Origin of the sequence: Sphingobacterium chuzhouense (genome assembly GCF_014692525.1) — a bacterium.
In the GTDB taxonomy this organism is placed as follows: Bacteria; Bacteroidota; Bacteroidia; order Sphingobacteriales; family Sphingobacteriaceae; genus Sphingobacterium; species Sphingobacterium chuzhouense.
The window spans coordinates 807400-865070 of record NZ_JACNYL010000003.1; the positions used below are offsets into that span (position 1 = coordinate 807400).

Sequence of the window (57671 nt, forward strand, 5' to 3'; positions counted from 1 at the left end):
ATTTCTTCGTTAATATATGTGCTAACCTCAAAAGAATCTTGCCTGTATTGGGATTACCAAAAGAGATCAATATGTTATATTTATTTTTTTTGGGAACACCTTTATCTTCTGCCTCTTTTTCTGGTTTAAAATAACGATTGATGAAGTCTAAAGCTGGCCCCGTCATAAAAGTTGTCAGGAGCGCCATCAATACTAATATAGCAAACATTTCATCGGTCAAGACTCCCAAATCATACCCAATATTTAATGCCACCAGTTCCATCAATCCGCGCGTGTTCATCAACGCCCCTATTGTGAGACTACTATGCCAATTCTGACCAACAAACTTGGCAGAAAGGGCACTTCCTACGAATTTACCTACAACCGCAATCACGATTACCAAAATACAGATCTGCCAGAGCCCCGGCTCATTCAATAACCCAATCTGGGTTCTTAAGCCTGTAAACACAAAAAACAATGGAAGTAGCAATACCTGTGATACGTCTTCCACTTTTTCTATAAAGATATTTCGGAAGCTCACATTTGCCGGCATAATAACTCCTGCCATAAAGGCACCAAATAACGCATGTATACCGATAATCTCCGTTGTCCATGATGAAATAAGCAGTGTCAGAAAAAAAATTCCCACCACGGGTTTACTCATTCTCTCTTTACTGGAGTACAGATCGCCGATACGTTGTAGAAAAGGTCGTACAAAACGTAACATCAGAACAACATAGGCTGCAGCGAATAGAATGGTGTAGCCGGCGCTTGCTAATGATCCTGCCTTTACCACGGCAATTACCGCGGCGAGGAGGCACCATGCAGTAATATCATCTGCAGCCGCACATGTAATGGCTATAGATCCCAATCTGGTTTTCGTCATTCCACGTTCTTGTACAATACGTGCGAGAACGGGAAAAGCGGTAATACTCATCGAAATACCGATAAATAAGGCATAGGAAAGAAATGAAATATCTGGCGGGGCCGTTTGTTGAAAAATAAAATAGGCTAAAACCATTCCTAAAAGAAACGGAAAAATAATACTGGCATGGCTGATAACGATGGCATCGTGTGCCTGGTTTTTGAGGATTTTAAGATCTAGCTCCATCCCTACCACAAACATGAACAGTACCAAACCCAGTTGGCTAATTACTCCCAAATTGCCCAGAGATGCTACGGGAAAAAGAAAAGAAGATATTTCGGGGAAATAATTTCCTAAGAGAGACGGCCCGAGGACAATACCAGCAACAATTTCACCGATAACCGATGGTTGTCCTATTTTTCGGAACAGGATGCCAAAGAAACGTGCTACTAAAATAATTGTAATAATCTGGAGCAAGAGCATGGCTAAAGGATAACCTAGATTACTTCCTATTGCCGCCACAAAATGTTGCCAGGCAGATCCTTCGGAACCATTATTTGTTATTGCTCCTACACTTTCCAGACTTTTACCGTGAAGCACAACCCAATAACCCAGTGCAACACCACCAATAATAATAAAGAGATAATATAATATACTTCTAATCTTCATACTTATGTTTTGTCTTTTATCTCATTATACTAGACAACACAAGTATATTCCTTTTGTCGGAAAGACTATAGGAGGTATCTCTAATTTTGTACCGAAACGTATTTTTTTTGTACTAATTTAGTTTAGTGCTAGCCGGGTAGTAGCGACATAAACTGTTCTCGGTACTGTTCGGAGAGTTTAAATTGTCTAGGAGTTTTGAGAGGGACAATTTCACACGATACCGTTTGGATTGTATAATGCTTCACCGCATGTAATGCAATCACCGTCTTTCTGTTGATTTTACAAAACTGGCCTTGTGGGAACCTTTCCAAAATATCGTCAAAGGTAATGTTCTTTGCTAACAACGTCTGGCCGCCCTTAAACCATATTTCTTTATCCCGTCTGTCATTTTCTGCTACGACTATATAAGCTATATCGTTCGTATTCAGCCGCGATTTCCCAAAATTAGTATTAAGTTCCACATAAACAGGATTAGTATGGATTTTATTGGATAACCATATCTGCGCTTTGCCGAAGGCCTTTTCTAGACGCTCTATTTGGTACGGCTTCCGGACGTAATCCACCGCATCTAGATCAAAGGCTTCCGCCGCATATTCTTTGTAAGCAGTAGAGAATATGATAGCTTTCCCCTCCAATCTCGTTGCTAATTCCAGTCCGTTAATACCTGGCATATTAATATCCAAAATACAGGTATCAAAATCTAAGTTATCCACATCCTCTAAGAACTTTAATGGATTATTATAAGATTTGACTACTTCAACATCGTCAAACTCTCTGCACAATGCTTGCAAATAACCTAACATCGGTAATTCATCATCCAATAAGACGCACTTAATCATTCGTATGTAGCTTTATTTCCAATTTGACGTGATACACATCGTCTTTTTGCTCCGTGGTCAATTTATAATTGCCTCCGTAAAGTTTATCCAACCGGTTCTTAAAAGTTTTATCACCGATACCACCATGCCGTACATTTTTATAGATCGTATTAGGTTGTATTTTGTTAGAAACCGATAAAAAAAAGGTGTTGTCTACGACCTCAAAAACAACCGAAATAAAGCTGTTCTCGCTTTGTACATCGGCATGTTTAAAGGCATTTTCAATGGGATTTATGGTCATAAAGGGTACAATCATCAAATTACCCGCCTCGGGAGCAATTTTTATTCGCATGTGGAGGTCAAACAACGGACTGACCTTTAATCGGTTGATCTCTATCAAATTTTGTGCGAAACTTACCTCGTCCTTTAGCTTTACAAATTTGTCATCTGATTCATAAAGAATATAATCCAGGACATTGGACAATTTGTCCAGTGCATGATAACTATGATAAGCATGTGACTGAATAGCATTGAGTGCATTTTTTAAAAGATGAGGGTCTAATTTGTAAGGAGTCAGCTCAAGATCAAAACCGTTCCTTAAATCGTTTTCTTTTTGTTCCGAAAGTTCGCCGTTCTTTTTAATCAATTGCTGTATTTTTCGGTACATCAACCAGAAAATACAACCTGCTCCTACACATAGCACAACGATTATTATCCAGTAAAAACGATCTCCCATTTTTATTCCCTATCGATTTTTGTATTTGATAAAGATAATTAAATTGGATTAGTGTTCCCATTGGATGGAAATATTAAATGTCAAACAAACAAAAACAGGTGCTTTCGATAAAATGAAAGCACCTGTTTGTTTTGCTGCCGAACTTTAGTTAAAGATTACTTATTATATCTTATAGAAAAATGTCCTAATCGGCTTGTTGATCCAGGAATAGCAATACTACCACCGTTTACTGACGTATTATTGATATTCAATAACCTAATTTTAATATTCGGTTTATTGAGAAGTTCATTTGGTAAATTATACGTGAACACCTTGAGTCCAGCGGTAACATTCTGTACCTGGTTCGCAGCAATTTGTCCAGAAAGCTGATACGCCGCGATTTGATTCCAGTTATCGCCATCAAGCGAATATTCTACCACAAAATCTCTAGGACCACCACCTGTACCCGTGCTGCTAATACTAACGGCCTCAAACTGCAAGAAAAGAGACGAAGTAATTCCCAGCGTAGAGACATTGTCCATTATCCAATACCTGCCCGTTCCCCATGAATTTACATTATATGAAGAATTGGCAATAATGGTATTAGCTCCCGGTTTGTCTCCCCTGTACTTATCGATGAGATATATCCCATTCAACGTATTAGCTGCATAAAATCCTGTACCTCCGTCCTTTTGAAGCGTCGCACTTGCAGATCCGGTTGTAGGCGGAAGGTTAGGTGTTCCATCTGGAAATCCTGTGGTTGGTTCAAGTTCCCATTCCACCAATATATTTGAAAACCCACTGGCTCGATTTGGATTAATGGCAATATCAGATTCCTCCAAATGACGAATAGCATATCCCCCAAAATTCCCGTATGCGCTTTCCGTTATTTTCACGACCATGCCGGTGATCGTTCCGGCGCCTTTCGGAACGCTTTTCCGACGATATTCAACATCACGGTTTGTTATCAGATGTGCAATACTACTCTGTATGTCTCTTATTGGAGCCGCATAATGTCTTGTCGCATAATCGGCATACGATTGTGTTACATAAAATTCGTGGAAATTAGCGTATCCGCCGTGTGGCATTGCAAATTCCACATCCTTTAGTGTAACGACAGACAACAGATGATCTTCCGTCAGATCAGCTATATATAAACGCTGTGGAGAGAAGCTGGCATCGGCTTCGCGCGACAATATATTGGCTGTACTTATGCCTCTTATAACCCTGTATTCGGTGCCACAGTCTTTAAACGAGGCTATTTGGGCTCCGTCTAAGAGCAAATGTATCTTATCGTATCTATTGAATGTAAGACTTTCGGTAGATTCAAACGCTATCGCCCTACTGTTTTCGTCTTGAATGATATAGGTATTATTTCGGAAGTTCTTGGATGTCCCTCTAGAAACGATATTTCCTACTACTGATATATTTTCATCTATTCCGCCCAATGGCAATCCGTTGACATAACCAAAATCTTTCTGTTCCGGCGGACCGTCATTTCCTGCAGCCATTTGTGTTATAGTTATTTTATCCCACACTTCTATGTCCTCGCCTCCCGTATCTTCATATGATAGAATAACGGTTGCGACCCGTTCCTCGTCCAACGTATTCAATGTTGTCTGGAATTTAAGAGCTTCCTGTTCTACATTCACACCAACTACCCAGCCGCTGCTTTCCTCTTTTTCATATATAATCTCTACGGCAATCGCCTCCGATGGAATATTACTATTTAATTTAATTTCATGGTTTCTAGGCCGTGATCCCACTTCCATCTCATTTTCCTCTAATGTAAGAAAAGGGTCACTAGATAACTGTGTGATTTTGATTTTATGATATTTTCCATCCTTAACCGTCACAATAAAAAACTCTACTGATCTGGCTTGAACAGCGTCATTTTCATCACACGTCAAACGTAATTGCCCGTCTCCTGTTCCAGCCGTATTTTCTACCTTTAGCCAAGCGACTTCTATTTCGCCCATTTTCCAAGACGTATTGGACGAAACATCAATAGATATCGAACCTCCGTCGGCCTTAACGACAGGATTCACATTGCTAATTTCTAACGTATCGGCCATCTCCATCTCTTTGCTACAGCTCATAAACGTAACAAGAAAAAGAAGTACAGATGCCACCGAAAAAACAGAAGGCAATATCTGTTTATAATATTTTTTATTTAGCATAATCGGTTGATTTGTTTATTTTTTTATTTCGATATATGTTGGATAATGATCTGAAAACTTATCCGTATACATCGACTGTATAATATCCGAATAGACTACTGTATTTTTAGCGTTATTGCTTACAAAAAGATAATCTAATCGCGCTCCTTCATTAGGTCCGTTCGTCGCTACATTATCAACTGGCCATGTGGGTTTAAACGTATTGTTGAGTAATGGATACGTATCATGAAAATTATATGTCTTCAACGTATTGGTAACCGTATGGTCTCTACCAGCATACCGGTATCCGGATCCGTAACTATCCCTGTCGAACGTATTATGGTCGTTGAAATCTCCTCCAATTATAACGGGAACGTCGGTGTATCCGGCGGCATCATCCATAATGATTTTTATTTCGTCTTTACGGGCAATTTGATGGACATTCCGTTCATTATCCAATTCATACGGGCAAAGGTGGATAGAAAACACTCTTATGCCATTTGTTTCACCCGTTACATAACCATGATGCAGCACGCCGGTTTGAACTACTTTTCGAATATCTTTAATTTCTTTTTTAGAAGTGATACCCGTCGGGATGCCCACCGTTTTTGTCAAAACAGCATAATCATGTCCATAGGTTTTAGCGAACGTTGCGAAGGAAGCATCTGTAAAATGCATCATTTCCTGGAGCAAAATAATATCGGGATCGTACAGTTTCACCCAATTGGCAAATTCTTGCCTCAATTGAGCATTGTTCTTAAATCCCTCCTGTATGTTATAACTCATTACTTTTAGTACATCTTGTTCAACTAAGGTTACCGCAATATTATTATCCTGTTTTTGTTCAATATTAAGTGCTATCTTCTTAGAATTATATCCTTTAGCCACAACAGTTGCATATCCTGTGGTGGTGTGGCTTGCGTCTTCGATCTGTATTACCCCATCTTCCTTTGTGAAGCCTTCGCCCACGCGGATATGCTTTGGTGCCAGTCTCCGATAAGATACTACATAAGCATCGTCAATAGGGTTACCCGCCTCGTCTGCTACGTGGAAAGTCAATAGGGTTCGATCTTCACCACTTCCAGGCGCAAAAGGTCCCGGATCAAACGCTATATCCCCCTTGCATCCTAGCGTTGTCAGAAATATAAAAAAGGCAAATGGCATTATATTCTTTATTTTCATTTTATTATTTTTCATTTTCTTATCCTCCTGTTTCAGCCCAACGATTATTTTGGGTCAAATTTTTATTCAATAATAATTCATCCAATGGTATCGGATACAAGTAGTCCTTATCCTCATCCCATTCCTTCGTTATATCAGGCAAATTGATAATCCGCCCGCCATTTCGACCATTTTCCAACACCAATTCTCCAAGTCGTTGGTATTGTCTGCCGGGCACGGGGGTAGGTGTATTACCCTCATAAATAACCAAATCGATTGTACCATTCCGATCCAGATCATATTCACCTGCACCCGGAAAATACATACCATAAAATGGCTTTGCTAGTCGCGCTCCTTCCTTCCAGCGCATAAGATCCCGGTAACGATGTCCTTCTTTAACAAGTTCAATACGACGTTCACGCCGAATTTCCAGGATAACACCTCTATTTGCTCCAGTTCCTACATTTGGATATTCGGAAATGAGATAAGGATCGGGATTTGTATTGGCCATATCTATATCGAGATTAGGCATATCTACACGGTCGCGTAATAGTTTGATGCTACGATTGACGTCTGCTTGCGAAAGTGTACCTAACTCTGCCTTAGCTTCGGCATAGTTTAATAGTACTTCCGCATAGCGGAATATCGGCATATCATTGATATTCCTACCCGCGTCATATGCGGGAGACAATACATATTTAACATATTGGTATCCGGTTACGCAGGTAGCAAAGTCTGGTACACTCACCTGGTTACTTCCAATCCGTCTATAACCAGGCGTACGGATAGTTTGGGCCAAGCGAGGATCTCTATTTTGTGTTTCTTCATAGAATTGCATCGTTCTATATCCGGGGATGTCCGTAAAACGGCTACCGTCTTTCATGAGATAGCTGTCTACTACTGATTTTTGCATACCAGGTCTGCCATACGAAGCGGAAAGGATATAAAAGTTAGCTGAATGGATTAATGGGATGGCCTCTGTATATTGGCGCGCCAAAATCATTTCCTCCGTTATTGCATTTTCCGCGATGAACAACTCTTGATAAGCGGCATTTGGATTACTTTTATAAATGCTATATACGCCTGCTTCCATCAGTTCTTCCGATGCTTTTACACATTCCTGTAGGATTTCTTCCCAGTCCCCCAAATCGTGATGTTTCCGGAACGTTCCTTCAAACAAGCACATGCGGGATTTCAACGCTAAGGCCGTCCACTTGGTAATCAATTGTGCACTTTTTTCCTGTCTACCGTTTGCAATAGCAAAATCGATATCCTCCAACATTTTTTCGAACACCAATTTCCGCGAATCGCGTGGCTTTAGAAGGCCTTCATCATCTGTTCCCAAAGCTTTCTCATACCAAGGTACATCGCCGAATCGTACTACCTTATCAAAATAGAAATACGCTCTAAAAAACCGAGCTATTCCATCATATAACAGTCGAGCCTGCTCGTCCGAACATTGATGAGAGTGTTCCAGGTAAATATTGATTCGACGTAATGCGTCCCAAGACCATCCCCCTCCACTACCGGGAGTGATACGTGTTCCCCGGAATTCGTCCGGCAAGGTATTACGTGCCTCATCATCAGCTTGATGTGGATTATTATAATGTATAGCTAATGCATCAGGCAATTCATTATAAAATGCATTGGTATAGTTCTGTAACTCCTGGGCATTACGAAAATAGTTTTCCGGTGCGAGTTCTGCCAAGGGATAACGCTCTAAATAACTGTCATTGCAGGATACCGCGAAACCAATTATACTTAAAGCAATATAACGGAATGTCTTTTTCATCATCTTTAATTTCTAATGCTGTTTACTGGATTAAAAAGTTAATTGTGCGCCAAACGAATAGATCTTGCCCATCGGATATGTTCGACCGGTTGGATCCGACATGACTTCTTCGGGATCCAGATAATCCGTTTTTAACTTTGTCCATGTATGCAGATTTTCACCTCCCACATACACCCTCAACCGATTTACCTTAATTCGGTCCATCCACTGTTGCGGCAACGTATACCCGATAGTCAGATTGCGCAGTTTTAAATATGCCAAGTCTTGCAAATACATATCATTCGCGACCGACAATTCCGAGTTCTGGGCTATATAGCCACGTAACAATGGGAAGTAAGCATTTGGATTCTCTGGCGACCATACCTTATTTGGAAAATCAACCGGGATAAACGAGTCGTATGGACGTGCATATACCGACCAAAAAGCCTGGCTTTCGAGGTTTGGATACCAATTTCTGCGACCAATACCTTGGAGGAAAACCGTCATGTCAATTCCATTCCAATTTCCACCTAAAGTCAACCCATAAGAATAGCGCGGCAGACTATTTCCGATGATTTTCCGGTCACCCGGATCATCCAAGGTATTGGCTCCGCTATTGATAATGCCATCCCCATTAATATCCATAATCTTAATGTCCCCCGCCTGCAGCATACGCAGTTCTTCTGTAGGCGCTTGCACCCTCCGACGGTTAATCTGGTCTTGGTCTACGATAGAAGCCCAAGCCTGTGCTTCCTCTGTCGTCTTAAAGAATCCCGCATAAGTATATCCCCAGATTTCTCCCCACTGTTTACCCACATAATGTGAACTGAGATGTCCATCGGGATTTTCAAATTTCGTAATATGCGCTACGTAATCAGATAATACTCCTCTTATATTATAAGAAAAAGGTTTCCCCGCTAATTGAAACTGGTCGTTCCATCCGATGGTAAAATCAAATCCTTTGGTTCGAAGATCGGCTGCATTCACCTGCGGCTCGGTCGCACCAAATACACCTGGCAGTTTCTGACCTAAACTAAGCATATCACGTGTATCCCGGATATAGAAATCCGCTTCTACTGACAAGCGGTTTTTCAACATATTGATATCCAAACCAAGGTTACTGGTCGTGATGCTTTCCCATGTCAACGTATTTGCTACCGGAGCAGGGTGGTTCGTTACCGGGAGTCGTTGGCCGTCTACCCCATAGTTAATCTGTCCTGTACCCATAGAAGAGATATAGGCATACGTATCGACCTCTTGATTTCCAAGTGACCCATAGGATGCCCTGATCTTCAAATTCCCTATCAACGGGCGTATATTATCGAAAAACGGCTCTTCGCTAAGACGCCATCCGGCAGAGAACGATGGGAAGAAACCAAATCGGCTGCGTTTGGGAAAACGGGATGTTCCGTCGTAACGACCACTTGCCTCAAAGAGATATTTTTCAGCAAAATTATAGTTAAATCTATAAAAACCACCGCGTACTGCCCATTCATCAGCACCACCCTTGAACTGTTTATTTCCGACGACTAGATCTAAGTCATTCAACGTTTCGGAAAGTAAATTATCGCCGATACCGCCGATGCGTTTGTATGTTCGGTCTTCTTGGTTAAAACCTGCAGTCACGCTAAGATTATGGTCACCAAAGCTTGTTTCGTAATTTCCAAAAATATTGATAAAGTTCCAATAGAATTTGGTCATGTGTTCATCCAATCGATCCGAACTGAGTGCGGCTAAATTATGACGTTCCATAACACCGGGAAATTTGGAATAATATTGTGGCGTAGACCGATAGGAATAATCTGTCCGATACTCCCGGTAGGAATAATTGGCTGTCATGGTCAAACCTTTTGCCAACTTGAATATTGCCTCTGTGGTATTGGTCATCTCCGTTCCATTGTTATAACCTTTCATTGTACCACTTTCCAAGGCATTATGAAAACCATAACCAATAGGATAACTATTGATTCCTGAATATCCTGTTAATGTACCGTCGGGATTTCGAGGTACATACGCCGGATGATATTGATAAATGGGGTCATTGCTTACATTGTTTGATACCTCATTGAAATTGGTAGCTAAGCCATGCCAATCATACGAAGACTTAAAGAAATGGGTATTGTTGCTGACTGTCAACCAGTCTTTTAACTCACTCTGTACCTTCGCCCGTAGGTTATATCTTCTGAAGTGGTCAGGATTAATGTTAAGAAGCCCTTGTTCTTTTGAAGTTGCTCCCGTTATTGAATATCGGGTCTTATCATTTCCGCCGGAAATCGTGACATTATGCTCCTGCTTTGGACGCTTATCGTTATATAAATAATTAAACCAGTCAAAATTCCCATAATAGCGATACATATCTTGCCCACTGGCATTTTGTTTGACAACTACCCACGGTCTATCGGGGTGTTCCGTCTTATCATTAACCCGTGCCCACAGTTCAGCGTAATCTTCCTCACTATAGCGTGTAGTTCCATATCCAAGGGCGTTGTACATCGCATCATCATTGATTCTGGCATTCCAATACCCCGATGTAATGAAATCGGTATTGACGGCATGTGTGGTATAGCCTACATTGGTCGTATATGCAATATTTGTTTTACCTTCTTTCGCGCTTTTAGTCGTCACTAATATCACTCCAAATGCTCCACGCGCTCCGTACACAGCTGCGGCAGAAGCATCTTTTAGCACCGTAACGGATTCCACATCATTTACGTTGACCCGATCTAATGTTCCCAGGATGCCATCAATCAGAATCAACGGCCCTCCCCCATTAATCGAAGTGGTTCCCCGCACGTTGACACCACCACTGGTACCCGGTCTTCCCGAACCGAAAGTTACATTAACGTTGGGAATAGCGCCTTGTAATGCTTGGCTAAGTTGCGTAACGGGACGCTGTTCAAAATCTTCACCCGAAATCTGGCTTACTGCCCCCGTCAAATTCACTTTTTTCTGCGTACCATACCCTACCACGACAACTTCATCCAGATCGGCAACTTCTTCTGCTAACTCTATCCCAAATACCTTGGTATCTCCGATACTTATCTCCTGCGGTCTATAACCTATAAGGGAGACGACCAAGACCTGTCCGTTTTCACCTACGATCTCAAATCGTCCATCTTCTCCTGTCATCGTACCTTTCGACGTACCTTTAATCGCTACGGTGGCTCCTGATAAAACTTCGCCTTTCTCGTTGCGAACAATACCCGAAATGGGGCGCTGCTGAACAGGTGGTACATAAGATTCTAAGTGGCTTTTGGTTTGATGGATTTTGTTGACGATAATGGTCTTTTCTTTTAAATTAAAATCAAAAGGCAAGCCTTTTAATAATAATTGCATCGCTTGTTCCAAGTTGGTTCTACTCGTCTTGATGTGAGCGACCTTAAAACCTTTGACTTCGTTATGTTTGTAAAAAAGGTAATATCCTGTCTGACGGCTAAACTCTTTTAGTGCGTCTTCTAGCGAAACATTACTACCTTCATAACTCACATGCTGGGAATAACCCTTGGCACTCAAAAGAAATGTTCCAAGAATCATAAATAATACTGTAAGTCGCATAACCCTAAAAATCTGTGAAGAATAAATTTTACAGAAAGGTATTTTCCGTAAACCGTTTAAATTCATATTTTTGATATAGTTAAGTAGTGAATTGATGTATCCGATTTTTCAATCTTACTATTTGATTATTTAGCGGTAGTATGGCAGTACTACCGTTTTTTTATTTTTTATTGTTTTCCTTTCATACATTTAGTTTTTTTGTCCAACCATCAGTTTTCTACCCTCAAGGGAAACATCTATATTTCCGTATGTTAATATGTCCAGCACTTTTTGAATATCTTCATTCCTTTTTATTTTACCGACAAATTCATCCTTTGGATACCCACCCGTATAGATAACTTCTACATCGTACCATCTGGCTAATTGTCGCATCAGTACGCCCAACTCTACCCGATCAAATTGGAATACCCCCTCTTTCCAAGCCATGATAGCTTCTATATCAGCTTTCGCTATTCTGTCCTTTCCATTTTTGTTCGTTATCATTTCAAAACCAGGCTTCAATACATGTTCTCGCTGTGCTCCTTTGACGCTGACGCTACCCTCTAAGAGAGATGTGCGAATATAAGGTTCATCAGCATACGCGTTGATATTGAACTTGGTTCCTAATACCTCAATTTGTTGTTGTGAAGCTTCGACACGAAACGGTCTGGAAACATCTCGTTGCACTTCAAAATATACTTCTCCTTTAATAGATACCTTTCTTTCTTCTTTAGAAAAGTTGGACGGAAACGATATGGAAGAAGCGCTATTCAACCAAGCTTTTGAGCCATCGGGTAGTATCACTTGATAAATACCTCCTTTCGGTGTTTCAATGGTATTATTAATCGAAGTCACACGGTCTGGATGCCCCATTATCTCAAAAGAAACCAGCCCATCATCCTGTTTTCGGATCACAAAACCATCTCCCTCTTCAATCACACCTTCCTCTTCATCGGTCAAAACAAATTGCTTTCCGTCCCCCATGGTTAATATGGCTTTATTTCCTCCGGGCAAAACATTTTCGGTATGGTTCACGATTTTTTCTTCTGCAATTTCGTCGGTATGGGGTGCTTGTTGACTTTGGTATATCACAAAAAAGCCCACCAGCAAGACAGCCGCCACGCTCGCCCAGACACGCCACGCTATCCTACGTTTTGTAATCTCTGGTCTTTCATCAATGATGCGTTCCCATAACTCGTCTTTTACCGCCTGAAGGTTACCTTGGTTGTTTTCAGAAATTCTTTTTTGAAGTTCATCGGCATACCAACGCTCCAAAAATTCTTTTTCTTCGGGCAAACATTTGCCGGAAATATATTTCTCTATTAATGCGTGAATTTCTTTCTCAGTCATATGGATTTATATCCTTTACGACTAAAAGACAAGATTCCCCCTATCGAGGTAGTAGAAAAAAATGCAAATAGTTTAAAAGAGGAAAGTTAATGCGACAAAAAGAATATAATAGAAGACAACCTCCAACTTAGACTTGAGTATCTTTAACGCATTGCTGACTTGCTTTTTCACCGTTTTGTCGGAGATATTGAGTTCTTCCGCAATTTCTTTATAGGTTTTGTGTTCATTGCGGCTCATTTCAAAAATTTGGCGCATCTTACTTGGTAGGGCGGCTATCTCTTCGGTAATCCGTTCCCGCACCAAATTTTCCCGCAATAGATAATCGGTTTGGTTTTCCCCCGCTTCAAAATACTGAACAAGGGAAAGTATATACTTCTCGTGAACCTTATGGTGAACATAGGTGTTCAGCACTTTATTGCGAGTGGCTTTGTATAAATACGCCTTCAAAGACAGTTGGATATTTAAATCTTCTCTTTTGTCCCAAAGCTCCACAAATATTTCTTGTACAATATCCTTTGCCGTATCATCGCAGGAAGTCATAGCCTTGGCCTGTGCGTACAGACTTTCCCAATAGCGTTCATAAAGCTCTCGGAAGGCTTCCGTTTTTCCTTTTTGAACGAAAGACAACAAAAGTTTATCTTCAAGGGGTTCGTACATTATAACATACTTGTTTAAAAATGGTCGGTGTATCTGTGACCAAAAATATATCTTTTTTCGATACGAAAGAAATATTTTTATATGAACTGGATGTTAAGGGGATCTTATTTTAGTATAAAATATAATTCCGGAAATGATAAAAAACAAACGATTCACCCTACCATCTTCCGTTTGGCTAAAAAACCATCATAGGTATAAGCGTTGTAGGGCAATATCTTTTGTGCCGCATATTTCGCTACAAAACATACGATCAAAATAGGTAAAAACAATTCAAACCCATTGGCAGCTAATCCGCAGACTAGGAAAAGAGCGGTAAATGGGGCATAGATCGATGCCGACAACGTTGCCGCTGCTCCTGCTAGGATGAAGTTGATCAGAATAAGGTTAGTGCCAAAGAATGTATTGCAACATATAGCAAAACCCAGTCCTAATAAGGCACCTGCGGCGATACTCGGAGCAAAAACCCCTCCATCTCCGCCTGCCCCAAGGGTTAGGGAAGCTGCTAAAGGCTTCAGAAGGACAACCAAAAAAAGTATTCCCAAAGACAACTGTCCTCCCGTTATTGCGGTATCGACCACCCCTTTCAGACCGTGGTAGCTATCGCCATACAACAGCGGAAAGCAAAAAATTAATCCTCCGACAATTAGTGCGCCGAGATTAACGCGTATAAAGTTGTTATTGATCTGTGAGAAAAACATTTTAATACGTGTAACTAGCAACGTGAAATAGATGGACAGCAATCCGCACAGCACACTTAAAAGGATAAAAAAAGGTAATGCACTCGTATACCAATCTTGGACAGTATAGGTGAAAAACGGATGATTATCAAAAAAATGAACAAATATCCCGGAGGTGATTGCTGCTGTGGTGCATGCCAGAAAAAGTGTCTTATTGAATGTTCTAGCGACGACTTCCATAGCAAAAAGCCAACCCGCAAACGGACTCCCGAATAATACCGCCACACCTGCAGTTACCCCAGCACAAATTAATTCGCGTTTGTACATCTTGGCAACACCTCTTTTTTCATAAACAGCATTACCAATAGATGCAGTAGCGACTACAGTGGATACTTCCACCCCAGTCGAGCCACCAAAGACAACCGTCAAAAAACCATTGATATAATGAGACGGGATCTTAAATAATGGGAGATGGTCTTTTCTGTCGTCTAACGTTTTGAAAATTTCCGTGAGCCCCTTATTCTTACGGTTGTGGAACAACCATTTCCGTAGAAAATAGATAGCCGTAATGCCTATACTTGGAAATAACAGAAAAAACCACGTATTTGTATTGGAAATCCATTCTAGCATTCGAATTTCTACCCATTCGGTGGCGTGTTTTAATGTATAGGCCAGTAAACAACAAACTAAAGCTATCCCTAGCGAAACTACTGTAAGTTTCCAGTAATGTTGTTTGATAATCTTATTTCTATCCACTTACCTTACCTTACCTTTTCTTTTCTATATTATTGATTTTTTTCCGAATAGCATAAGTTGCGTGTATCACCAGTGAATAAATGCTATTTTCGACAAAGGACGGAATAAATATAGAATACTGCTACATCTATCTAAAAAAAGCTTTCCAAAATTTTTGGAAAGCTTTCTCAAGTTATTTATTGGATTGTAAGGATTTAACAACCAATTGTTGCTCCATTGGGAATAACCGCATCACGCTTAATGACCACGATACCATCATGTATGGCATGCGTTGAAAAATCACCATCAGGTAGATGTATACCGCCTTTTATGCGTACATCATTTCCGATTCGGCAATTCTTATCAAGGATAGCATTTTCGATATAGCATCGCTCTCCCACACCTATCGGAGGCGGTTGTTGTGTATTTCCTAATGTAATAACCTCTTCGAGATCCTCATAATGATCTCCTCCCATCATATAGGTAGATTTAATGACCGTCCCTTTTCCTATACGCGATCGTACACCAATAACGGAACGTTCTAACTTATCACCATTCAAGATACAACCATCCGCCACAATGGTGTTATTTAACGTTGTACCCGAAATCTTCGAGGGTGGTAACATCCTTGCACGTGTAAAGACGGTTTCGTCAAATAGGTTGAAATCCGGGACATCATCTGTCAATCCGATATTGGCATCAAAAAAGGAACGGATAGTTCCAATGTCTGTCCAATACCCATCGAACTGATAACTTAATACTTTTTGGTTTTCAATGGCATCTGGTATAAGTTCCTTTCCGAAATCCATTCCCGGGTTTTCCGCAAGCATTTGTCGCAATACGCCTTTGGAGAACACGTAAATTCCCATCGAAGCCAGATAAAGTCTTCCTTGTCGTTGCATATCCTCCGACACTTCGGAGGCCCAGTTCAAGACCTCTTCACTGTCTGGCTTTTCCGTAAAAGAAGTAATCTCATTCTCCTCATTCGCCTTTAAAATACCAAACCCTGTCGCATCTCTAGCGTTGGACGGAATAGTGGCTATAGTAACGTCACCACCATTCTCCACATGAAAATCAATCAAGGACGAATAGTCCATTTGATACAGTTGGTCTCCCGACAAAATCAGTACATAATCGTAGTCGACATTCACTAAATTTTTCTGTGTACGTCGAACAGCATCAGCCGTACCCTCAAACCATCGGTCTCCCTCCAAGGTTTGTTCGGCAGCGAGTATGTCCACAAAGCCTTTGCTAAAAATACTGAAATTGTAAGAATTCTTAATGTGCTGATTCAGCGACGCGGAATTGTACTGCGTCAAGACGAAAATCTTGTTATATCCGGAATTCAGACAATTGGAAATGGGAATGTCGACCAAACGATACTTCCCTGCGATAGGAACTGCTGGCTTAGAGCGCTGTTCTGTCAATGGGAAAAGGCGTGTTCCGCGTCCTCCTCCCAATACAATCGATACTACTTTGTGTGCCATACCATTTAAATTTATAACCGGTTATACAAATTGATATATTGTTGAGCAGATTTATCCCAAGAAAAATCCAACTCCATTTCCTTTCTCCGAATTCTTTGCATTTTTCCGCGCTGCCCGATATAATCTAAGGCACGTTCAATGGTCGAAACAGCACCTTCCGGGTTAGCATCCGGAAAGAGAAAACCATAACCATTTTTCTCGCTTACATCCCGTACGGTATCATTTAACCCCCCTATTCCGCGGACGATGGGAATAGTACCATATTTCATGGCATACAACTGGTTCAATCCGCAGGGCTCCACGCGAGACGGCATTAATATCATATCTGCAGCGGCGTATACCTCATGCGCCAATGCTTCATTATAGCCAAAGAACGCTGCTAAACGACCCGGATATGCTGCCAATAATGCCTGTAAATTGGCTTGAATCTGTGCATCACCTGAACCTAAGATAAATATACTGATTTTATTTTCATTATTCGAAAAAATATTTACAACAATTTCAGGCAATAAATCCGCCCCTTTCTCCGTAGCAAAACGCCCAATATAGGTTAACAGCGGTAATGTTTCATCTAGACCATATTTTTCACAAAGCGCTTTCTTATTTTTCGCTTTCCCTTTTTTGCTGGACTCAATATCATAGTTAACCGGTATCAATTTATCCTCTGCCGGATTCCAATATGCGTCATCGATTCCATTGACAATACCATAACCTTTTGCTGCTTCCGAAAAGAATAAACTTTCCAATCCATTTGCCTGTCCGTACAACTCTTGAAGATACCCCTCACTGACGGTCGTAAAAGCATCACAACACTTGATAGCTGCCGCTAGTGGATTGATGAGCCCGTCCCAATCTAATAGCCCCCATTTCCACGTATCAAATGCGGGCAACAGAATCCCCTTGTTCCAATTCATCCAGCCTTGGTATTGACCGTTATGCACGGTAAATACAGTTTTCACCTTTTCAAATTCTTTAAAGTCAACAGCATGCTTCGTCAAAAATGGGATTAACCCTACATGATGATCATGACAGTTAATAACATCGGGTTTAATCTCACTGTTTTTAAGCCAATCTAAACATGCATGTTGAAAAGCTATCCATTGTTCTGCTTCGTCCGGATAGCAATATACTTCCTGTCTATCCAATTTACCGGGTATGCGAATGAGGTAAAGGGGGAAGCCTAAACTATCCTCGGTTTCCTTTAACACCTCATAGTGCAGTTCTTCCGATCCCTGAAAAAAAGAGCCTTTCGCAATTGATGAAAAGTCGTTGTCACGTGTAAAAGGCCTATCGTAGTATGGACATAACACCCATGCATCGATACCGAGTTTACGCTGATATCTTGGCAATGCACCTACTACATCAGCCAATCCGCCTACTTTCGCTAAGGGAAAACATTCCACACTTAAATGTATTACGTGCATATTAAACTTGTTTAAGGATTAGTCCGCCTAAAGGCGGTAATTTAAGCTTTATCGATTGCCTGTAACCCATCCATTCCACTTCTTCGGAAGAGGCAGCATGCTGATGTATTCCGCTTCCATAATATGATACATCATCCGAATTGAGAATTACTTCCCAAACACCTGCTGTAGGAACGCCTACGCGGTAGTCTCGCACGACTGGTGTCATATTCAGAACAACCAACACATCATCAGATGAGGTACTTCCGCGGCGTAGATAGGCAAATACGCTATTTTCATGATCGCCAAGTTCTATCCATTGAAAGCCTTCGGGGCTAAACGCTCGTTCATATAGAGCAGGCTGCCCCCGATACAACATGTTAAGGTCTTTCACAAACTGTTGTATGCCACGATGTGGTTCAAACTGCGTGAGATGCCAATCAAGAGATTGATTAACATTCCATTCGGAGGTTTGACCAAACTCCCCTCCCATAAACAAGAGCTTCGTTCCCACAAACGTATACATATAAAGATATAGCGCACGCAAGTTGGCAAACTTTTGCCATTCATCGCCCGGCATCTTATAAATAAGAGACTGCTTGCCGTGTACCACTTCATCATGTGATAAAGGCAGCATAAAGTTCTCGTGGAAACCATATACCGTTCCGAAAGTTATCTTATCATGATGATACCGACGATTAATGGGGTCTTCCTTGAAATAGCTCAACGTATCGTGCATCCAACCCATCATCCATTTCATACCGAAACCTAAACCATTCGCAAATATCGGTCTGCTCACACTAGGCCATGAAGTGGACTCCTCAGCGATCGTCTGTACATCGGGAAAATGAGCATACACGGCTTCGTTAAATTCCTTTAAGAAATGTACAGCCTCCAAATTTTCACGGCCGCCATGTTCGTTCGGTATCCATTCCCCCTCATTGCGGGAGTAATCAAGATAGAGCATAGAAGCCACGGCGTCTACCCGCAAGCCATCTATATGATATCTATCCAACCAGAAAAAAGCATTCGAAATTAAGAAAGAACGAACTTCATTTCTTCCATAATTAAAGATATACGACTTCCAATCGGGATGGAATCCCTTGCGTGGATCCTCATGTTCGAAGAGATGTGAACCGTCGAACCTATACAAACCGTGAGCATCTCCGGGGAAATGGGATGGTACCCAATCTAGGATAACACCAATATTATTTTTATGTAAGCTTTCGATGAGGTGCATTAAATCCTGCGGACTTCCATACCGAGAGGATGCCGCAAAATAGCCTGTAATTTGGTATCCCCAAGAGGGGTAAAATGGGTGTTCCATCAAGGGCATAAATTCAACGTGCGTAAATCCCATTTCCTTAAGATAAGGCACCAATCTATCAGCAATCTCGCGATAACTCAGAAAACGTTCCGGGTCAGACGGATCGCGTGACCAAGAACCAATATGCATTTCGTATACGGCAAATGGTTTGTCAAGTGCATTATACGCTTGTCTTTGTCTCATCCATGACTGGTCATTCCATTGGTACCAGGTTGTTCCTACGACAGAAGCAGTGTGAGGTGGTTGTTCGTTCACCAATGCGAATGGATCTGCCTTTTCAAGACGTTCTCCGCTATTTGAATGAATATGATACTTGTATACCTCACCTAACTCCAGCCCTTCAATGAAGCCTTCCCAAATACCACTGCTGTCCCAACGGACATGCAATTGATGACTATGGGGATTCCATCCGTTGAAATTACCTGTTACGGAAACTGATGCCGCATTTGGAGCCCAGACCGCAAAGTGTACGCCTTCTTTTCCCTTGTGTGTTACGGTATGCGAACCTAATTTTTCGTACAGCTTAAAATGCCTACCGGCACGAAATAAATTAATATCGAAATCCGTCAATAACGAATAGACCTCTACTGCCTGCCCCATAATCTAAGTTGTTTATAATTTATGAAATGGTTAACCGTCGAAATTCTTTTTCAACAGTGATATAATATCTGCCTTCTTCATCTACTAACATGTTCAATACATCTCCATCTACTTCTATATGATTAACAGCAAAGGGGAGTCCAATAAAGTAAATCTTATAACTATCAAAACGTTCATGATACAGCCCTTCCAAGTGTTGAACAACAGCTAAGCTGTTTTGTTCCCCTTCCACAATAAAATATTTTTCGTTGTATACACTTTGCTCATAAGCAAAAGTTTCGCCATGGTCTGTATAGACGTGAGATTCATATCGTCCTTGTCCCCAATAAACATTTAGCTTTAGCGCATCTATATTTTTTTCCATGGTGTATTGCATCACTGGAAATTCAGGAATAACACTTCCCTCACGAATAAAGATGGGCATTTCGTCCAATGGCGTTTCCACATCATGTTCTTGTCCGCCTTCAAGCAGCGTATTATCAAAGTAATAATACCAATTACCTTCCGGTAGATACACGATCTTTGACTGTTGGCCGGGGTGGATCACAGGCGAAACAAGGATATTGTGGCCAAAGGCAAATTCCTCTTCCCGTTGCAGGTTTTCCGGTTTATGCTGTTCCAGTAGTGAAATAGGACGCAAAATCGGTTCCCTATACTTATGTTGCCTCCAAAATACCGAATAGATATAAGGCAGTAATTTATAACGAAGTTCGATAAATTTTTTACAGATAGATTCCCATTCTGGACCAAAGCTCCAAGGCTCTCGATCACGTGTATCCCCTGCAGAATGGACGCGCATAAACGGAGAGAATACACCGAATTGCATCCAACGAGTATAAAGTTCGCCGTCCGGCTCTCCAGTAAACCCACCGATATCCGTACCACAGAATGAAAGACCAGAAACGGATAAGCGTTGTAATTGAAGTATACCAATCTTTAAATGTTCCCAAGTGGCAATATTATCTCCTGTCCATACAGACGAATAGCGTTGTGTTCCAGCGTAGGCTGCACGGGTGATCGTAAAGGGACGTCTATTTTTTTGGAGTTTTTTCAATCCATCATACGTGGACCGTACCATCTGCATGCCATATACGTTATGCGCCTTCCGATGGGATCCACGAAACCCTTCATAGAAATGCCGCACGTCGTCAGGAAATGTTCCTCGTCCGAAAACCGCAGGCTCATTCATATCATTCCATACACCGGCAACACCGTCTTCTACTAAACCTCTATATAAAGTGCCCCACCATTCCCGTACTTTAGGATTTGTAAATTCTGGAAATTGACAACGTCCCGGCCATACGTATCCTTCCATAAAGTAATCGTCTCCACGGCGACAGAAATATTTATTTTCTTTCCCTTCGTTAAATACCCAATAATCTTCATCCACCTTAATTCCGGGATCGATCATCACAACGGTTCTAAAACCATCCGCTGCTAAGTCTGAAATCATTTTTCGAGGATCGGGGAAATAGCGTTTATTCCAGGTAAAACAACGATAACCATCCATATAATCGATATCTAGATAAATGGCATCACATGGTATCTGGCGCTTACGGAACTGGCTGGCAACTTCCCGGACGTTGGCTTCGGGATAATAGCTCCACCGACATTGATGGTATCCGATTGCCCACAACGGAGGCATGTAATGTGTGCCGGTCAGTTCATGATAACGTTTTACTACGTCCATCATTTGAGGTCCATGAATGTAGTAGTATTGCAATTCTCCACCCTCTGACCAATAACTTGTTTGATCGTTCTGTTCGGCAGCAAAGTCAAAATATGTTCTAAACGTATTATCGAAAAAAATACCATAAGCATCTCCACCCGTTACACCGATATAAAACGGGATGGTCTTATATAACGGATCTTGATTGAACCCAAAACCGTAGGTATCCGAATTCCAGTTCTGATATCTTCTACCACGCAAATTTAGGTTGGCAGACTTGTCGCCTAAACCAAAGAACGCCTCGTCTTCAGACGCATGTTTCGTACAATATACATAGTAACCTCCGAAATCCGGATTCTCTTCCCAATGCATAGGTTGCTGATCAGCATTCATAACTTTGCCGTTCAAGCTCTCAAACGAAACAAGAAAATTTTCTTTTTGTATTCGACAAACCACGACACTGGTTTTGATGAGAAAAGCGTCATCTATTTCCAAAATGGAGAAAGAAGTAGGATGCAAGTCCAAATCTTGCTTAATAGCATAAGAGAAATCATCAAGAAATAAACTTCTAGGTGCTAAACGCACCCGAATGATTTCATCGGAAAACACTTTCACTTCTACACTGGCTTTCCCATCTGTAAAGACAAACACGTTCCCTTGTTTGACATACGAAAGAACTTTGTTCAAATACTTTTTTTCTACTGCGGGCACATCAAGCACGGGGTTGTTGACGTGATGGATGTTATCCAGGGTCTCCCCCTCTAGTATATCCGTAGCAATCTCTTCTTTTTTAGGGGATTCAGCCATATTCTTTTCTATTTGTTTAACTTTAAATTGATTTACGTTGCTATTAAAGTACGATAATTTTTAGAAAAAGAAAAAAAAATCCTCGCCATATCTTGGCGAGGATTTGCTTTTTTGAACGTTAGTGCTATTCAGCCGTTACGCTTCTAAACACGTCTCCAAACCGGGTAAAGGTTTCGTTGGCAACTTCAATAGCTCGCTTTTGGCTATCGGAACCTTCACTGTGCCTATTCAATACATCAACAAATGTACTCCACATTTTACCAGTATTTTCTCCATAACCGGAAAAGAAAGATGTTCCTTTCGTCACACCGTATTTATTCAACATCTGTACAATATATGGTCCGCCCATAATAGAACCTTCCAATACGTACAATGCACTCAATGCCTCCAATGTATTGCTTACTGCCGGCGGTGTCGCCGTAGGCAAATCGTTTACATTTCCACCAAGCTCTTCTATATCTGCTTTAATATAGGATGAATTACGTCGTTCGGCGTAATCGGGCAACACATCTGATGTGATAAATGGAGCGATGGCTTTTTCTACGGCATTGAAATAAGCGTAAAAATTCTTAAGTACTTCTGCATAATCCGCATCAGATCGAACGGCCTTAAGTTGTCTCACCACCACCCCCTCTAAAGTTTGGTGTGCCTCTTTTGTGTTTTCTTTGATATTTTGATTTAACATATTCTTTTCTATTATAAACTGTTTCTATACAAAGATTAGTATTAATTCCCCTTATTGGATGCTGAAATCTGACGTTTTATGTCTGCAAACCGACATTTCAAAAGATTATCGACCTTTCAATGCCCGATTGCCAAACCCATTTATGACCCTATCGAATCTCGAAAGTATTACGATCTCCTGGAATCAATACATATTCAAATGTGGCATACATAATCGGGGCACCTTTTTTCCATTGTTCCTGTTTGAACAAGTCTTTGTAACAAGAAATCATTTTAATTTTTGCATAATCTCCATTGGCGGTTTTCAAAATAACTGTGCGCGGTTGGATAACCGATCCATCTTTTTTGGTAATAGGCTCTGCCAATGCATAGGCCACATGTTTGTCTTCTTCTGCTCCCTCACGTACCAGTGTTCCATTAAAGTCATACAGATACCAACCCATTCCTGCACCAAAGAAACCTTGATCATCCGTGCCTACCACATCTTTACCTGTTTTGAATTCAATACCCGAAGGGAGTTGTTCAACGTCATCAAACTCCTTTTCTACGATGGCAATCCCTCCTACTGCACTACTTCCCACGCCATGATTTCCTTCATCAGTTCCATTATTACCCGATAAGAAGCTCGTAAACATACCTCCAAAAGCTAAATCCCAATGAGCAGAATTAACATCGTCTTGTGGTATTGATTTATTTTCTAATAAACTATAAAAATAAACACCGGATTCATTCGGCTCAGATCCCTCGTCGGTTGGGGCTATAGGTAGATTTTCTACCCGGATAAGCTTGTAATAATTTCCGTTATCCTCTTCTTCTATAGGATCGTCATTTTTTTCACAGGCGGTAAGCCCTACGCTAATTGCACATGCTAGTGCAGCAATTCTAAATAGTTTGTTCATTATAAAATAGTTAAAAAGTTATCAAAATGTGGTTTCTACAACCGTAAATTATTCGCTTGTTTTTAAATTTTTACTACCATCCTCCTGCACATAATACCGGAAGGTAAAATAAGGAGCTGGCCAATTCATATTCGTGACGACAGGTGGATTTCCCTTGTATGCATTAATCAACTGTAGTTTTGCATATTTACCGCTAGGTAATCGAATAATATAGGTACGGTTGGGCAAAGGCTGCATCAAGTGGGTGTCTAAACTATAGCGAAACCAGCCACTGGACGATTCAGAAAAAGCCCACCCTATACGATCGATATCACTTTTATCAAATTCCTCATCACTCGGTGCAGTGGTTACTGCATCATAGGGTTGATTAATCATCGTAACCGCTGTATTCGTTGCAGGACCATCAAAACCGGGACTTCGTGTATGCTGTGCGTTATTGATGTGCACCTCAGAATTGTACTCTCTTGTGAAGGCTATGTCCCAATCTAATGTTTTCAGCCACTTCAAGGAATCTTCTTTCGTTTTGATCCATATTTGTCTCTGGTCACGAAAGCGAAATAGAAAGGTGTAGGCATCTCGTTGTTCTTTTCCATCGACATCTTCTCCCATAGAGGCCTCTGTATCTCCTGGTAGATCATAGATCACTATGCTGCGACCGTCCTCTAATGGTGGAGCGGCATCGTCATCCTTTCCACATGCTTGCATTGCAAGTAATACGATGATACAGAACAGACATCCACCTAATTTCCCCAATGCAATAATGGGCTTTAATTCACTGATAATCATATTTCTTGTCTTCATCATGATTGTATTTATTTGTATCTTTTTAAAAATGATCATTCCTTAAACCACCGATAACTCACGCCACCTAATATAACCCTACCCGGTTGTCCCGGCATATACCGGTGTGTGAATCCCAATAGATTGTCTGCTATAAGACGAAGAGTCAGCTTGTTCTTCCACAGCTTTTTCTCCATCGTTAAGTTTAACAGGGTATGGTCTGGTACAAAGGCATCGTATTCGTCAATAAACTGATTACCGTTAATTTCCTGGAAAGGATAACGGCCACGAATATTTGCCCGCAGATTAAATGTCATATTCCAGGGTTGATATTCATACGTGGCTTTTAAATTGACCATGTGGCGCGAGCGATCTTCAATCCCCCAATAATCTCCTGTTGTTACGGGTCGGGATTCTCCGGTTATTGGATTGTTGATCATTTGGTTATATGGATAGTTACCAGCACGAATACTATCCAATACCGATAAATCCTTTGCAATCAGGTATTGGTATCCTATAGATAAGTTCAGATTTTCCAATGGGCGATAACCTAGAGATAGTTCAAAGCCTTTATTGGCTGCACGAGGCAGATTACGATATGTAAAAATTTGTCCCACAGTCGTTCCATTCCCTACCGCTACCGCATTGATCTGATTAGCGATACGATGATAAAAAATGGAAGCTTCCGCACGTAGTCGGCTATTTGGATTCCAGATGAAACCGACGTTACTCGACAGGCTATTTTCTGCTTTCAGATTACCTGCAGTCAAATCAAGCATGTAGGAATTCTGAAAGCTCAATTCGCCATTTCTATCTAACGCTTCCATCACGTCTCGCACTTGATCAGTCCCCACAACCATATAATTTGCAGCCGGATTATAAAAAACTTGATAGCGCATTTTGTAATCCGGAGCTTTGAAACCAGCTCCAACACCCGCTTTCATAAGCCATTCTTCAGATAAATTATATTGCAGCCCCAGACTCGGACTTACACGCCCGCGATAAACATTCGTGTGATCATATCTCAACCCCGTCGTTGCTCGCAGTCTTGCTAAAGGCTGCCATTCAGTCTGTAGATAAGCAAACGCCGTATTTAAGTTTCTCTCTCGACTTAAGTCTTTATTATCCATCAGTTCCAAACTCCCGCCTATTCCTCCAGTCAATTGAATACTACTAATAGGTGCATACGCAAACTGTTGTTCCAATCGATGTACCTGCTGCCCAAACTTTTCTGCTCCAATTAACGTATTTTGGTTAATCCAATTAGCTTGCATTTCATTTTCGTATCGGGTAAAATAATAACGGCTCATACTCCGTACACCGTTGGCGAATTTATGGTCGTAGCTAGCGGAAAGATTTATATCGCGATCCGTTTGTTTATCTTCATTGACCCATTCATCAGACCACATATTAACCATTTCAGAGTTCCCTTCGGTATATCGTGCAGTCACACCTAATGTACCATCTCTGGATAATCGATATCGTGCTCTTCCTTGAAAACTATAATTACTATAAGGTGGTATAGTTGTTCCTCCGATCATATATTTCGAATCTGTATTGAAACCATCCGTCTTGTAATAATTGCCCGATACAACAACGGAGCCCCGTTGATTTGCAAAAGGGGTTTCCGCCTCTACGGTAGCATCGATCGTGTTTAGACTGCCATATAGCAAAGAGGCGTGTGCCTGTGGAGTAATTGCTCCATGACGCGTAATGATATTGATTGCTCCGCCCAGTGCATCACTTCCATATAGGCAAGAAGAAGCTCCTTTTATCATTTCGATACGTTCCACGTTTGTAACCGAGATACGAGACAAATCAAAGTTTCCGTTATTCCGGCCCAACATAGGTTGTCCGTCGATCAATACCATTACATAGTTACTGCTAAAACCTTGCACTTGGACACCAATAGCACGCGATCCACTCGCAATATCGTTCACCACGGCAACGCCCGTTTGTTCTTTCATGATCTCATCCAATCGCCTGCTTCCCATGAGTTCAATTTCTCTACGGGTGATGACCGTAACGGGCATAGCTGCATTTTCTGCCTTTACCAAATTGTCCACCGCTATCTGTTTACCTTTCACTTCCACTCCTTCTATTGCATAACTTTCAAGCTCTAATTCGATTTCCAAATCCACATCTTTACCTTCCAATACGACCTCTAGTTCTTGTGAAGCATACCCAACGTGCTCTATACGTAATCTATATGTCCCCTCGTACAGTTCTGTAAAGCGAAATCGTCCGGATTTATCTGTCTTTAGGACATGCTGGTCCGGCCATAATGTTAATAATATCTGATCTGAAGTTTCCTTTAAATCTGTTAACCGGACTTTTCCGTCTATTCTATATTTCTCTTGCGAGACAACACCTAACGGGAGCAACAACATAAAAAAAAGACACTGTTTAAAGATCTCTAGTCGACCAACCATTATTTTTAATTATTCTAAATAACAATTACAAAAGAACATAAATGAAATCGAAAAGTCTATATGATTTCCGTCAAATTATATATGAAAACCGACATAACTAAAAACACCTATACAAGAAAAATTAAAACAACTATCTATTTATCAGATATTTATAAGGAAAAAAAAGTAATTAAAATCCCAAAAGAAGTTTAGCAATTACTTGTATTTAGACTAATTATTGCTTTGATTTGTATCACAAAAACAAAAAATTTATGGAACTTATCTTAAAAAAATATAGTCTGACCCTATTTCTGCTTACTGCGCTACTTTTTGTGCAAGCAGCCCCAAAACGTATCATTACTTTAAATAGCGCGTTGACAGAAACAGTGTTTGCTTTAGGCTTCGGTTCTTCGATTGTCGCTACGGACGTGACAAGCGAATCGCCGGTTATGGCAAAAAAATTACCAAAAGTTAGCAAAAACAGGTCGGTATCATCGGAAGGTTTGATCCGTTTTAAACCTGATATTGTGTTGGCGATTGAAGGTGAGGTACCCCGTGCTGTTGTACAACAATTGGGAACCGCAGGCGTTAAGGTCGTTGCTATCCGCCAGCAATATTCAATTAAAGGTGCTTTAAATTTTATCCAAGATGTGGCCGATGCATTAGGTGAGACAGATCGCGGAAAAGAACTGGTAGGCACGACACAAAAAGCACTTCAAGAAGTCGAATTGTCCATCAAGAAACAACCCTTTACAAAAACACCAAAGGTACTTTTCATTTATGCCAGAGGAACCGGAACCATGAGTGTAGCGGGAAAAGGCAGTAGCATAGACGAAATTATAAAACTGGCAGGAGCTCAAAATGCAATACAAGAATTTGCTGATTTTAAACCCTATACGACAGAGGCGTTGGTCAGTGCAAACCCTGATATCATACTGATGTTTGATTTCGGTCTCAGCAGCCTCGGGGGGAAAGAAACTATGCTCAAATTACCTGGTGTACGTTTAACCAGCGCCGGAAAAAACAAAAGAATAATTCAAATGAACGGCCCATTGCTCATCAATTTTTCCAACAGGTTACCTGACGCTATACAAGAACTCAATTCCGCCATAAAAGCCATGTACAAATAACAGACGAAATGATCCTTAAACAACGCATTATACTCTTGACTCTTCTAATTATCATGGTATTAACGGCAATCATATCCTTGGGGTTAGGGGCATTCAATATCCCGACCAAAGAAGTATTTATCGCATTGGCAAACAAGATCGGGTTATCACAAAACACGAACGCCGACGAGATGTATGCAGATGTACTTTTTGCTATACGTATGCCACGCGTATTATTAGGCATGTTAGTGGGTGCTGCCTTGGGCATATCCGGTGCGGCGATCCAGGGGATCTTCCGCAATCCGCTAGCTGAACCGGGACTCATCGGCATATCGGCTGGTGCGTCACTCTTTGCCGTATTGATCATTGCTTTCGAAACCCTACTCTTTGTAGGTCTCTCTGAGCTATTAGGATATTATCTTTTGGCTTTTGGTGCCTTTGCGGGAGCTGGTTTAACAGCATTTGCTGTTTACCAGATATCGAAAAAAAACGGACATCCGAATATCACCACGATGCTTTTAGCGGGAATTGCCATCAATGCATTAGCGGGTGCGCTAACCGGGCTGATGACTTATATGGCTACGGAACAGCAATTACGGACCATTACTTTCTGGATGCTCGGTAGTTTAGGTGGGGCAACATGGGAAAATCTCGGTGCCATATTTCCGTTTATTCTACTTCCACTGGCTTGCCTTCCCTTCTTTGGCAAAGCCCTCAACGCATTCGCCCTTGGAGAAGATCAGGCCGCATTATTGGGTATCAACACAGATTATACAAAACGCTGGGTCGTTCTGTTTTCCACTTTAGCCGTTGGTGCCTCTGTTGCTGTATCGGGTATTATTGGTTTTATTGGTTTGTTAGTGCCACATACTGTGAGATTACTTGGCGGTGTAGATTATAGATACGTATTAATCGGGTCTATGCTACTCGGCGCAATGATATTGACGCTAGCCGACGTACTATCACGCACGTTCGTAGCGCCTATAGAATTACCCATCGGAGTCATTACCGCACTACTCGGAACGCCCGTTTTTCTCTATATTTTAATAAAAGAAAACAAATAATAACAACTATTGCTAAGTTTGATGCTACGTATAGAACAATTATCATATGAAATAAAAGGTCATCGCGTGCTGAAGGATATATCCCTTCAGGTACGTAAAGGAGAGGTAGTAGCCTTGTTGGGTGCAAACGGAGCTGGAAAATCGACCTTGATGCGACTTATTTCCGGCGAGTTAAAACCAACATCCGGCAGTATAATGCTGCTCGATAAACGCATCGATAAATATGACGGTAAAACGTTGGCGCGTAGTCGTGCCATGCTAAGCCAACAGCACGCTATTAACATGGCTTATACAGTAAAGGAACTGGTTATTATGGGGCGTTATCCACATTTCCAGTCGTCTCCTTCGACAAGAGATTGGAAAATTGTAGAAGAAACTATGGCGATCTGCGGCATCACCGATTTTGCCGACCGCGTGTACCTCAGCCTATCCGGCGGCGAACAACAACGTGTGCAATTGGCCCGTGTACTCAGTCAATTATGGGACAACCCCGATGCACTACTCTTATTAGACGAACCTATTTCTGCATTAGATTTACATTACCAACAAAAGGTTCTCTCTATTGCAAAAAATTTATCTCGTCTAGGTTTTATGGTACTGGTCATTTTGCACGACGTTAACATGGCATCTTTATATGCTGATCGCATCATTATGCTAAAAAACGGTCGTAAATGGTTGGATGGTACACCGAACGAAGTACTGAACAGTAAAAACATTTACACCATCTTTTCAGTCGAATCGTTGATAAATATAGATAACCATTCGTTAAAACCACATATCATTTTTAAAGAAATGCGTGTCGATCCCCAGTTTTTTAATATTCAGACGATTAAAACTTATGTTGATAAAAAGTAAAATCATAGAATTAGATGAATGGCTCTTTATAGAGGAAATTCCAGATCAATATTTGCCAGATAAGCCGCTCGTGGAACAACGAGAAGAAATTGTCAGGAGTCCTATCGTCATGAACAACTTCCAGTTATCAACAAGTGGACTTTTCATTCTATATACGAATATGCAAGCGGATCAGCCTGCCCATATTTACACCGAGATTGAAGGAGAAGCTATTACCAGTCAATTTATCTTTTTCAAGACGCCCAATAGTAAGCTTCCATACGGCATGAGCCGCCACAATATTCGTTATATACCAACCATAAAAAACAGCCATGAGGTCAAAGCCGGTATAGAATACACATACTTTATTGCTGTTATATCAAAGGAATATTATCTCAATCTAATAAAAAAAGACTCTTTGTTGCACAGACACTTTGTTGAGCAAATTGAGAAAGGTAATTATACCTCTTTTGCTGAAGAAGACCAAATAGCAACTTATGAAATGCAACAAACGATTAGAGAGCTCGTAGATTCCAAAAAAACTGGAGAGATTCGCAGATTACATACCGAGTCACGTATTGTGGAACTACTTATGTATCAATTCGAACAGTATAACGAAAAAAACGATAATAAGGGTTCTTCATCACTGTATGATGAGGATAATGTTAAAAAGTTAGAACTGGCCCGGCAGATACTCGAACAACGCATGGCCAATCCGCCCAATCAAAAAGAATTAGCACAGGAAGTCTTTATGAGCGAGAGCAAATTAAGAAAGGATTTCAAGGAGTATTTTTCAGTAACTGTACACGATTATCTTACGCGAATCCGCATGGAAACTGCCCGTGTGTTGCTGCTGGAAGAAAAAATATCTGTATACGAAGTTGCCATACGCACAGGTTACGGACATCAAAATAATTTTAGCAGTGCTTTTAAGAAATATTATGGTATTTCCCCTGGTGAAGTAAAGACCGGAAAAGGATAAATTCGGGCTATTTACTGCGAATAGCTTCTACGGGATCAAGTTTCGCAGCCTGGATAGCTGGCACGATACCCGCAATCAAACCAATAAGCGTAGATAGTACTGTGGTCAATATCACCATTTTTACACTAACAACAATAGTTACACTTGTTAAGACACCAACCAAAGCAGCAAGGCCATAGACAATCAATAGCCCAATTCCACCACCAATAAGGCATAACAAAATACTTTCGATTAGGAATTGTGATAGAATAAAGAACTGTTTTGCTCCTAACGCCTTTTGTATACCGATAAGGTTCGTACGTTCTTTTACACTTACAAACATAATGTTCGCAATTCCAAAACCTCCGACAAGTATGGAAAAGATACCGATGAAAAATCCAGCGAGGTTAATAATACCAAACATCTGGTCAAGTTGTGCAGTAATAAGGGTTGTTTGATTAACCGAAAAATTGTCTTCACGTTGAGGAGGGAGACGACGTGCAGATCGCATAATGCCAATCAGCTCACTTTCGGCTTCGTCCAAGGAATATTGCCGTTTAACCTCAATTGCTATACTAGGTCCGTAGTGTTCGTAGTTCACCAGATTACGCGCCAATGTGAACGGTATATACGCTACCTCATCATTGGATACGTTGATAAGTACACCCGAACCTTCTCTCTTCAATACACCAATTACCTGCATTTTTCGTCCTAGCAAGGTAATGTATTTACCAACAGGAGTGGTATTGGGAAATAACCCTTCTGCAATGGTAGCTCCTAAAATAACACTGTGACTACCAGCACGCGACTCCTGCTCTGTAAAATAACGCCCATCTATCACGTCCAGATTCCTAATCGAATACATTTCGTGCGTAACGGCGGTCACGTTAATGTTCGAAGCTGAATTATTTCCATATTTGGCTGTGGAATTAGCGATATTAATAGAATAGGCTACTTCTTCTGCCGTCGTCATTCTATTTTTCACTGACTCAAAATCTGCGTATTTAGGCTCCGGACGATTAATATATTTCCACCAAGGATATTCTCCTCCACCTCCCCACGGCCACTTCTCCACATATAGCGTTCGGCTTCCTATTTTACGAACGGATTCCTCCAGGTTATTTCTCAAAGTGTCCACAGCAGAAAAGACTCCAATAATAGTCATGATTCCAATGGTTACACCCAACAAAGACAATAGCGTACGAGTGCGATTATCCCGTAATGCAGATAGCGCAAATAAAAAGCTTTCTTTGATAAGCGTAAGGGTCAAAAACATATATGCTGATAAAAGTAAAGATTTTTTTCGTGAAACAAGTTATACCGTACAAAAATGCATTTTTTCGTTTTATTATACTTAACTTTGTAAGCATTTTTGAAACCTAAACCAAACTGAATTGTTAAGGTTTCAAACAGAACAAAATATATCGAAGTAGAAAATGAAACCGAGATGTAAATAATAACGATAACACACAACAATCGTTATTTACATCGAGCTCTCATCAACAAATGGAAAAAAAGTAATTAGATGAAATTATCACAGTTTAAATTCAATTTACCGGAATCATTGTTAGCAACTGAACCATCAGAACAGCGTGATGAATCACGTCTAATGGTTTTACATCGTGATTCAGGAAAGATAGAACACAAAATTTTCAAGGACGTATTGGATTATTTCGACGACAAAGACGTCATGATTTTGAATAATACCAAAGTATTTCCTGCCCGTATGTATGGGAATAAGGAAAAAACTGGAGCGACGATTGAAGTGTTCTTGTTAAGAGAATTAAACAAAGAATTACGCTTGTGGGACGTATTGGTTGACCCTGCACGTAAAATACGCGTAGGCAACAAGCTATATTTTGGTGAGGAAGATCTATTGGTTGCTGAGGTCGTAGACAATACTACTTCACGTGGCCGTACCATTCGTTTTCTTTTTGACGGTACTGATGAAGAATTTCGCCGCAATATTGAAATTTTAGGTGAAACCCCGCTTCCAAAATATATAAAACGCAAAGCAACACCAGAAGATAAATTCCGTTATCAAACAATTTACGCCAAAAACGAGGGAGCTGTCGCTGCACCTACTGCTGGACTCCATTTCTCACGTGAATTGATGAAACGACTGGAATTAAAAGGAGTTGAATTTGCAGAAGTGACGCTACATGTGGGGTTGGGAACTTTCCGTACAGTAGAAGTGGAAGATCTCACCAAGCACAAGATGGACTCCGAACAATTCATTATCAGTGAGGACGCTGCCCGCACGGTGAATAAGGGTATCGACGAAAAAAGGCGTGTCTGTGCAGTCGGAACGACATCTATGCGTGCTATTGAATCATCTGTTTCGGCAGACAAGCACCTTAAAGCAGCAAACGATTGGACGAGTAAGTTCATCTATCCGCCTTATGATTTTAGCATAGCAAATTCGATGATCACAAACTTCCATACACCAGAGTCGACTCTTTTAGTGATGATTGCAGCATTTGGCGGATATGAAAATGTCATGAATGCTTATGAAGTAGCCGTGAAAGAAAAATATAGATTTTATTCTTATGGTGACGCGATGTTGATTATCTAGTCACGATAATATTGTTTTTACCAAGGAGGCGTAATGTTATTACGTCTCTATTTTTTTGTCTTCTTGGGAAAAGGCTTAAGTTCCAACACAAAAAAGCCGTTGAGTGTACACTCAACGGCTTTCCAATTTTTCGGTATTACAATAAACTTAGTTTGCTTGTTCCGCAGGAATTACGGATACATAAGATTTATTGTCGGCTTTTTTGCGGAAAACAACGGTACCATCAACCAAAGCATGTAAGGTATGATCTTTACCTATACCAACATTTTTATCTGGGTTGTGTTTTGTACCACGCTGACGAACGATAATGTTACCGGCGATAGCTTGTTGACCACCAAAAATTTTAACGCCTAATCTCTTACTGTGTGACTCACGGCCGTTCTTAGAACTACCCGCACCTTTTTTGTGTGCCATTTTTTATCTTAATTTATGACGTAAAGTCAGATTAAAAATTCTTTTTCTAAACCAAAAGCGATATTGCCTTTACTTGCCCTTTACAGGCTAATACCTGTAATTTGAATTTTGGTAAATTGCTGACGGTGACCGTTTTTCTTTTTGTAGCCTTTACGACGTTTCTTTTTGAAAACGATAACTTTATCACCTTTTAAATGAGACAAAATCGTAGCTGAAACTTTTGCTCCTTCGATAGAAGGTGTACCTACCGTGAATTTACCGGCATCTTCCGCTAACAATACATTGTCAAATTCAATACTAGCGCCTTCATCTCCTTGTAAACGGTGCACAAAAAGATACTGGTCTTTTGCAACCTTAAATTGCTGTCCTGCTATATTTACTATTGCGTACATTGTTGTTTAATATAATTTGTTAATATTTAATAAGCTGCAAAGATATGAAAACAAATTAAAAAGCTAAAATTAAAAAGTAAAAATCGCGATTTGTGATCAGTAATTCATAAAAGTATCATGAGTCACGACTCTCGAACTAGCTACTAAAATAAGCCCGTACGTTTTTACCTTCTACCCAATTCATAAAGGCCCTGTTGACCACTTTGTTTCCTCCCGGTGTCGGATAATCGCCCGAAAAGTACCAATCACCCAAATGATTCGGACAGGCTTTATGTAAGTTATCTAATGTTTGATAGACAACTTCCAATTCTGCTCCTAGATGATGTGGACGAATAATCCTGGCGATCTCTGCAGAGATTTCTTCATCCGTAAATGGTTCGTAAATAGCCTTCACATAGTTCTCCACTTGATCTTTCGGCATTGTTAAGGAAGCTAAACATTTTTGGTATACTTCATCAATGACATGCGCCATTCCACTGCTTTTCAACAAATTTATTGCTGCCTCAAACGCTACGAATTCACCCATTCTCGACATATCGATACCGTAACAATCCGGATAACGAATTTGAGGGGCAGAGGAAACAATAACAATTTTCTTCGGATGCAATCTATCTAAAATCGTCAAGATACTTTGCTTCAGCGTCGTTCCACGCACAATGGAATCATCGATAGCTACAATGGTGTCAACATCATTCTGCACAATACCATAAGTGGTATCATAAACGTGCTGTACCATATCCGTACGATCCGCATCCTGTGTAATAAATGTACGCAGTTTGGCATCTTTAACATTCAGCTTCTCGAAACGTGGTGTAATGTTAATCATTTCTTCCAGTTCTTGATCTGAAATCTTATCAGCACGATTTAACAACACGTCTTTCTGATAGTTTCGTACGTAGGTATTTATTCCCTCCATCATCCCGTAATATGATACTTCCGCTGTATTTGGAATAAACGAAAACACGGTATTCTTGATATCATTATCTACTGCTTTCAACACTTGGGGGCACAATAGACGACCCAATTCCTTACGTTCTTTGTAAATATCGGCATCCGAACCTCTGGAGAAATAAATACGTTCAAAAGAACACGATTTCTGCTCTACTGGCTGACGGAACATTTCTTCCGTAATCGTGCCATCTTTTTTAGCTATCAAGGCATGTCCCGGTTTAATCTCTTTAACCGCTTCCAACGGTATATTAAAAGCCGTTTGGATAACCGGACGTTCAGAAGTTACAACGAGTACTTCGTCATCTTGATAATAAAAAGCCGGACGTATGCCTGCAGGGTCACGCATCACGAAAGCATCTCCATGTCCAAAAATTCCGGCAATAGTATAACCGCCATCCCAAGTCTTCGCCGAACGGGTCAGTATTTTGGCGACATCGAGATTTTTAGCGATCAATGCACTTATTTCAATATTAGAATATCCTTCTTCTTTGAATTTATCGAACAGCTCCTGATTTTCATCATCCAGAAAGTGTCCGATTTTCTCCAACACCGTAACCGTGTCTGCTTGCTCTTTTGGATGTTGTCCTAATTCGTATAACTGTTGCAACAGTTCGTCAACATTCGTCATGTTGAAGTTACCCGCAACGACGAGATTCCGACTCATCCAATTATTCTGCCGAAGGAATGGGTGACAACTTTCGATACTGTTTTTACCATGCGTTCCATAACGTAAATGCCCTAATAGCACTTCTCCAGTAAAACTTACATGTTGCTTGAGCCATTTCGTATCTTTAGATTCTATCGGATACGCCTTATTTACCGCTGCGAATTTTTTCTGTATATATTCAAAAATATCCGCTACTGCCGATGAACCCATCGCACGATATCTGGAAATATAGCGATGACCAGGCTGTACATCAAACTTAATAGTGGCTATGCCTGCTCCATCTTGGCCTCGATTATGCTGCTTCTCCATGAGAAGATACATTTTGTTGATGCCATAATAGGGCGTACCATATTTTTCTTGATAATAAGACAGGGGTTTTAGTAATCGAACAAGTGCTATTCCGCACTCATGTTTTATTGCGTCACTCATAGCTTGAATTGATGCTGCAAAGGTAAAAATTATTTGGAAAAAAACTATTCCTTCTTATACTTCACATCATAACAAACCTGAACAAATGACAAAAAATACAGATATCTAAAAATCCTCGTCCTGCTCCAAATCTTCATGATTATCTCCACCCAGACTGTAGTAGTTGTTTTCCTCATCTTCTGAACCTATTTCTTCTTGGGCGTCATCCAATTCGGATCCGGGCACATCTAGCCCTTCATCTAGCGAACGTTCCCTTTCCTCTTCTTCCTGTCCCACCCGATCACTTAAAATTCGCTCTTCCTGCTCAAAGATGTCTTCATTTTCGGGGTAATGGGGATACCCAGGCAGATCCTTATCTTCTTCTTCGGATCTATGTTTTCTTGAATCTTGCATAATGATATGATTTTATTCGTTTTGACCAATAATTTATCTTTTACTCAACATTTTTCTCTTCGTTGGTTAAAGGTGCTGGAGGAATCTCATCCACTTCTCGTTCGATTTCTTTTACCTCGATATGTACAGCAAATTCTGAAGGTTCTATCGGTACGCCTTTATATGTAGCATACTCGCGCGTATAGATAGCACCTAGATATAAGATAGCTGCCGTATAGTAAACCCATAGTAAAATCAGCACTATCGAACTAGCTGCTCCATATGTAGATTCTGTGTCTGAGCTTTCAATATAAATACCAATCAAGAAACGCCCAAACACAAAAAGCAGCGCCGTAAACAGTGCGCCCGATCTCACGGTACGCCATTGTATATTAACATCCGGCAATACTTTGAAAATCACGGCGAACAAAACAAAGATGACACAAAATGATAAGAAAAAATTAAGCCCACTAAACAAGATCACCGTAGCGTCAGGAAAAAATCGCTGTAAGCGATCCGTAAATGCCAGAATAGTTCCATTAATAATCAACGTAACCACTAATAGAAAACCAAGCCCAATAACCAACGAAGAAGACAGCAGTCTATCTTTGAGCATCTTCAGCCAACCTTTTTTTACCTTCGGACGTACATGCCAAATTTTGTTAATGGAGTTCTGGATATCGCCAAAGACTGTCGTTGCTCCCAGCAACAATGTTACCGCGCTGATAATCAATGCTATATTTGATTTCCCAGAAAGCGACAAATTCCTAATAACCTCTTGAATCTGACTGGCTGCACTTGCTCCCACGAACCCACGCAGTTCTTCAAAAACCTTTCCTTGGATAGCCTCTTCGCCTAAGAAAATTCCAGCAAGCGAAATCATCAACACCAAAATAGGCCCTAATGAAAAGACGGTATAATACGCCAATGAAGCACTGTACTTCAAACTATCTTCACTCGTAAATCCCAATACCGTATTCTTTAAAATAGTAAAATGGGATTTAAAAATATTTTCTTTATCCTTTGCCATACGCTATAAACTAAGTATCTACATTTAATTAATAAACGACTCGGCTTTCCAAAAGTTTAAAAAACTTCATAAACCGCATCGTACTGAACACTAATCTTGCAACAATTTATCGTCTATATTGTTCTTATAGAACATGAAACGACAAGGACATCCGTTAAAAAGAAATAAAAAACTGATCTTAGCGGGATTTGCTATCCTTATCGGTGGTATGTGCATGCGGTTGGCTTGGATCTTCATCCACGACCCACTTGGCCCAGTTATTATTATCGCAGGAGCGGTTCTGTTTTTGGGAGGGGTTATATTTTTTATAAATACAATGTATAATCAAAGGCACAAATTTTAATTCCTCATGCCACTTGCCTGTAAATCGGATAAGAAATGTTACTTTTGACATGGCAGTTTCAAATAATCCAAAGCCTATGTTTAGGAACCTTTCTTTTTTCACTATAATGATGTTGATAATTTCCTCCTGTAATAATAACGCAAAAGAAAATCAATCAAGAATACAAAAGCGAGATCAAATTTTAAAAACAATTACGGCACCTCCCTTATCCACCAATATAATTAACTTAAATGATTTCGCCGCATCAGGTGATTCATTGACCGATAATAAACCCGCTTTTGACAAGGCATTAGAAAAATGCAAAGCATTAGGTGGTGGAAGAATTGTAGTTTCACCCGGGATCTATTTGGTAAATGGCCCTATTCATTTAACAAGTAATGTCACGCTCGACTTACAAAAAGGAGCGAAATTAGTTTTTGGTTCAAATCCAGACGACTATCTACCAGTTGTATTAACCAGTTGGGAGGGAACATTTCTGTATAACTACAGTCCTTTTATTTATGCCTATCAAGCGGAGAATGTCGCGATTATTGGAGAAGGTATAATTGACGGGAATGCAAAGGACACATTCAGCACGTGGCATGCAAAGCAAAAACCAAGTCAAACGCTAAGTCGAAAAATGAATCACGAAGATACACCGATAAAAGAACGTGTATTTGGAGCAGGGCATTATTTAAGACCTCATCTCGTCCAGTTTTTCGAATGTAAAAATATCTTGATAGAAGATGTTACGTTAGCTAACTCACCATTTTGGTGTGTTCATCTATTAAAATCGGAAAATATTACAGCCAGAAGGGTGAAGTTTGATGCCTTCAATAAAAACAATGATGGATTCGACCCGGAATATTCCAAGAATATTTTAATTGAAGATATTGATTTTAATAATGCCGACGACAATGTGGCTATTAAAGCCGGCCGGGATCATGAAGGTAGAAAAACTGGAATTACGTCTGAAAACATTATCATCCGTAATTGTCGCTTCAAGGGTTTACATGGTGTCGTCATCGGAAGCGAAATGTCCGCTGGAGTACAAAATGTTTTTGTAGAGGATTGCACGTTCGGTGGATATTGCAAACGTGGTATTTATCTGAAATCAAACCCCGACCGGGGTGGTTTTATCCGCGATATTTATGTCAATAACGTTGAATTTGGTGAGGTAGAGGACTGTTTCTTCATTACATCTTATTATCACGGGGAAGGATCGGGTCACGAAACAGATATAAGGGATATCTTCGTCGATGGTCTGCGTTGCAATAAAGTGCACAACGCGGCCTTAGTGATTCAAGGCTATCCAACCAAAAAAGTGAGCGACATACATTTTTCGAATATCCAGATAGATACGGCCAAGACAGCTGTCAGTTTCACCAATGCCAAAAACATTGTATTTAATAATCTTATTATAGGAGACGAGGTCAAAGTACCATCCCATGTGCAATAGTGCGTTTATCGTAGACTAGCCGTTATTTCTTCTCCACGAGATACTTCCAGTATCGTCTAGGAACATGTTGGAGGTGTAACTTCATGTTTTTTCGTGCTTCAATATTGGTGCTGGTATAGTATAATTTCCAAAGGCGCTGGAAAAGTTCATCACGTTCGTCCATTTCAATAGTAATTGAAGGCATCGTGGCATCTTGTACTTCTTCTGGGCTAAGCTGTACCTCTCCTACCTGTCGCGTGTCGAATAGCAAGCCATACTTTCGTTTCATATCATAAATGAGCCAGGGCATATCCGCATATCGCTTTCGGAAAAAGTCCGAAATTAAAGGCAATACGTTAAAATCCGGTTCGACCACTGCAAAGAACAAGCCATCCGAACTTTTACTAAAACGGATAAACGCTTTCATACGATGACGTTCGCGGCTCACCTTTTTTAATATCTGTGAAAAGTACAACACATGCTCGTCACCATAATGTTGCCGTATATTTGTCCGACCGCAAAAGATTTGGTGCAAGATAAAAAAAGAGGCCAGCCAAGCTTTCCGGTCTTCCGAAAGGAATGCCCGATAAAAATCCGTCGCTTCTACTTTTCCGATACGTGCCTGTAAACCTTTCTGAACCCGTAATGCTTTCCGATTATCTGTCACGATTGTCCTCGACTCCGCAAATAGAGCTATTTGATAATCTTCCTGCATTAACGGAATAATATTAAATTCCTTTCTCTCAAAGCTTTCAAATACACACGATAAAAAGCCAAGGTACGTCCCGTCAAACAGATAATACATATTAAAATAACGTTAATTGTCCAGTAACGGTCTGTCGTCGATTACCGCTGCTACTTTCACTCAAAATAGCATTCCGAACATGCTCCATACTCGGGTTTCCCAATATAAAAGGAGTGTCCACGCATTGCAAAAAATATTTCGCACGGTTGTAGGCAATGCCCATCTTTTGGAGTTGATAAGTATACAATCTACCAAACTTCCGTGCTTGTACAATCTTTACCGCCGACTGACGGCCAATCCCCGGTATACGAATAATGGCGTTAAAGTCGGCTGTATTCACATCCACCGGAAAAAAATGAGGATTACGTAATGCCCAACTTAACTTAGGGTCTATATCCAGATCCAGATGTATATGTTGGGGATTTAAAATTTCGTCGAGCCGAAAGCCGTAGAAGCGTAATAACCAATCTGTTTGATACAAACGATTTTCACGAACCAAAGGTGGCGCTGAGCCAATTTGAGGTAACAACGAATTTCCATTATTTATCGGAATATAACCACTATAATAAACCCGCTTCAGATTATAGTTCTTATAGAAATCATCGGCAACTTGCATGATTTCAAAATCATTTTCAGGCGTTGCGCCAATCACCATTTGCGTACTTTGACCGGCGGGTACAAAAATCGGTGTATGTTTTATGAGTTTCTTTTCTTCCTTAAAAGATTTCATCTGTTCATTTACAAACGCCAAAGGTTTTCTTACCGATTCATGGTCTTTCTCGGGAGCCACCAACTTAAGCCCTGCTTCTGTTGGTAGTTCCAGGTTGATGCTCATCCGATCTACATATAATCCAGCTTCCTTTATTAATTCCTCGCTCGCACCGGGAATCGTTTTGAGATGGATATAACCATTATATCGTTCTTCTTGTCGCAACTTTTTCACAATCCGCAACATGCGTTCCATCGTAAAGTCAGCATTTTTGAAGATACCGGAACTTAGAAAAAGTCCTTCAATATAGTTTCTACGGTAAAAATTCATCGTAAGATCTACCACCTCTTCCACGGTAAAAGCGGCTCTTTTCACATCATTGCTTTTACGGCTTACACAGAAAGCACAATCATAGATACAATGATTGGTCAATAGAATCTTTAGCAATGAAACACATCGTCCGTCTTCGGTATAAGTATGGCAGATGCCGGATGCCGAAGCATCGCCGATCCCTCCTTTATTCTTTCTCGTACTTCCGCTAGAACTACAACTCACATCATATTTGGCGGCATCCGCCAATATCTTCAGTTTTTCTTCAATCCGCTGCATAACAAAACAAAAATACTAATTTTTTTAGCTAAAAACATAACGACAGAAATTTGGTTATTTATTAATATGCTACAATTTAGACAGGAAGGTATCTATTGTATACCGGGCAATTTCTACATCGATCCATGGCAACCGGTAGACTTTGCTGTAGTAACCCATGGTCATGCCGATCACGCACGTTGGGGTATGAAAAAGTACTTATGCCATCATTTTACGGTACCTATATTAAAAAGTCGTATTGGGAATGATATTGCTGTACAAGGTGTTTCCTATAACGAGTCGCTTTATATCAATGACGTCAAAGTATCGTTGCATCCGGCTGGACATATTGTAGGTTCTGCTCAAATCAGAATGGAATATAAAGGTAAAGTATCTGTTGTTTCTGGAGATTATAAAATACAAAACGATGGTCTATCTACCCCTTTCGAGCCTATCAAATGCCATGAATTTGTATCCGAAAGCACTTTCGGACTCCCTATCTATAATTGGTTATCGGTGGAACAACAAAATCAGCAAATGCAAAATTGGGTATTACAGAACCAAGCAAACGGTAAAACATCTGTTTTTATTGGTTATTCGCTGGGTAAAGCCCAACGTATCATGAAAGCACTTTCAGGAATCTCTCCTCTACACGTACATTATTCCATTGGCAAACTAAATGAAGCTTATGAAAGTGCGGGTGTTAAGCTCCCGGCCTATCATATTATCAATTTCCAGGAAGATATCAAGCATGTAGATAAGGGGATTGTCATTGTTCCACCTGCCTTAGCGGACTCCAAAATAATCAATAAAATACCTAATATGGCAAACGCTATTTGCTCGGGGTGGATGCAAGTACGAGGATCCCGCCGTTGGCGGAGCGCTGATGCAGGTTTTGCCATAAGTGACCATGCAGATTGGCATGGGCTTTTGGATGCTATAAAGACGACGGAAGCTGAAAAAATATATATAACACATGGACAAACAGCTGTTTTTACTAAATATCTGAATGAAATCGGGATATCAGCAGAAGAGGTTAAGACAGCGTTTGGAAATGAAGAGGAAGAAGTTGAAGAAACAAAAGCAAGTAAGTTATGAGAGCCTTTGCCACTTTAATTAATACCTTGGACAGCACTAACAAAACCAATTTAAAATTGGAAGCTATCGACCGTTTTCTCCACGAAGCCGACAATGATGATAAATTATGGTTTCTTGCCCTCTTTACCGGGAAACGCCCGAAACGCAATGTCAACACCGCATTGATGAAACAATGGGCGATCGAAGTTGCTGCAATTCCCGAATGGTTATTCCAAGAATCTTATGCTTCGGTAGGCGATTTGGGTGAAACTATTGCGTTGGTTTTACCACAATCGCCACATTACATCGATCGAACGTTAACGGAATGGATGAATAGGATTATCGCATTGAAAGACAGGACTGAAGCTGAAAAAAAAGAATTTGTCCTGCTGGCGTGGAATAATCTTCCTACCACCGAACGTTTTATTTTCAATAAATTATTAGGTGGCAGTTTCCGACTGGGTGTCTCTTCCAAAACGCTTATCAATGCTTTGGCGAAACATTATCAGATGGACGCCAGTGCAGTGGCACATAGCGTTATGGGCGACTGGAAAATGGGCGACGTGACATTTGATGATCTCATAAAAGGCCATTATACCGATACACAACTTTCCAAACCCTACCCTTTTTGTCTGGCCTACCCGTTGGAAAAAGAATTGAATGAACTGGGCGACGTGCAAGATTGGCAAATAGAATATAAGTGGGATGGTATCCGCGGACAGTTTATCAAACGAAATGATGAGGTGTTCATATGGTCTCGTGGTGAGGAACTAGTTACTGATCAATTTCCGGAAATAAGAGATATTTTGCTACAGTGGCAGGGAAATTTTGTCATCGACGGCGAAATCCTAGTCGTGAAAGAACAGGAAGTGATGAATTTTTCGGCGTTACAGAAACGATTAAACCGGAAAACGATTAGCAAAAAGTTATTGGAGGAATTTCCTATCCAAGTGTACGCCTACGACCTCATCGAGTGGGAAGGCGAAGACTGGCGACACAAAAGTATGTTGGAAAGAAGGCAACAATTGGAATCGCTATTCCTTCTTAATCCGTCTCCTCACTTGCAGTTATCCACGGTTATCACTATTGATGACTGGGAAGTGTTACAAGCAATTCGGGAAAACGCCCGTTCCATCAATAGTGAAGGCATCATGTTAAAACACAAAGCATCTCTTTATCATACCGGACGGAAGAAAGGCGATTGGTGGAAATGGAAAATTGATCCATTAACGATTGACGCTGTCTTAATTTATGCCCAAAAGGGAAGCGGGCGACGAAGTGCCTATTATACGGATTATACCTTTGCCGTGAGGGATGGTGAGAATTTAGTCACTATTGCGAAAGCTTATTCTGGGCTGACAGACAAGGAAATAAAAGAGGTTAGTCGTTTTGTCAACAAAAACGCCATCGAAAAATTTGGCCCGGTACGAACAGTTAAACCCGAACTAGTATTTGAAATCGCTTTTGAGGGTATTGCTTTTAGCAATCGACATAAATCGGGCGTGGCTTTACGTTTTCCTCGAATAGCACGGTGGCGAACAGACAAAACGGTTGCAGATATCGATGATATCGAAGAAATCAAAAAAATGATTCATTGATTTGAAAAATAACAGGCAACATACCGAAGGCTATACCATTATCACGGACTGGATGCAGCAAAAAGGCAATACACCTTTTAGCTTTCAGGAAAAAGCATGGAAGAAATATAGTAATGGTTATAGTGGCATGGTGGTCGCTCCTACCGGATTTGGGAAAACCTTCTCCATTTTTCTTGCGGTATTGATCGATTTTATGAATAACCCTTCCCGTTATCAAAAAGGGTTAAAATTATTATGGATTACCCCTTTACGTTCGTTGGCAAAAGATTTAGCCCGAGCGATGCAGGAAGCCATTGATGAGATCGGCTTGGACTGGGTAGTAGAGGTTCGGAATGGTGATACGGACATCAAGATAAAGCAACGGCAAAGCCGGCAGATGCCCGATGTATTATTGGTGACACCCGAAAGCCTGCATTTGTTATTGGCACAAAAAGGCCGCCAACATTTCTTCAACACTTTGCAATGCATAGCCGTCGACGAGTGGCATGAATTACTCGGGACAAAGCGAGGTGTGATGGTAGAATTAGCGTTAGGGTTTTTAAAATATCAACACCAAAATCTTCGGATATGGGGCATCACGGCTACTATTGGCAATCTCGACGAAGCCATGGAGGTGCTCATACCTACTGCGCAGAAAAAAGTAAAAATTGTTGCTCGTGAGAAAAAGAAGATTGCCATTATTCCTGTATTTCCGACAGAAGTGGAGGTATTGCCGTGGGCAGGACACTTGGGTGGCAAGTTAGCCGAGGAGGTTGTACCTATTATTTTGGAAAGTAAATCAACATTAGTTTTCACCAATACTCGAAGCCAAAGTGAGATGTGGTATCAACTGTTGTTGGAAGCACATCCCGATTTTGCCGGACAAATTGCGTTACATCACAGTTCTATTGACAGCCAAATCCGACAATGGATAGAGGAAGCCTTGAGTGAAGGAAGACTAAAAGCTGTTGTGGCCACTTCTTCTCTCGATTTGGGCGTAGATTTTAAACCCGTGGATACCGTTGTACAAGTTGGCTCTAGTAAAGGCGTCGCGCGCTTTATGCAGCGTGCGGGGCGTAGCGGGCATTCTCCTCACGAACTATCCAAAATCTATTTTGTTCCCACACATTCGCTGGAATTGATTGAAGTGGCCGCCTTAAAAGAGGCTGTCAAAACACAAACCATCGAAAACCGGGATCCGATGGTACTTACGTTTGACGTATTGGTTCAATTTCTGGTTACCATCGCTTTAGGAGGCGGCTTTAAAGCAAAGGACCTCTACCCGGTTATCAAAAACACGTTCGCATTTCAGGAGATAACTGAGGAGGAATGGGACTGGTGTATCTTTTTCATCACGCAGGGGGGCGCTATCGGCAAGAATTATGAAGAGTTTCATAAAGTTACACCTAAGGAAGACGGTATGTTGGTGGTGGAGAAAAGACGCATTGCTATGCTACATCGCATGAATATGGGCGTTATCGTAAGCGACGCGATGATGCGGGTCAAATTTCTTTCTGGAGGCTACATCGGCATGGTAGAGGAATATTTTATTTCGAGACTGCATAGCGGTGATAAATTTGTTCTAGCTGGCCGCGTGCTCGAACTTATTCGCGTGAAAGAGATGACGGCATATGTTCGGAGCTCTTCAGGCCGAGCTTTTACACCAAGTTGGCTAGGTGGCCGCTTACCATTGAGTTCTAATTTAAGCCAGTTCTTACGACAAAAATTGGCAAGTGCCAGACATCCCGATAGCCGTGAAAAAGAACTGCAATTCTTACATCCTTTGGTCGCACGACAAAATGAACATTCGCATATTCCTGCAGAAGACGAATTTTTGGTGGAGTCTATTCATACCAAAGAAGGGTACCATCTTTTTATGTACCCATTTGAAGGGAGGTTGGTACATGAAGTTATGGCGAGCTTGATCGCCTACCGCATTAGTCTGTTGATTCCGATAAGTTTTTCTATGGCAATGAACGATTACGGATTCGAATTATTTTCTGATTCAGAAATTGCAATAGATGAATCTCAACTAAAAAAAATTCTCAGTCGGGAACATTTGATGGAAGAAGTAATCAGCAGCATTAACGCTACAGAAATGGCGAAGCGGAAGTTTCGGGATATTGCCGTCATTTCGGGTATGGTGGTTCAAAACCTACACGGAAAGCAACAAAACAACAAGTCTTTACAAGCTTCTTCAGGCATTATTTTTCAAGTTTTGGAAGAACATGATCCACAGAATCTACTGCTGCGCCAAGCGTACGCGGAAGTATTCAATCAACAATTGGAAGAGCCGCGATTGGTAGCTGCATTTGAACGGATACATCATAGCAAAATCATTTATAAATTTGCAACTGGGTTTACACCATTGAGCTTTCCGATCAAAGTAGATAGTTTACGGCAATCCTTATCAAGTGAAGATCTGACAAGCCGTATTCAACGACTGCAGCAGAGCAATTGGAAATCTCCCAGAAGAAAACGATGAATATTATTACGCAAGACATATCCTTTTCCGATACATCATTGACATTGACAAACCAACGTGTGTTATTTTGGAAAGAACATAGCGCGCTTATTCTTTCTGATTTGCACTTGGGTAAAGCGGCACATTTTAGAAAAAATGGTATTGCCCTTCCCACACAGGTAACGTTGCAGGATTTGCAACGTCTGGAACAATTGATACAATATTTCCCCGTTAAACAAGTCATTATCGTAGGTGATTTAATTCATGCCGGTGCTAACGCGGAGGTTAGTTTGTTACAGCAGTCTATTGTTAAGTTTCCTCATATCAAATTTGTTTTAATCAAAGGAAACCATGATCGTTTCGCAGACGAGAAATGGAACAAAATGGGTATTCGCGAAACCCATCAAGATTGGCATTTGGACAACATTTATTTTACACACCAAGCTTCTCCCCTTCCCAACACTCACACCATCAGCGGACATGTACATCCGGGCATCAGCATGCGAATGCCTACAAAAAGGACAATTACCTTTCCATGCTTTGTCGTCTCGACACAACAAATTATATTACCTGCTTTTAGTCTATTTACCGGTTTCGACACGAAATCAGCGCCAGACAACGCCATCCGTTATGCCTTTCATGAGCACGATATCTTTTGTGTTCAGTAGCTTCGTCGTCCATTTTTTTAACATATGCAAAACAATATGAAATTAACGTGGTTATATTACCAATGCAAAAAATAATTCACAAAAAAATGGACAAACAGTCGATTTTTTTTAAATAGCTAACATCAAAAAAGGAGAATCAAAAAAACATGAAGAAACTATTTTATTCTATTGCACTGGCCTGCGTAGTTGTAGGGTGCAATAACACAACCAACAGAAATTCCGAAGAAAACAAGGAAGACCATCAGGTGGAAAACCCATCCGTTGAGTCAAGTTCCGTTAACGACTTATACGGCAAAAACTGGAGACTTACTGAATTAAACGGAAGTCCGATTACATTAGACACAACGTTTCAGCAGAAACCCCACCTTATCTTCCATGAAGATAGTAAAGTTTCCGGCAATGCGGGTTGTAACGGTATGGGCGGACACGTTGAATTCAAAGAAAACAACGCTATCACCATCTCTGATATCACAGCCACACAAATGGCTTGCCCAAATCTGGATATAGAAACACGGTTCATCGAAGTGTTACGGGACGCTCAATATTACAACGTCAACGGTGATGTACTGACGTTTAGCAAAGGTGACAATGAAGTTCTAGCTACATTGGTGAAAGCTGACGAATAATTTTTTTAAAAAAAATTTGCACTTAGTGTTCAAAATACACTATATTTGCATCATCATAATTTAGGTTTATAATTGGTTAGCTAAAGGTTTTCATTCTCCCCGTTTGAAAACCTTTTTTTTGTTCCTTGCCTCTTTACAGAAAGCTTTACTTGTTGTCGTCCCACTTTGAGCGCGTATTTTCTTTCCATTCTTTATATTTCCCTAGATACTTTTCGGATCTTCCTAGTTTCAAACCCAGATTCTCATATCCAAGCATATATAAACAATCACCCTTCTCCTTAATAATATAGGGTAAAGCAACCACCCTACTCTCGTGTACCCGCATAAATCTACTCTCAGGCAGCCATTCACAAAATTTGGATAGTGGAATGTTGACCTTAAAGTGTGAACCGTCTAACTGATATACAGTTGTAATCTCATTACACACTTCCAGATACACAATTTTAAATATATTTAGCATATATGTGATTGAACGCGCTTTAATAGGTAATATATGACTGTTATTATCAAATTCCTGTAAATCGCTTTTCCGAGCTAGCGATGACGAAACTAAATCTTTTTCTTTTAGTTCAGTAGGATTAGCTATTTGTGAACGCCTATCCGATAACATCGGTTCCATTTCCGATGGGCGTACTGAATTTTTGCCGGTACGAAATGAGATCACCCTAAGCAAAAATAACATGTGTTCTACGAGAAATAGGATGACAGCATATTTAAAAAATGCTCCATAGAACTGGCTAAAGTTCAACAAAAAAATAGTCCACGAAGCGTCCACCTCACGATTCCATATTTCCCTCGCCACGAAGTTATCACTACTATGCAGTACATAATATCCAATTAAAGCGATGGCGCTATAATTTATACTGCATATCAAAACGGCTTTTAAATAACGTTTTTTATAAAAAAATAGTCGAAAGCAGCGCAAGCTTACTTCGATTATGAATATTGCAGTTATAAAAATCAGTATATTAACTTTGAAACGGTCATAAGTCCATTCCATACTATTGATTATTTGAATAACGACAAAATAAAAGATATAAAAACTAGCCCTTATTAACGGCCACCATAATAAATGTTTTTTGAAAAATTTTTTAAATAATAACGAGTGCATACACGGTTAGTTTAATGACAATTTATTTCGGTAGAAAACGAATATACATAATCTAGAAAGCTTTTACAAAAAATCAAGGTATCTTTAATAAAAAAAGGAATGTAGTTTGCTACATTCCCTTTCATTATTTGAGATAAAGTTAAAAACAGTGTTTTAGTGATGAGCATGCGCATCTTCCTTGCCTCCCGCAAGAGCAAACAATTCGGCTACTTTTTCCACGTTTGCCAATGCAAATGTCCGTACTTCTTTATCCGTGCTACGGGTCATCCGTTGAAGCTGATCTTTCACAACAGCCGCTTCATGTTGTACATGATGGATGTACGCGTCATCTGAATATGATGCAGCAGTCACATGATCTGTCTCGAAGTCTTCTACCTCAGTTGAATCAACACGATTCCCTGCCACGAATTCTCGCTCCACCGCGGTCTCTGCTTCTGCCGACACCTCGTATTTCGCGCCCCCTTTTATTGGAAAATCAACTTGTTTTGCGATAGCTAAGCTATCCAATCCTGGAATCAGTGAACTATATACTTCCTGAGCTTTCGCAGCGAGTTGCTTTGCTGGCGAAGAACTTGCTACGCCTGCTGCATAAGCGGCGTAATCATTTTCATATACTACTTTGGAACCTACAAGTTGGAAAAACTGGTAGGCGTCACCGTCAATCAACGTTGTATGTGTTAAGCTTAATTGTCTTTCTTGCGCAGTCTTCGGATTACAAGACACCAACAATGTGCTCGCACATATACCAACAACGAATAAAGTATTTAATTTCATCTGATATTTTTTGTTTTATTTATCCTACAAAAATAAAAAAATAATCCACTTTTTCCCGTTCAAAATAATTCACCTGCGCGTTACGCAACATTTCGCCCCGCGTTTACAACACCATAAATGGTTCGGGCAATAAGTTTTCTATAAACAGCCTCCTGCTCAGGGGTCATTTTCTTATTGCGTAGGCAGCGGATCGCATAATGCTGGATCGTTAACAATGGTAATACAATCTTTTCTCTTGCTAAAACTGACGCGCGTTCAATCGGATAATCCTCCATCAATACCGACGAATTACTTAATTTGAGAATATATTTTTTTGTTAATTCGAACTCATCACGGAGCATTTTCCAAAAATCACCAAATGTCTCATCGTACTGCATATAGGCTGTAATATCGAAGTTTGACTTAGTCATAGACATCATACAATTATCGATAATGGTCTTGAACATACCCGAACTTTCATACAAATTTTTAACATAGGACCACAAGTTATTCTCCTCTGCCCACTGTAATGCCGTGCCTACACCGTAAAATCCGGGGATATTCTGTTTTAACTGGCTCCAGGAAGTCACAAAACTAATCGCCCGCAAATCCTCCAACCGTAATTCCTTACCGGAATTTCGTTTTACCGGACGGCTACTGATGTTCACTTCCGACAGCTGTTTCAAAGGACTTAATGTTTCTAGGTATTTTAAAAATAATGGATTTTTTCGGAGTGCCATAAATTTATCGTGACTCTCGTGTGCCATCTGGTCTATTACCTCCTTTTGTTTTTTTGTCAAGGTATCTCCGTCCTTTTGTTGAAGTTCCGATATAATCCCTGCTTGCAACAATTGTTCTATATTATACTTTGCATTTTCCAACGAACCATACTGGCTACTAATGGTCTGCCCTTGAATCGTTAATTGGATATGTTCGTTGGCAATCTCTTTACCCATCGAAGCATAAAAACGCTGTGTCTTTCCGCCACCACGTGCGGGAGGTCCTCCCCGACCATCAAAAAACACCAAGTCTACATCATATTCCCGAGATATAGCTGTCAATTCTATTTTTGCTCGATAAATAGACCAATTGGCCATCAAGTATCCACCATCTTTTGTACTATCCGAAAATCCGAGCATAATAGTTTGCTTATTGCCACGACGTTTAATATGTTTTGCATATTCTTTATTAGAATACAAACTCCGCATCACGTCGGCCGCCCGAGAAAGATCATCTACCGTTTCGAATAGCGGCACAAAATCAATAGTGAGGTTATCTTTTTTCCACCCAGACCATAAGAACAGTTGCATCAAGCCCAAAATATCGGATGCTTGTTGGCAGTTACTGATAATAAAACGCTGTGCCGCTCGTTCGCTCCCAGATTTCTGGATGTCTTTTAGCAATTCGATAACTTCTAACGTATCAATTACCAGTTTATCAGCATTTTCATCAAAACCCAGACTCAATTCAGAAAAAGGCATATGTTTTTCTTTCTCCGCTTCGGATGCCGTTACCTGCTTCAAATCAAGTCCTGTTTCCGGATAACGTTCCACCAAGTAATTAAATGTATTTCTTAATATACTGCTATCCTGACGGATATCCAACGTAGTAAAATAACATCCAAATGTCGTCACTTTACGGATTAAATCTTCCACTAATTCCACAAAAAGACCGTCGTGCATGGTGTTCAAGACTTCTTTCACCCCGTTCAGATTTTCTAGTATTTTTGCTGTATCGTCAGTTGGATTCTCCGCCGGATTAAAACTATTTTCGTAAAATAAATCCTGCAACACATCCAAGTATTTTTGTGTTCCACGGAAAGTTATTCGACGCCTTAACAGACGAAAATCACGGTAATAGCAACGAAACAATATAGTACGCAGCATGCTTGCTACTTTTTTTGTACTTTCTGCTGTCACGTTGGGATTACCATCTCTATCTCCACCTGGCCAAAACCCGAGTTCAATAAGTTGTTTGACATCATCGATAGGCAGTTCCAATTCACTATCTATACTTGATTGTATTTCAGACGCCACCTTATAAAAAACATTTTCTAAGAACCAAGCTAAGCTAGCCGCTTCATCCACCGGTGTCGGTTTTTCTTTATTTATAAACGGTGTCTTGCCGAGCTGTTGCAATAAAAGTTGAATATTGTGAACATCATTTCTTTTCAAAGCATCTATCAGATCGGTAATAATCGCCAGCACCGGGCCAGGATAGAATTGTGTCGGATGTGCTGTTAGCACGAGTCTAACAGAGAAATTGTGCAGTTTATCCACAATCTTCTTTTTTAATTCCGGGCTCTCTTGAGCTCGTCGAAACAACGATTGCAAAATTCCCAGCTCCTCTGTTTTTCCTACAGCGTGGAAAGCCGAATCTTCCACGGCATCAAAAAGAACGACTTGCCGTTCAATATACTGTACAATTCTAAAAAGAAAATCGATGCGATCCTCTTCTTGCACATATTGTTCATATTGACCAAAGAAGCTTTCTATAATATCCTCCGGTGACAAACGCTCCTCCACGCCTTTCTCGCAATGGGTGGAGAAAAAAGGAAGTATCGTTCCTGTATGTTGTACACTTTGAAAAGGTAATGTTAAAAACAAGCTTTTGTATAAATCAAAGCGTGTTAAAACTTCATTGTGAAAGACAGATTTTTTTTGACTTATTTTCATCTATTTATTTTTTTCAATAGCTAATGAGAGCTCAAAGTAAATAATTATTGCCTCTCTTGTGGCAATATGATTTACTTCTCGGTTTCATGCTTAAAATTAAGGAATAACATAGATTTCGAACGCAATAAATTCGAATCGGACTAAAATATACACTTTTAACAACAAAAGCAACTTTTAGATACAATTAAAACATCAAAACGATATTTTCGTTATAAAAAATACAAAGCATCAGCGTTGATTTTTTCTGCAAATATCGGCATTCGATTACCATTAAGAAGCTTCATAAGCTCTTTTCATAACTATGGCGGAATTAGGGGATTCATGAAGGTTTTTCTATCTTTGCCTACACATTTTTTTCCATGAAAAGGATTAGAGAAATTAGTCATTTTTTCTATGGTCAGTATTTTGCTGAAGGATTGATGATTACACTAGGGTGTATCATCCCATTGTTAGTATGTATATACGCAGGATATTTAAACGAAGGTACCCTGATTTCTTTTGGTGCATTATTAATTGGACTTTCTGATACACCTGGCGCCCCATCCCATCGTCGTTTAGGAATGTTATCTACAATCGTGCTCGGTATCCTGACCTACCTGATTATCGTTCTTGTCAACTTTTCAATTCCATTAACGACTATTTTCATAGCGGTATTGAGCTTTCTTTTTGCGATGTTTGCTGTTTTCAACGCACGAGCTGCAACTGTTGGCGCAATGTGTACGCTTCTAATGCTCTTCAATGTCCAGCACGCTATCACAGCAGGAAACATCTGGTCGCCGCTCTTGCTTACCATCATCGGAGGGCTGTGGTATATGCTCCTAAGTATGTCCGTGATAAAAATACGCCCATACCGTATTGCCCAACAGGAACTTGCAGAATCCATACGTTATGTAGCAGATTATATTCGGTTAAAAGCTAATTTTTATGACCCCAATGTTAATATAGAAAATAATTACATTAAATTAATTGAGAAACAGGTCGAAGTTAACAAACATCAGGAATCTGTCCGGGACATTCTTTTCCAAAGCAAACGTTCTATCAAAGATACGACTAAAATTGGTCGTTATCTCACGCTTATTTTCTCCGATATTGTTGACCTCTTTGAACAGAGCTTGACCACTCAATATGACTACAATGCCATTAAAACGGCTTACGGTCAATATGGGGTACTTATTCCGTTTAAGCATACCATATTAAAAGTAACCAATGAACTGGACAATATAGCGTATGCCATCAATGCTAATAAATTGCCTAAACCCACCTATACGTTTGAAAATGACATGAATCGTTTGTTGGAGTCTGTAGAGAGCCTCGACAAAAAAGGCATTAATACCATTCCTCTAAAAAAAGTAATAATCAATATTCGAAGTATAATCAAATATCTGGATAATATATATAGCTATAATTCGACGAATGTTGGCCCCAATATCCCAAAAGAAGAAATCGACTCGGCATCCCAATTCATTACACGCGATCAGATCGACTGGAAGAAATTCAGAAGTAACCTTAGCCTAGAATCGTCAGCTTTCCGCCACGCATTGCGTATGGCTATTGTACTTTCTGGAACTTATCTTATACTTAATCTCGTAAACTTCAGTCCAAACGGGATCTACTGGACTTTATTGACGATCATGGTTATCCTGAAACCCGGATTTGGGCTTACACAAGAAAGAAACTTACAACGTCTTGTTGGAACATTAGTGGGCGGAATTATAGGTGCTGCGGTTATTTTTTTCATTGCCGATGTAAATATCCGGTTTGCTTTATTGATATGCTTTTTCCTTGCAGGGTATAGCTTGTTCCGTATCAACTACATTGTTGCTGTGATGTTTATTACGCCTTATGTATTGATTATGTTGAGTTTTCATGGCACAAACACGTTGGAGATGGTGGCAGAACGGGTAATCGACACTTTCTTAGGGGGAGCAATAGCGTTCGTATCAAGTTACATCATCTTTCCTAATTGGGAAAGCACACAATTCCGCGACAATGTACGCAGTTTACTCATCGCTAATTATAACTACCTCGCTCAAGCCATTCAAATTCTTTCCGGCAAAGAGCTTACGGTAACGAATTATAAGCTTGCCCGAAAAGAAGTATATATTGCCTCCGCCAATATGGGATCCACTTTTCAACGTATGCTTACAGAACCCAAATGGCGTCAAAAGTATACAAAAGAAGTCAACAGGTTTGTCATTCTTGACCACATTCTTTCCTCACATTCTGCCAACCTGCTTACCCAGGTAAATCAGGCAGACATTAGCTCTTATCACGCAGAACATGTCAAATTGTTAAAAAAGGCTCTTTCCGAACTGAACAAAGCTATTACATTAATCCCGCCCCACGATGATGAAGAAGTGTTTGAACCTAAAGAGGAATTTCCGAATCTCAATGAGGTGAGGGATGAAAACGATGAAAGTAAATTAATTACCGAACAATTACAGTTTTTAAGTAAAATTTCAGGAGATTTACACAAAGTCACACAGGAGCTCGTCAATCGTGCAGCGGAACTGGAGTCCGAGAAACAACAGGTTTAATAAATGGATAATCATTTTGATGTATTAATTATAGGTGCCGGTCCCATTGGGCTAGCGTGCGGTATCGCTGCACAACAAGTAGGTTTGTCGCATATTATTATAGAAAAAGGTTGCTTAGTTAATTCTTTGTATAACTACCCGTTGAATATGACTTTCTTTTCTTCTTCGGAACGGCTGGAAATTGGAGACACCCCCTTTGTTACAACGTTACCAAAACCAAAAAGAGCAGAAGCGCTGGAGTACTATCGACGTATTAACGGGAAATTCAATTTAAATACGCACCTTTTCGAAGAAGTAATTGACGTACGAAAAGACGATGATCTTTTTATTGTTATAACAACCAAAAGGCAATACACAGCTCAATCTATCGTAGTCGCTACTGGTTTTTACGACGTACCGATGCTGCTAAATGTGCCTGGGGAGGATCTTCCAAAAGTTTCCCACTATTATAAAGATCCACATTTCTACGCTAACCAGCACGTTGTGGTTGTAGGCGCAAGTAATTCCTCTGTAGATGCGGCGCTGGAAACTTATAGAAAAGGTGCAAAAGTAACGATGGTAATACGCGGGCCAGAGATAGGTACTCGTGTGAAATACTGGGTACGACCGGATATAGAAAACAGGATTGCACTTGGTGAAATTGACGTCTATTACCAAAGTAGGCTAGCAGAAATAAAAGAAGAAACCGTTATCATATCCACATCTGGAGGAACAATTGAAATCGAAAACGATTTTGTGCTAGCATTAACAGGCTATCGTCCGAATTTTGATTTTTTGAAAAAAATTGGAATAGAGATTCCTAATGAATCACCGATGATTCCAACCCATAACCCAGAGACCATGGAAACGAATATAGCAGGACTGTACTTAGCTGGCGTGGTATGTGGTGGTCTTAATACGCACCTTTGGTTTATCGAAAACTCCAGAATCCATGCTGACATTATTATGCAACATATTTTGGAGCGGAAATCTAGTCATTGCGCAAGCCTCGAAGAAAAATCTTAACCATCTTCTGCTGTTTAGCGAGGATAAGGTCGAATTCATTTGGTGTCGGGAACAGGCAATCATTCAAGTCTTTACTTAAAATACCGACACGCATGCCCATCAAAGAAAAGAGCAAAAGCTCTGCAGTTTCGTTAAAATCATCTACATCGATTTCTTTGTTTTCAACACCTTTTTTCAATATCCGGCTATATTGGTCACGAATGCGTTCGAAGAACGGGCCGATATTCTTTCCCATTTCTCCCGGATTTTGGACAAATTGAGAGGAAGAATATTCAAACAGATTGTAGTTTTCCCGCACAATCACCATCCGACTCTCCACAGCATATAAGAGGATATCCTCTACACCCGGAGTTTTTGTCATGTATACCTCTACCTTATTAATCATCTCGTTGATGACGTGTTCCAGGACCGCAGTATATAGGCTGTGCTTGTCTGGAAAATAATAGTACAACAAAGCCTTAGAAAAGGAAAGATCTTTAGCTATTTCTGCCATGGTAGTCTTCGCCATCCCGAAGTGGGCAAAACGCCGTTTTGCAACATCAAGTATCTTCGCTCTCTTTACATCAACATTCTTAGTCATGCTATTTTATTATTTAAATATTAGGCTTTATGCTATCTTTACAGCGACATTATAAAGTTAATTCTTTTTTTGATTTTTTAAAAGAATTAGTCAAGTTAAGACATTTACAAAAAAATGACAAACACCATCCAGCAACACATCTCATTAAAAACTTACAACACATTTGGCATCGAGGTTTTCTGTAAAGATTTTATAAAAATAGCAGACGAAAGTCAGCTACCTAGCTTATTCAAAGAAGGGCATTTTTCTAGGAAATTCTTTGTGCTCGGAGGTGGTAGCAATGTATTGTTCACAAAAGATTACACTGGCCTGGTTATACAGATGAGTAACAAAGGAATTACACATTTTATCGAGGGTAATTTTATTTATATCACGGCGAAAGCAGGCGAAGTTTGGAACGACTTCGTCTGGTATTGCGTGGAACATAATTTTGGAGGTGTGGAAAACATGGCGCTCATTCCCGGTACAGTGGGAGCGTCCCCTATACAAAATATAGGAGCTTATGGCACGGAACTCATGGATGTATTCTATTCTTGCCAAGCGTTTGATACGACCACCGGAGAATTTACAACTTTCCGGAATAACGACTGTGAGTTTACTTATCGAGACAGTATATTTAAATCTAAGTACAAAGGACGCTTTATCATCACTTCAGTAACCTATAAATTGCATTTGCACCATAAAATAAATACATCATATGGTGCTATCAATATGGAGTTGCAGAAAAGAGGCATATCCTCTCCTACTATAAGAGATATTGCGGAAGTAGTCTCACATATTCGTGTAGAAAAGCTTCCGGATCCGTCTACCATTGGCAATGCTGGCAGTTTTTTTAAAAATC

The 57671-nt window shown here is 40.4% G+C and carries 45 protein-coding genes (2 of these 45 only partly in view); 14 read left to right on the forward strand and 31 right to left on the reverse strand.

What is annotated here, in order from left to right; translation table 11 throughout:
• The 18 genes from H8B21_RS15565 to H8B21_RS15650 form a co-directional block, all read right to left on the reverse strand.
• Window positions 1-1513 carry the 5' portion of a cation:proton antiporter gene (locus tag H8B21_RS15565; RefSeq protein WP_190314658.1) on the reverse strand. The gene continues 758 nt to the left of window position 1, outside the view, so the window shows 1513 of its 2271 coding nt (coding positions 1-1513); it begins with the start codon at window positions 1511-1513; its stop codon lies beyond the left edge, outside the window.
• Window positions 1514-1641: 128 nt separating this feature from the next.
• Complete coding sequence (locus H8B21_RS15570) at window positions 1642-2352, reverse strand: LytR/AlgR family response regulator transcription factor (RefSeq protein ID WP_190314659.1); 711 nt, start codon at window positions 2350-2352, stop codon at window positions 1642-1644.
• A complete protein-coding gene (locus tag H8B21_RS15575) occupies window positions 2345-3067 on the reverse strand; it encodes a sensor histidine kinase (RefSeq protein ID WP_190314660.1) in 723 nt (240 codons plus the stop codon). Before H8B21_RS15575 ends, H8B21_RS15570 begins: the two co-directional genes overlap by 8 nt.
• A gap of 155 nt (window positions 3068-3222) precedes the next feature.
• Entirely contained in the window at window positions 3223-5226 is a 2004-nt protein-coding gene (locus H8B21_RS15580) for a DUF5689 domain-containing protein (protein ID WP_190314661.1), read from the reverse strand.
• Between the two features lie 15 nt (window positions 5227-5241).
• Window positions 5242-6402, reverse strand: coding sequence for an endonuclease/exonuclease/phosphatase family protein (locus H8B21_RS15585; RefSeq protein ID WP_190314662.1), 1161 nt, complete (start codon window positions 6400-6402; stop codon window positions 5242-5244).
• Between the two features lie 4 nt (window positions 6403-6406).
• On the reverse strand, window positions 6407-8161 hold the full coding sequence (locus tag H8B21_RS15590; RefSeq protein WP_223815067.1) for a RagB/SusD family nutrient uptake outer membrane protein: 1755 nt from the start codon (window positions 8159-8161) through the stop codon (window positions 6407-6409).
• Window positions 8162-8188: 27 nt separating this feature from the next.
• Entirely contained in the window at window positions 8189-11671 is a 3483-nt protein-coding gene (locus tag H8B21_RS15595; protein ID WP_190314663.1) for a SusC/RagA family TonB-linked outer membrane protein, read from the reverse strand.
• A gap of 210 nt (window positions 11672-11881) precedes the next feature.
• Complete coding sequence (locus H8B21_RS15600) at window positions 11882-13021, reverse strand: FecR family protein (RefSeq protein ID WP_190314664.1); 1140 nt, start codon at window positions 13019-13021, stop codon at window positions 11882-11884.
• A 72-nt stretch (window positions 13022-13093) separates the two neighbouring features.
• Window positions 13094-13678 carry an RNA polymerase sigma factor gene (locus H8B21_RS15605; protein WP_190314665.1) on the reverse strand — a complete coding sequence of 195 codons (585 nt, stop codon included), beginning with the start codon at window positions 13676-13678 and terminating at the stop codon, window positions 13094-13096.
• 152 nt (window positions 13679-13830) lie between these two features.
• Entirely contained in the window at window positions 13831-15111 is a 1281-nt protein-coding gene (locus tag H8B21_RS15610; RefSeq protein ID WP_190314666.1) for a chloride channel protein, read from the reverse strand.
• A 194-nt stretch (window positions 15112-15305) separates the two neighbouring features.
• Window positions 15306-16577, reverse strand: coding sequence for a glucose-1-phosphate adenylyltransferase (locus H8B21_RS15615; protein ID WP_190314667.1), 1272 nt, complete (start codon window positions 16575-16577; stop codon window positions 15306-15308).
• Window positions 16578-16588: 11 nt separating this feature from the next.
• Window positions 16589-18001 carry a glycogen synthase gene (locus tag H8B21_RS15620; RefSeq protein WP_190314668.1) on the reverse strand — a complete coding sequence of 471 codons (1413 nt, stop codon included), beginning with the start codon at window positions 17999-18001 and terminating at the stop codon, window positions 16589-16591.
• Between the two features lies 1 nt (window position 18002).
• On the reverse strand, window positions 18003-19907 hold the full coding sequence (glgB, locus tag H8B21_RS15625; protein ID WP_190314669.1) for a 1,4-alpha-glucan branching protein GlgB: 1905 nt from the start codon (window positions 19905-19907) through the stop codon (window positions 18003-18005).
• Between the two features lie 19 nt (window positions 19908-19926).
• Entirely contained in the window at window positions 19927-22383 is a 2457-nt protein-coding gene (locus H8B21_RS15630) for a glycoside hydrolase family 31 protein (protein ID WP_190314670.1), read from the reverse strand.
• 124 nt (window positions 22384-22507) lie between these two features.
• Entirely contained in the window at window positions 22508-23068 is a 561-nt protein-coding gene (locus H8B21_RS15635; protein ID WP_190314671.1) for a biliverdin-producing heme oxygenase, read from the reverse strand.
• Between the two features lie 148 nt (window positions 23069-23216).
• Entirely contained in the window at window positions 23217-23966 is a 750-nt protein-coding gene (locus H8B21_RS15640) for an HmuY family protein (RefSeq protein ID WP_190314672.1), read from the reverse strand.
• A gap of 48 nt (window positions 23967-24014) precedes the next feature.
• Window positions 24015-24770, reverse strand: coding sequence for an HmuY family protein (locus H8B21_RS15645; protein WP_223815068.1), 756 nt, complete (start codon window positions 24768-24770; stop codon window positions 24015-24017).
• A 32-nt stretch (window positions 24771-24802) separates the two neighbouring features.
• The gene (locus H8B21_RS15650; protein WP_223815069.1) at window positions 24803-27178 is read right to left on the reverse strand and encodes a TonB-dependent receptor; all 2376 of its coding nucleotides are present in this window, start codon (window positions 27176-27178) and stop codon (window positions 24803-24805) included.
• A 251-nt stretch (window positions 27179-27429) separates the two neighbouring features.
• Between H8B21_RS15650 and H8B21_RS15655 the strand changes: the two genes are divergently transcribed.
• From H8B21_RS15655 to H8B21_RS15670, 4 genes are read left to right on the forward strand one after another with little or no spacing between them, the layout of a single operon-like run.
• On the forward strand, window positions 27430-28287 hold the full coding sequence (locus tag H8B21_RS15655) for a heme/hemin ABC transporter substrate-binding protein (RefSeq protein ID WP_190314674.1): 858 nt from the start codon (window positions 27430-27432) through the stop codon (window positions 28285-28287).
• A gap of 8 nt (window positions 28288-28295) precedes the next feature.
• A complete protein-coding gene (locus tag H8B21_RS15660) occupies window positions 28296-29330 on the forward strand; it encodes a FecCD family ABC transporter permease (RefSeq protein ID WP_190314675.1) in 1035 nt (344 codons plus the stop codon).
• 21 nt (window positions 29331-29351) lie between these two features.
• Window positions 29352-30185 (forward strand): heme ABC transporter ATP-binding protein, encoded by an 834-nt coding sequence (locus tag H8B21_RS15665; RefSeq protein ID WP_190314676.1) that lies wholly within the window; start codon window positions 29352-29354, stop codon window positions 30183-30185.
• A complete protein-coding gene (locus H8B21_RS15670) occupies window positions 30169-31146 on the forward strand; it encodes a helix-turn-helix transcriptional regulator (protein WP_190314677.1) in 978 nt (325 codons plus the stop codon). The genes H8B21_RS15665 and H8B21_RS15670 overlap by 17 nt, the downstream gene beginning before the upstream one ends.
• Window positions 31147-31153: 7 nt before the next feature.
• On the opposite strand, the gene H8B21_RS15675 is transcribed toward H8B21_RS15670, so the two are convergent.
• The gene (locus H8B21_RS15675) at window positions 31154-32401 is read right to left on the reverse strand and encodes an ABC transporter permease (RefSeq protein ID WP_190314678.1); all 1248 of its coding nucleotides are present in this window, start codon (window positions 32399-32401) and stop codon (window positions 31154-31156) included.
• A 249-nt stretch (window positions 32402-32650) separates the two neighbouring features.
• On the opposite strand from H8B21_RS15675, the gene queA reads away from it, so the two are divergent.
• Window positions 32651-33700: a tRNA preQ1(34) S-adenosylmethionine ribosyltransferase-isomerase QueA gene (queA, locus tag H8B21_RS15680; RefSeq protein WP_190314679.1), complete on the forward strand. Its 1050-nt coding sequence runs from the start codon at window positions 32651-32653 to the stop codon at window positions 33698-33700.
• 147 nt (window positions 33701-33847) lie between these two features.
• On the opposite strand, the gene rpmA is transcribed toward queA, so the two are convergent.
• The 6 genes from rpmA to H8B21_RS15710 form a co-directional block, all read right to left on the reverse strand.
• Window positions 33848-34114 (reverse strand): 50S ribosomal protein L27, encoded by a 267-nt coding sequence (rpmA, locus tag H8B21_RS15685; RefSeq protein WP_130139574.1) that lies wholly within the window; start codon window positions 34112-34114, stop codon window positions 33848-33850.
• Between the two features lie 80 nt (window positions 34115-34194).
• A complete protein-coding gene (gene rplU / locus H8B21_RS15690; protein ID WP_165295783.1) occupies window positions 34195-34506 on the reverse strand; it encodes a 50S ribosomal protein L21 in 312 nt (103 codons plus the stop codon).
• A gap of 136 nt (window positions 34507-34642) precedes the next feature.
• Entirely contained in the window at window positions 34643-36553 is a 1911-nt protein-coding gene (locus H8B21_RS15695; RefSeq protein ID WP_190314680.1) for an amidophosphoribosyltransferase, read from the reverse strand.
• A 105-nt stretch (window positions 36554-36658) separates the two neighbouring features.
• On the reverse strand, window positions 36659-36946 hold the full coding sequence (locus H8B21_RS15700) for a hypothetical protein (RefSeq protein WP_190314681.1): 288 nt from the start codon (window positions 36944-36946) through the stop codon (window positions 36659-36661).
• A 40-nt stretch (window positions 36947-36986) separates the two neighbouring features.
• Window positions 36987-37955, reverse strand: coding sequence for a YihY/virulence factor BrkB family protein (locus tag H8B21_RS15705; protein ID WP_190314682.1), 969 nt, complete (start codon window positions 37953-37955; stop codon window positions 36987-36989).
• A gap of 178 nt (window positions 37956-38133) precedes the next feature.
• On the reverse strand, window positions 38134-38349 hold the full coding sequence (locus H8B21_RS15710) for a hypothetical protein (RefSeq protein WP_190314683.1): 216 nt from the start codon (window positions 38347-38349) through the stop codon (window positions 38134-38136).
• Between the two features lie 55 nt (window positions 38350-38404).
• Between H8B21_RS15710 and H8B21_RS15715 the strand changes: the two genes are divergently transcribed.
• Complete coding sequence (locus tag H8B21_RS15715; protein WP_223815070.1) at window positions 38405-39736, forward strand: glycoside hydrolase family 28 protein; 1332 nt, start codon at window positions 38405-38407, stop codon at window positions 39734-39736.
• A 22-nt stretch (window positions 39737-39758) separates the two neighbouring features.
• Here the strand turns inward: H8B21_RS15715 and H8B21_RS15720 are convergent, their stop codons facing one another.
• Both H8B21_RS15720 and H8B21_RS15725 read right to left on the reverse strand, forming a co-directional pair.
• The gene (locus tag H8B21_RS15720; protein ID WP_190314684.1) at window positions 39759-40520 is read right to left on the reverse strand and encodes a TIGR03915 family putative DNA repair protein; all 762 of its coding nucleotides are present in this window, start codon (window positions 40518-40520) and stop codon (window positions 39759-39761) included.
• Between the two features lies 1 nt (window position 40521).
• Window positions 40522-41778, reverse strand: coding sequence for a putative DNA modification/repair radical SAM protein (locus tag H8B21_RS15725; protein ID WP_190314685.1), 1257 nt, complete (start codon window positions 41776-41778; stop codon window positions 40522-40524).
• Between the two features lie 66 nt (window positions 41779-41844).
• Here H8B21_RS15725 and H8B21_RS15730 point away from each other — a divergent pair, with 66 nt between their 5' ends.
• The 5 genes from H8B21_RS15730 (at window position 41845) to H8B21_RS15750 (ending at window position 48169) form a co-directional block, all read left to right on the forward strand.
• Window positions 41845-42855: a ligase-associated DNA damage response exonuclease gene (locus H8B21_RS15730; RefSeq protein WP_223815071.1), complete on the forward strand. Its 1011-nt coding sequence runs from the start codon at window positions 41845-41847 to the stop codon at window positions 42853-42855.
• On the forward strand, window positions 42852-44432 hold the full coding sequence (locus tag H8B21_RS15735; protein WP_190314686.1) for an ATP-dependent DNA ligase: 1581 nt from the start codon (window positions 42852-42854) through the stop codon (window positions 44430-44432). The genes H8B21_RS15730 and H8B21_RS15735 overlap by 4 nt, the downstream gene beginning before the upstream one ends.
• A 1-nt stretch (window position 44433) precedes the next feature.
• Window positions 44434-46896, forward strand: a complete 2463-nt coding sequence (locus H8B21_RS15740) for a ligase-associated DNA damage response DEXH box helicase (RefSeq protein ID WP_223815072.1) — start codon at window positions 44434-44436, stop codon at window positions 46894-46896.
• Window positions 46893-47543: a ligase-associated DNA damage response endonuclease PdeM gene (pdeM, locus tag H8B21_RS15745; protein WP_190314687.1), complete on the forward strand. Its 651-nt coding sequence runs from the start codon at window positions 46893-46895 to the stop codon at window positions 47541-47543. Before H8B21_RS15740 ends, pdeM begins: the two co-directional genes overlap by 4 nt.
• A 146-nt stretch (window positions 47544-47689) precedes the next feature.
• Window positions 47690-48169, forward strand: coding sequence for an META domain-containing protein (locus H8B21_RS15750; RefSeq protein ID WP_190314688.1), 480 nt, complete (start codon window positions 47690-47692; stop codon window positions 48167-48169).
• 145 nt (window positions 48170-48314) lie between these two features.
• Here the strand turns inward: H8B21_RS15750 and H8B21_RS15755 are convergent, their stop codons facing one another.
• The 3 genes from H8B21_RS15755 to H8B21_RS15765 all read right to left on the reverse strand — a co-directional run bounded on the left by H8B21_RS15755 (window position 48315) and on the right by H8B21_RS15765 (window position 52708).
• A complete protein-coding gene (locus tag H8B21_RS15755; protein ID WP_190314689.1) occupies window positions 48315-49043 on the reverse strand; it encodes a LytTR family DNA-binding domain-containing protein in 729 nt (242 codons plus the stop codon).
• A 390-nt stretch (window positions 49044-49433) separates the two neighbouring features.
• Window positions 49434-50054: a hypothetical protein gene (locus tag H8B21_RS15760; RefSeq protein WP_190314690.1), complete on the reverse strand. Its 621-nt coding sequence runs from the start codon at window positions 50052-50054 to the stop codon at window positions 49434-49436.
• An 80-nt stretch (window positions 50055-50134) separates the two neighbouring features.
• Complete coding sequence (locus H8B21_RS15765; protein WP_190314691.1) at window positions 50135-52708, reverse strand: phosphoenolpyruvate carboxylase; 2574 nt, start codon at window positions 52706-52708, stop codon at window positions 50135-50137.
• A gap of 359 nt (window positions 52709-53067) precedes the next feature.
• Between H8B21_RS15765 and H8B21_RS15770 the strand changes: the two genes are divergently transcribed.
• Together H8B21_RS15770 and H8B21_RS15775 are read left to right on the forward strand one after the other, a co-directional pair.
• A complete protein-coding gene (locus H8B21_RS15770) occupies window positions 53068-55245 on the forward strand; it encodes an FUSC family protein (protein ID WP_190314692.1) in 2178 nt (725 codons plus the stop codon).
• A 3-nt stretch (window positions 55246-55248) separates the two neighbouring features.
• Window positions 55249-56250, forward strand: coding sequence for a YpdA family putative bacillithiol disulfide reductase (locus tag H8B21_RS15775; protein WP_190314693.1), 1002 nt, complete (start codon window positions 55249-55251; stop codon window positions 56248-56250).
• Here the strand turns inward: H8B21_RS15775 and H8B21_RS15780 are convergent.
• Window positions 56216-56830 carry a TetR/AcrR family transcriptional regulator gene (locus H8B21_RS15780; RefSeq protein WP_190314694.1) on the reverse strand — a complete coding sequence of 205 codons (615 nt, stop codon included), beginning with the start codon at window positions 56828-56830 and terminating at the stop codon, window positions 56216-56218. The genes H8B21_RS15775 and H8B21_RS15780 overlap by 35 nt on opposite strands.
• A gap of 114 nt (window positions 56831-56944) precedes the next feature.
• On the opposite strand from H8B21_RS15780, the gene murB reads away from it, so the two are divergent.
• A protein-coding gene (murB, locus tag H8B21_RS15785; protein WP_190314695.1) for a UDP-N-acetylmuramate dehydrogenase crosses the window boundary here: on the forward strand, window positions 56945-57671 show its 5' portion. The gene runs 290 nt beyond the window's last position; only the first 727 of its 1017 coding nucleotides appear in the window; the start codon lies at window positions 56945-56947; the stop codon falls past the right edge of the window.

Excerpts from the sequence above, each read along its gene's own strand:
- H8B21_RS15765 (WP_190314691.1), bottom strand. The coding sequence starts at position 52,708 with ATGAAAATAAGTCAAAAAAAATCTGTCTTTCACAATGAAGTTTTAACA.
- H8B21_RS15710 (WP_190314683.1), bottom strand. The coding sequence starts at position 38,349 with ATGTCAAAAGTAACATTTCTTATCCGATTTACAGGCAAGTGGCATGAG.
- H8B21_RS15640 (WP_190314672.1), bottom strand. The coding sequence starts at position 23,966 with ATGAACAAACTATTTAGAATTGCTGCACTAGCATGTGCAATTAGCGTA.
- H8B21_RS15720 (WP_190314684.1), bottom strand. The coding sequence starts at position 40,520 with ATGTATTATCTGTTTGACGGGACGTACCTTGGCTTTTTATCGTGTGTA.
- H8B21_RS15635 (WP_190314671.1), bottom strand. The coding sequence starts at position 23,068 with ATGTTAAATCAAAATATCAAAGAAAACACAAAAGAGGCACACCAAACT.
- H8B21_RS15735 (WP_190314686.1), top strand. The coding sequence starts at position 42,852 with ATGAGAGCCTTTGCCACTTTAATTAATACCTTGGACAGCACTAACAAA.
- H8B21_RS15780 (WP_190314694.1), bottom strand. The coding sequence starts at position 56,830 with ATGACTAAGAATGTTGATGTAAAGAGAGCGAAGATACTTGATGTTGCA.
- H8B21_RS15660 (WP_190314675.1), top strand. The coding sequence starts at position 28,296 with ATGATCCTTAAACAACGCATTATACTCTTGACTCTTCTAATTATCATG.
- H8B21_RS15595 (WP_190314663.1), bottom strand. The coding sequence starts at position 11,671 with ATGATTCTTGGAACATTTCTTTTGAGTGCCAAGGGTTATTCCCAGCAT.
- H8B21_RS15590 (WP_223815067.1), bottom strand. The coding sequence starts at position 8,161 with ATGATGAAAAAGACATTCCGTTATATTGCTTTAAGTATAATTGGTTTC.
- H8B21_RS15665 (WP_190314676.1), top strand. The coding sequence starts at position 29,352 with ATGCTACGTATAGAACAATTATCATATGAAATAAAAGGTCATCGCGTG.
- H8B21_RS15730 (WP_223815071.1), top strand. The coding sequence starts at position 41,845 with ATGCTACAATTTAGACAGGAAGGTATCTATTGTATACCGGGCAATTTC.
- queA (WP_190314679.1), top strand. The coding sequence starts at position 32,651 with ATGAAATTATCACAGTTTAAATTCAATTTACCGGAATCATTGTTAGCA.
- rplU (WP_165295783.1), bottom strand. The coding sequence starts at position 34,506 with ATGTACGCAATAGTAAATATAGCAGGACAGCAATTTAAGGTTGCAAAA.
- H8B21_RS15770 (WP_190314692.1), top strand. The coding sequence starts at position 53,068 with ATGAAAAGGATTAGAGAAATTAGTCATTTTTTCTATGGTCAGTATTTT.
- H8B21_RS15615 (WP_190314667.1), bottom strand. The coding sequence starts at position 16,577 with ATGGCACACAAAGTAGTATCGATTGTATTGGGAGGAGGACGCGGAACA.
- H8B21_RS15760 (WP_190314690.1), bottom strand. The coding sequence starts at position 50,054 with ATGAAATTAAATACTTTATTCGTTGTTGGTATATGTGCGAGCACATTG.
- H8B21_RS15585 (WP_190314662.1), bottom strand. The coding sequence starts at position 6,402 with ATGAAAAATAATAAAATGAAAATAAAGAATATAATGCCATTTGCCTTT.
- H8B21_RS15620 (WP_190314668.1), bottom strand. The coding sequence starts at position 18,001 with ATGCACGTAATACATTTAAGTGTGGAATGTTTTCCCTTAGCGAAAGTA.
- H8B21_RS15725 (WP_190314685.1), bottom strand. The coding sequence starts at position 41,778 with ATGCAGCGGATTGAAGAAAAACTGAAGATATTGGCGGATGCCGCCAAA.
- H8B21_RS15600 (WP_190314664.1), bottom strand. The coding sequence starts at position 13,021 with ATGACTGAGAAAGAAATTCACGCATTAATAGAGAAATATATTTCCGGC.
- glgB (WP_190314669.1), bottom strand. The coding sequence starts at position 19,907 with ATGGGGCAGGCAGTAGAGGTCTATTCGTTATTGACGGATTTCGATATT.
- H8B21_RS15715 (WP_223815070.1), top strand. The coding sequence starts at position 38,405 with ATGATGTTGATAATTTCCTCCTGTAATAATAACGCAAAAGAAAATCAA.
- H8B21_RS15645 (WP_223815068.1), bottom strand. The coding sequence starts at position 24,770 with ATGATGAAGACAAGAAATATGATTATCAGTGAATTAAAGCCCATTATT.
- H8B21_RS15650 (WP_223815069.1), bottom strand. The coding sequence starts at position 27,178 with ATGGTTGGTCGACTAGAGATCTTTAAACAGTGTCTTTTTTTTATGTTG.
- H8B21_RS15695 (WP_190314680.1), bottom strand. The coding sequence starts at position 36,553 with ATGAGTGACGCAATAAAACATGAGTGCGGAATAGCACTTGTTCGATTA.
- H8B21_RS15705 (WP_190314682.1), bottom strand. The coding sequence starts at position 37,955 with ATGGCAAAGGATAAAGAAAATATTTTTAAATCCCATTTTACTATTTTA.
- H8B21_RS15655 (WP_190314674.1), top strand. The coding sequence starts at position 27,430 with ATGGAACTTATCTTAAAAAAATATAGTCTGACCCTATTTCTGCTTACT.
- pdeM (WP_190314687.1), top strand. The coding sequence starts at position 46,893 with ATGAATATTATTACGCAAGACATATCCTTTTCCGATACATCATTGACA.
- H8B21_RS15775 (WP_190314693.1), top strand. The coding sequence starts at position 55,249 with ATGGATAATCATTTTGATGTATTAATTATAGGTGCCGGTCCCATTGGG.
- H8B21_RS15700 (WP_190314681.1), bottom strand. The coding sequence starts at position 36,946 with ATGCAAGATTCAAGAAAACATAGATCCGAAGAAGAAGATAAGGATCTG.
- H8B21_RS15605 (WP_190314665.1), bottom strand. The coding sequence starts at position 13,678 with ATGTACGAACCCCTTGAAGATAAACTTTTGTTGTCTTTCGTTCAAAAA.
- H8B21_RS15575 (WP_190314660.1), bottom strand. The coding sequence starts at position 3,067 with ATGGGAGATCGTTTTTACTGGATAATAATCGTTGTGCTATGTGTAGGA.
- H8B21_RS15570 (WP_190314659.1), bottom strand. The coding sequence starts at position 2,352 with ATGATTAAGTGCGTCTTATTGGATGATGAATTACCGATGTTAGGTTAT.
- H8B21_RS15630 (WP_190314670.1), bottom strand. The coding sequence starts at position 22,383 with ATGGCTGAATCCCCTAAAAAAGAAGAGATTGCTACGGATATACTAGAG.
- rpmA (WP_130139574.1), bottom strand. The coding sequence starts at position 34,114 with ATGGCACACAAAAAAGGTGCGGGTAGTTCTAAGAACGGCCGTGAGTCA.
- H8B21_RS15580 (WP_190314661.1), bottom strand. The coding sequence starts at position 5,226 with ATGCTAAATAAAAAATATTATAAACAGATATTGCCTTCTGTTTTTTCG.
- H8B21_RS15750 (WP_190314688.1), top strand. The coding sequence starts at position 47,690 with ATGAAGAAACTATTTTATTCTATTGCACTGGCCTGCGTAGTTGTAGGG.
- H8B21_RS15670 (WP_190314677.1), top strand. The coding sequence starts at position 30,169 with ATGTTGATAAAAAGTAAAATCATAGAATTAGATGAATGGCTCTTTATA.
- H8B21_RS15675 (WP_190314678.1), bottom strand. The coding sequence starts at position 32,401 with ATGTTTTTGACCCTTACGCTTATCAAAGAAAGCTTTTTATTTGCGCTA.